Here is a 57,671-nt window from a genome sequence, read left to right as displayed (position 1 = left end):
AGGCTTAATTGTAGCTTCAAGTTTTGTCACTAATTTAGAAATTAATAATATAGAAGCACAAAAAGGACTCATATTATCTAAAACTATTGAAAAGATGGGGATAAGTAAAGATGAGGTTATAGTTCTTGGAGATAGTTTTAATGATTATTCATTATTCACAGAATTTCCCAATTCATTTGCTATGGCAAATGCTGTACCCAAAATAAAAGAAATAGCCAGATATATAACTGATACTAATGATAATTCAGGAGTAGCTAAAGCTATTTATAAAGCAATAAATGGTGATGTATAATAAAAATAATTAATATTTATAAGATATTTTATAAATTTGTTTTTAGATAATAATTTTACTTTTATACTAAAATATTAATAATTACTTAAAATAGAGAGTATATGAAAATGTAAACTAGAATTTTAGTTTGCATTTTTTTGTTGCATAAAATTTTTATTATAAAAAATAACAGGAAAAAATGTAAAAAATTAGAATGAACATATTGTGTTGAACATTGAACAATGGTAATATATAGTTGTTCATAAAATGAACAAAGAAAATGGTATTAATAAGGGGGATAAGTAAATGAAAAGTATATTAAAGAGAGGGTTTGGAATTGGATTAGCTTTAATGATTTCTGTAGGATTAATCTCTTGTAATGAGGGGAAAAGCAAAGAAACTTTAAGCAGAAATGGAAAAATTCAAGTTGAATATTGGTATGGTCTTGGAGGAAAGCTTGGGAAAAACATGGACAATATAATAAATGATTTTAATAATTCTCAAGATAAGTATGAGATTAAAGGAGTTTCACAGGAGGATTATGATACGACTTTTAAAAATTTACAAGCAGCTATTGCAGCTAAAAAAACGCCAGCACTTGTAATTTTAGAACCAGATAAAGCTTCAATTTTAAATAATAAAGGTGTACTTGAAAATGTAGATAATTATACAACAACAGATAGTGATTTTAATAGTGATAATTACATAAAATCATTTTGGGATTCATGCAAAAAGGATAATAAACTATACGCTTTTCCTATGTTTGGAACAACACAAGTTTTATATTATAACAAAAAGGCGTTTGAGGATGCAGGCATATCTAAAGATTCATTAAATACTTGGAGTAAAATTGCTGAAGCAAGTAAAAAAGTAATTAAAAAGGATGGTGATGAAGTTAAGTTTTATGGTTGGGAGCCTATGTGGGGAGCTGACAATTTAATTGATGCATCATTAAGTAATGGTGGAAGTATTTTAAGTGAAGATGGAAGTAATGTATTAATAAATTCACCTGAATGGGTAGAAGTTTGGGATAATTTTAGAATGTGGATACATGATGATAAAATCATGAAAGTTAATTCAAGTGGACAAGGATGGGAATACTGGTATTCAACAATTGATGATGTTATGCAAGATAAAGCAGGAGGATATACAGGGTCATCAGGAGATCAAGGTGATTTAGATTTTGAAAAGTTAGGTGCTATTGAACAACCTGCATTTAAAGATGGAAAAGAAGCAAAGCCAATTGCAGAAGCAAGACTTTTAGTTATTCCAAGTATAGCTAATGAAGAGGCTAAAAAAGGAGCTTATGAATTTATTAAATACTTTACAAGTGCATCAGTTAATGCAAAATGGTCAATAGCTTCAGGGTATATTCCTGTTAATAAGGTAGCTTGCAACACTAATGAATTTAAAGAATATGTGGAAAAAAATCCACAAGCACTTGTGCCAATAACACAAGCTTTACATGCAAGTAAATCTTTTATTGACCCAACTAATGGAAAAATATATGATGCTTTAAAAGTTGCAGCAGATAAAGTTGAATTAGAAAATGTATCAGCACAAGAAGCTTTAGATGAAGCTCAAAAATTAGCACAATCAGAATTAGATAAAACTTTAAAAAAGTAATAAAACTCTAGCGTAGGCTTTAAATATGTGTTGATATATACAATGCCACGTTGCCTATTGCATATATCAACACTTTGCTAAAACATAGCATGAAATTAAAGTCTTATAATATATCAACAGAACGTTTACAAAAATGGTGGAAAAGTATTTACTACTGTGGATAAGTTTTAGAATTTTAACAACTATTCTAATAGAGTGTTGATATTGTAAGTTTGCTTATTAAATAGATGGAGATGTATTCAATAGAAATCCAAATTTTATTTAAGGGGTTATGGAGAGCGTTATGAAGAAGTCTAATATTAAAAAGTTTGATCAAATTTTTACTATACTTATATTTGTATTGCCGGCTATTATTCCACTTATGATATTTTGGATAGTTCCAATTTTTAAATCACTGTTTATAAGTTTTACGGATTGGGATTATATAAGTGCTGAATATAGTATTGTTGGATTGAAAAATTATAGACAGTTATTTTCTAACAAATTATTTTATGAGGCATTAAAAAATACAGTGATATTTACAGTGGGAACATTACTTCCAACAATAGTTGGTGGATTAAGTTTAGCATTATTGCTAAGAACAAAGTTTAAATCTTCAGCAATATATAAGGTTATAATATTTTCTCCCTGGATTACACCTACGGTTGCAATTTCTATTGTATGGAGTTGGATATTTGAACCTGATTATGGATTTGCAAATTATATATTAACTTTGTTTAATTTACCTAAATTACAATGGTTGCAAAGTTCAAATACTGCTATGATTGGAGTAATTATTGTTACTGTTTGGAAAAGTATTGGATGGGCTATGGTTTTTTATTTAACTGCATTAGAGAAAATACCTAAGGATTTATATGAATCAGCTTCAATTGATGGGGCTGATTCATTAAATAAATTTAATAGTATAACATTACCTTTAATTTCACCTACTACATTTTTTCTTAGTGTAATAACAACAATAAATTCTTTGCAGGCATATGATCAAATTCAGGTTTTGACTCAGGGAGGACCATCTGGAAGTACTAGAACATTATTATACATGTATTATCAATGTGCATTTGAAAATTTCAATATGGGAGAAGCCACTGCAATAGCAACAGTAATTTTGGCTATAACTTGCATACTTTCATTAATTCAATTTGTTGTTTCAAAAAAATGGGTACATTATTAGTTACTTTAGTTTAATGTATAGGAAATTATAGAATTTTTAAAGCTTGAAAGGCTGATGAAATTTAAGGTTATGGATATATTTTTGAATTGACAATGAACAATTGACAATTTAGGATGAAATAACAAAGTTATTTCTAAATATATATTTTTTAAGAAAGCCCATGGCTTTCAATCACAATTGTCCATTGTCAATTGTAAATTGTTCATTGAAGGGTGGTGTAGCCACTTTTTTTATTGTACAGGAAATTATAGAATTTTGAAACGTTGAAAGGCTGATGAAATCTAAGGTTATGAATATATGCTTTAATTGACAATGAACAATTGACAATTTAGGATGAAATCACAATGTGATTTCTAAATATAGATTTTTTAAGAAAGCCAGTGGCTTTCAATCACAATTGTCCATTGTCAATTGTAAATTGTTCATTGAAGGGTGGTGTAGCCACTTTTTTTATGTAGGGGGTAAATTGTGTATGGTAGAAAGAAAATTATATAGAGATAATGAGGTGTATTTAGAAAACATTAAAAGTAATATTAGCAAAAGAAAAGTAAATTATAAAAAAATAATAGCTAATATAATAAGATATGCTTTTATTATATTAGCAAGCATAATAGCTTTCTTTCCATTTTTGTGGATGGTATCAAGTGCGTTAAAAGTAAAAGATGAAATATTTCTTTTTCCACCTAAATTAATACCTTCTAATCCACAATGGAACAATTTTATAGATGTATTCAAAGAAGCTCAATTTGGACAATATATGTTTAATAGTTTTTTTACTTCTTTTATTGAAGTGGCATTTCAAGTATTTACAGCAGCAATGATAGCATATGCATTAACTTTATTACAGTTTAGAGGTAAAAGGTTACTATTTGGAGTGATAATGGCAATATATATGTTACCATCAGCAGTTACATATGTTCCATGTTATATTTTACTTTCTAATTTAAATTTAATAGATACACTTTCAGGATTGATAGTAAGCAATTTAGTTAGTATATTTGGAATATTTTTATTAAGACAAGCATTTTTACAGGTTAATAAAAGTTTAATAGAGGCTGCAAGAATAGATGGAGCTTCTCATTTTAAGATATTATGGAAGATAGTATTTCCAATAACAAAGCCAACTTTTGTAACTTTGATTTTAATAAATTTTGTTACTTATTATAATGATTATATGTATCCATCTCTAATTTTAAAGAGTCCAGAAAAGTTTTTGATTTCATCAGGACTTAGACAATTTTTTATTGAAGGCGGAGCATATGGAATAAAATGGCCACAAGTTATGGCAGCAAGTACAATAACAATACTTCCATTATTAATATTGTTTGTAATTGCTCAGAAGTGGTTTATGAAAGGCGTTGGAGATACAGGGGTAAAGGAATAGTTTTAGAAAGATGTTGATATATGCATAGGTAAAGGTGGGCTGAGTAAGTTTAATTACTCAGTCCAACTTTAATTATGCATATATCAACACATACTTTAATTTAATATATTCATTACAGTTTTATAAAGTTTTGGTGTTTTGTTGAATAGTGAGAATAGGATAATCCACTTAAATTCGTGGCTAGGGCTATTGGAGTATTTTTTTGATACATCTATAGCTTTATTTTTGATTAAGTTTATTGTTTCATGATCATCTGAAATATTATTTATACATCCAAAGTAAAGGTCTATGATTGACCACATATACCATTTTAAAGTTTTAGCATATAAGTGTTCATTATTTAGCTTACTCATGAACTCTACTTTTTCATCAAAAACATCTAGCATACATAATCTTTTTTTATCAAATTTAGCGTTCATTATACTATCAGGAGTATTCCTATAATAATATAGTTTTTTATTTGTATATACTAATTTGTTAGATTCAAATAATAATTTATACATTATAGCCTCATCTTCAAATATTCTCATATTAGGAAATCTTATTTCATTAAATAGTGATTTTTTATAAATTTTATTCCAAAGTACCACTGTTGAAACATACATTTCATTATATAAATTATTTAATGATTCTATATTATTAAAAGATATTATTATTTCTTTATCATCATTTATAATTTTTTCATCTTCATTTTCTACTTTTATATAATTGCATTGTGAAATATCTGCATTATGTTCTTTTGCTAAATTAAATAGTGTTTCAAACATATTAGGTTCAATCCAATCATCACTATCAACAAAAGCTATAAATTCACCTTGAGCTATATCTAAACCAGCGTTTCTAGCAGTACTAGCACCACCATTTTCTTTATGAATAACTTTTATTCTATTATCATTTAGAGCTAGTTCATCACAAATTTTTCCACTGTTGTCAGGGGAACCATCATCTACTAATATTAATTCAAAGTTTTCTAAAGTTTGATTTAATATACTTGTGATAGAGTTATTTAAGTAATCTTCAGCTTTATATATTGGCATAATAATACTTATTAAAACTTCAGAGTTTTTAATATTGTCATTTAAGTTTTTATAATTTTTAATCATATTTTATTATCTCCATTATTTCTTAAGTATTGATTCTTAAACTATTTTATCATTATATACATTATTATGTTAGTACAAAATTCACTTTTTATTGTTCTTATGTTCTCATTTTGTTGACATAAGTCAATTTTGATAATAACATTAAAATGTATGCTGAAATAGGCATTATATTTCCTGCACTGCGTTTGGAAAGGGTGCATGGCTAAAAAATTGATGGCTCTAAAGTCGCCTTGGCGATTTTGTTCTTAAGTACATAGAGAAGGTGGCAAAAATGAGTAATATAGATGATATATCAAAAGAAAATTATCAAAATAAAAATAATAATGAAGAATATGAAAATTTAAGTTTAAAAGATGCTCAAATGTTGATGGTTAGTATTTTAAAGGATGTTGATAAGATATGTGAAAAACATGGATTAAAATATTTTTTAGATGCAGGAACTTTATTAGGAGCAGTTAGACATAAGGGATTTATTCCATGGGATGATGATATGGATATTGGAATGCTTAGAGATGACTATGAAAAGTTTCTAAAAATAGCTAAGGAAGAGTTACCTAGCCATTTATTTTTGCAAACATTTGAAAGTGATAAATATTATGATATTTACCAAGTACCTTGTAAGGTTAGATATAATGGTACTGTACTTATTGAAAAAGCAATTGGAGAAAATGAAAAAATGCATAATGGTGTATATATAGATGTATTCCCTTATGATAGTTTACCAAAGCATAATTTTATTTATAAAATTCAAAGATCAATAAGTGAAAATATATTGAAAAGTTTTGTTAGATTGAGGGATATCCCTGAAAAATTAACTTTCAAAAATAAAATTACATTTTCTTTTTATAAAATAATAACAAAAATATTTACAGCTAAAAGAAGAAGAAAGTTTTTTGGAGCTTTAGTTAAATGGAATGATAAAAATTCAAAGTACATGGGATATGGCGTTGATACTGCATGGAGCGAATATATCTATAAAAAAGACGATTATTTTGATTTGATTAAATTAGAATTTGAAGGTGAACATTTTTATGGACCTAAAAATGCGGATGCAATTTTGACTGGGCTTTATGGTGATTATATGACATTACCAAAAGAAGAAGAAAGAGTATGGCATGCAAAAGAAATAAAAAAGCTTAAAAGTATTTAAACTTGCAATTTGAATTATACTATTATTATAAAGTACATGGGTGCATTTTAGCTAAAGGCACTAATATAGTAAACATTGCATATAATGATCAATATTAGTATAATTCAAATAGTAAAAAAATAATAATGTTTAAAATGTAAGAAAAAAGTAAGAAATTTTAAATAAAAGATTCTAAAAAGTCATGTAGAATCTATTATAATAAATAAAGGGAGAGAATAATTTTGTTTAAAGTATCTATAATTACTCCTGTTTATAATGTAGAAGAGTGTATTGAAAAAAGTGTAAATTCTGTTATAAATCAAACTTGTAAAGAGTTTGAATTTTTGCTTATAGATGATGGCTCAAAAGATAGAAGTATTGAAATAGCAAAATCATTATTAGAAGGCTCAGATATAAACTTTAAGATTATAACTCAAGAAAATGCAGGAGTCAGTTGTGCTAGAAATAGAGGAATAAACATAGCCAGTGGAGAGTATATAACATTTTTAGATAGTGATGATTATATTGATTCTAGGTTTGTTGAACTTATGTATGAAAAAGCAAAGAAAACTGAATGCGATGTTGTATTTTGTGACTATAGTGAAGTTGATAACAACGGGAATGTATTAGTTAAGAATAGAACTAATTACTTAAATGATTTCATATCAGGAAAAGAAGCAGCACTTTTACAGTTAAAGGATGAAATAACCATAGGCATGAGAAGTGCTATATATAAAAATTCTGTTATTCAAAATAATAATTTATTATTTGACACTAATAGAAAGTATGGAGAAGATATGGTTTTTGTTGTAAAGGCATTACTATATTCAAATAAAGTTATAAGTGTAAATGAAATACTAGCTTTTTATGTAATATGGGGAAATTCTGTAACTCAAAATGTATCTTTAAAGCATCTTGATTGCTATTATTCATATATAGATTTGTTAAATTATGTAAAGAAAAATAGTAATTTAAAAGAAATAGAAAATTTCTTATCAGAATTTAAAATACAATACTCGATATCACATGTTTTTTCAATTTTAGGTAAAGATCCTAATTTCCATAAGGATTTATTTAAATTTTTAAGTCAAGAGGATGTTAAGTCATATCTAAAAAATTATAAAATTCAAAAGTTTGATAAAAATAATATAAGATACTTAATTCAATGTAGTGGCATGAGATTTTGTCCAAAGCTACTAATAAATGTTTTAAATAAAATGAGATAATTAAAATAGAGTCTTACTTGCTGTAAGTTATGGCAAGAATCTCTCCAGACGGGAGGAAACTATAATGAAAAAATGGAAGACACTGATAATTATGATAATTGATATATTTATGGTAAATATGGCATACCTTTTTGCTATAAATATAACTTTAAGTGGAAGGTTCACAGAAATTGCAAAAATATATACAGAAGACGTTATAGCTGTAAGTTTAATATATTTAGTGTGTTTTTATTTATTTAAAATGTATGAAAGCTTGTGGCATTTAACTGGAACCGATGAATTTCTATTAGGTGTTGGAGGATCGATTTTAGCAGGGATAGTATCAATTGGATATACTAGATTTTGGGGTTCTGTCATACCATTAAATGTTTCGGTTGTAGGTATTCTTTTAAGTATTTTCTTTGTATTAGGTTATAGAATTTTATATAGAGTATATAGAAGAACACTTTTATACATACCATTTAAATATTCATCAGATCAAAGAAGAGTAATGATTGTTGGTGCTGGTTCAGCAGGAACTATGATTATTAATGAAATGATGGCAAGAAGAGAATTAAAATATAACCCTATAGTTCTTATTGATGATGATAAAGAAAAGCTTGGAAGAAGAATTTCAGGTGTAAAGATAGTAGGAAATAGATATGATATACCATGTGTAGTAGGAGAACAAGAAATTGATTTAATATTAATAGCAATTCCTTCTCTTGATTCAAAGAATAAAGCGGAAATTATTGATATCTGTAAAAAAACTAATTGTAAGCTTCAAATAATTCCTGGTATGTATGAAATATTAAGTGGAGAAGCAAATGTTAGTAGAATTAAAGATGTAGATTTAGAGGATTTACTAGGAAGAGATCCTATTGTATTAGATAACAAAGGTATTTCAGATTATATACAAGGAAAAACAATATTAGTTACTGGAGCAGGTGGATCAATAGGTTCTGAGCTTTGTAGGCAAATAGCAGTATATAATCCTAAAAGACTTATATTATTTGATATATATGAAAATAATATATATGATATTCAAAATGAATTAAAAGAAGAGTTCCCAGATATGAATCTTACTGTTTTAATTGGTTCAATAAGAGACAGACAAAGATTACATGAGGTATTTAATAAACATAAAATAAATGTTGTATTTCATGCAGCAGCACACAAACATGTGCCATTAATGGAGGACAGTCCTAAGGAAGCTGTTAAGAATAATGTTTTTGGAACATTAAATTTAGCTACTGAAGCAAGCAAAGCTAATATCGATAGATTTGTAATGATTTCTACTGATAAAGCTGTTAATCCAACTAATATAATGGGAGCAACTAAAAGATTATGTGAAATGATTGTTCAAGCTATGGATAAACAATCAAAAACTGAATTTGTTGCCGTTAGATTTGGAAATGTTCTTGGTAGTAATGGATCAGTAATTCCATTATTTAAAAAGCAAATAGCTAATGGTGGTCCAGTTACCCTTACTCATAAAAAAATAGTTAGATATTTTATGTTGATTCCAGAAGCAGCTCAACTAGTACTTCAAGCGGGTGCATTTGCTAAAGGCGGAGAAATATTTGTACTAGATATGGGAAAACCAGTTAAAATTTATGATTTAGCTTGCGATCTTATAAGACTTTCAGGTTTCGAACCTAATAGAGACATTAAAATAGTTGTTACTGGACTTAGACCAGGGGAAAAATTATACGAAGAACTTTTAATGAGCGAAGAAGGTTTAAAAGATACTGCACATCAAAAGATATATGTTGGAAAACCAACTTTTGAAGATATGGATACATTAAATTATAAACTTGAACAATTACGCAGATTATTAGAATTAAACGACATAAATGAAATTAAACATCAAATGCAAACTATTGTTCCAACATATCATTATAAAAATGAGGATGAAGTTGCAGCAGAAAATGCTGATAAGGAGTAATTATGAGTAGAGAAGATAAGACTAGAATTATATTTATAACACTGATATCGATAATTGCTATGATTTTTGGAGTAGCTAATGGAAATTATGTAATACCTATTATGTATATAATAACCTTAGTTATATCATCATACATAGTGCAAGAAAAAGATATATATAATCAAATGTATGCAGTACTTTTAGTGTCGGCATTCTATGATTATTCACTTTATGCACCAGGCATTCAAAGTGTATATATGTTTCATGTAGTATTAGGCGTGTTTACCCTAATGTCACTATATAAACTAATAAAAGATAGAGATGTTATAAGACATATAGATAAGAAAGTTTTAATAATATATGTTATATGGTTTGTTTATATGTGTGCAAGTGTTTTTTGGGCAATGAGTAAAAGCCTATCTATTAAATACATAGCAATATATTTAATGATGTTTGCATTTATATTTAATATGATGGTTTATAATGTGAACAAAGATAGACTTAAGAAAACTATAAATATATTATTATTTTTAATATCACTTATTACTTTAATTGCATTTATAGAGGTATTGTTAGGAAAGCAATTACCGATAAAACATTATGCTGATACGTTTATGGAAAATTTGCCTCAAAAAGATCAAAATCAAATAAATGCAAGACCAATGGCATTTTCGTTTAATCCTAACAATTTAGCAGCTACACTTGCTATATTATCGCCACTTTTCTTTTATGCTATTTATAGATGTAAAAGTATTTTTGGGAAAGTATGGTATGTAGCAATATCAACTATAGTATTTATATTAATAGGTACAACAACATCAAGAACTGGATTTGCTTCAGCGGTATTTGGAGTAGGAGTTTTCTTAATTTTTTCAATATTTAATATTAAGAAAATTGGAGTTAAAAATATAATTTATCCACTTATATTATGTATTACTCTTTCAGTAGCTTATAAGTATAGTTATCTTGTTATGAATATAAAGCCTGTTGAAGGACAAGAAATAGTAGAAAATGGACTTAATAATAAGATGCATAGTTTAGAAAATATAGAATTTCAAGAAGGCGGAGAAGGTTCTGTTAATGTGAGATTTACTATAATAAATGATGTATTAAAAGGGACTATAACAGATAAAAATTATCTAGGATATGGTGTTGGAAATGTAGAAAATTTCATTAAAGAACAGAAGCATACAGGAAAAATATATAGTCCACATTGTTATGCTATTGAAATATTAGGTGACTTTGGGTTACCAGGAGTAGCTCTATATGGAATATATTATTTATATATTCTTATAGGAAATATAATTATTGGAATAAAAAAGAAGAGTATGGCATGTTTTGCAGCAGTAACTGGTCTTATTGCTTTTGCACCAGCAAGTTTTGGACCAAGTTCAATAACTTATGTATTTTCATATTGGATACTTATAGGTTTTGCAGTATCATGCATGCAAGTTTATAAAAGAAGTGATAATCAATATAATTCTAAATTATCAATGAAAGAATTTCATCTTTAAAATATAATAACAAAAAAAGACTGCATTTGCAGTCTTTTTTATGTATAGGAAATTATGGAATTTTAAACCTTGAAAAGCTGATGAAATCTAAGATTATGGAGAGGTTTTTGAATTGACAATGGACAATTGACAATGAAGGAAGAAATCTTCTTAAGAAGATTTCTAAAATATATTTGAAGAAAGCCAAAGGCTTTCAACCATAATTGTGCATTGTCAACTGTCAATTGTTCATTGAATGGTGGCGTAGCCACGTTTTTATTATTTCTTATAATTTTGAATTATATCTGTTATTTTTGAAGAAGTATCTCCATCACCAAATGCAGATGCAGGAGTACCAGTTGGGTTAAAGCTTTCAATAGCATTTAAAATTTTGTTAGAATCACTTCCAACAATAACATTCCAACCATTTTCTACAGTTTCAATCCATTCAGTTTCATCTCTCATTGTAATACATGGTTTCTTTAAGAAATAAGCTTCTTTTTGAACTCCACCACTATCTGTTACAATCTTAGCAGAATTTTCTTGAAGAGAAATCATTTCTAAATATCCTACTGGATCAATTATTTTAATATTGTCTCCTACATGTAGATTGTATTCACTAATGAATTTCTTTGTTCTTGGATGAAGAGGTAATATTATTTTTTTGTTGCATTCACTTAATGCTTTTATTATTGAAGTAAGTCTTTCTAAACTATTTGTATTTTCAGCACGATGTATTGTTGAAAGTATGTAGCTATTTGGTGTTAAATCTAAAGTTTCAGTAATATTAGATATTTCTTTAGCTTTTTCTTTAAATAAGTTTATAGCATCATACATTACATCACCAGCATTATAAACACCTTTTGTAATATTTTCTGTAGCTAAATTTTTAACTGCAGTTAATGTAGGTGCAAATAATAAATCAGAGATATGATCTGTTAAGATTCTATTTTGTTCTTCTGGCATTGCTTTATTAAAGCTTCTAAGTCCAGCTTCAACATGTGCTACTGGAATTAATAACTTACTAGCACACAATGAACCAGCAAGAGTTGAATTAGTATCTCCATATACTAAAACCATATCAGGCTTTTCTTTTAAGTATATATCTTCAAGTGCACACAGCATGCTTCCTGTTTGATTTCCATGATTTGAAGAACCAATATTTAAATTATAATCAGGTTTTGGAATACCTAATTCTTCAAAAAATATATCAGACATATTATTATCATAATGTTGTCCAGTATGTACTAATATTTCACTATTTCCATTTTTTCTAATTTTATTTGAGACTGTTGCGGCTTTTATAAACTGTGGTCTAGCTCCGATTACAGTTAGTACTTTCATATAGTACGCCTCCTTAAGATTTAAATAATTGTTTTCATGAGTATTATTTTAGCATATCGGCACTATTAATCAAACTTAAATTATAATTAATTACATTAATTTTATACTAATTGCTCAGTGTTAATTGTAAACTATCAATGTGAACAAGCATGAGTTGAAATGGATAATTTGCTATGTTATTCTTAAACTATTACAACAATGGAGGGAAAATAATGAAAAACTGTTTAGTTCTTTTAACTAAAGTCTTTCCTTTTGATAAAGGAGAGGAATTTATTGAAGATGAAATACCAATGCTTTCAAAAGCTTTTGATAAAATAATTCTTATAGCTACTAGTACTGCAGATAATGCAATACAAACTAGGGAGGTTCCTGAAAATTTTGAAGTACATAGAATTAAAGCATCAGGAATAAAGCGTAAGTTACCCGTGAATGCAATAAAATTTTTCCCATTTTCAAAGTATAAAGGATATGTTTTAAAAGAGGAGAGTAACGAAGTTAAGGGATCATTAAAAAGAAGAGGTTACTTAACATACTTTTTAGCTAAGGCAGAGAGTGTATACAAAGAATGTGAGAATATTCTTATGAGTTCTGATATAAAGAGTTATGATAAAAAGACATTTTATAGTTACTGGTTGTATGATATAGCATATGCAGTTATAAAATTAAAAGAAAAGTTTGGTGATAAAACTAGTAAAGTAGTAAGTCGTACACATAGATATGATCTTTATGCTGATAAAAATTCATTAAATTATTTACCACTTAGATATCATTTGCTTGAAAATTTAGATAAAGTATATCCATGTTCTGATGATGGGAGTAATTATTTAAAAGGTTTATACCCAGCTTATAAAGAGAAAATAAAAACAGCTTATCTTGGAACTAGAAACTATGGTATATCTAATTCATCAAATGATGGTGTGTATAGAATAGTTAGTTGTTGCCATGTATCTCCAGTTAAAAGAATAGATTTATTAGCAAAATCATTAGCTACATTAAAAGATTCTGGATTAAAATTAAAATGGATACATTTTGGTGCAGGGGATGGACTAGAGGAAGTAAAAGAGTACTCAAAAGAAAACTTAAGCTTTATGGATGTGGATTTTAAAGGATCAGTAAAGAATGAAGAATTGATGAATTATTATTCAAATAATCCAGTTGACTTATTTGTAAATACAAGTAGTTCTGAAGGGTTACCAGTAAGTATTATGGAAGCTTGTTCATTTGGAATTCCAACTATAGCTACTGATGTGGGAGGAACTAGCGAGATAGTAAGAAATGAAGAAACAGGATTTTTATTAGATGTTAATTTTAAACTAGAGGAATGTGGAAATAAGATTAGAGGAATGGCAGAACTTTCTGATGAAGAAAAGCAAAAATTTAGAGAGAAATGTCGTGAAATATGGTTAGAAAATTTCTGCGGTGAGAATAATTTCCAAAGCTTTTCGAGAGAAATACAACCATATTAAGATAAGTAGATTTGTAGATTTATTAAAATATATAGGTTATAACATGGTTGTTTTATATTTTGGTAAGATAAAAATATAAATAACCATGTTTCGTTTTTTTATTAAGGAAGCCAGTGGCTTTAAAACACAATTGTTTATTGTCAATTGTAAGTTATTAATTTAAGTATAGATAATCTATTTTTATTCTTTAACTTAAAAAGTTTATAAAAACTATTGACTTTAGCGTTCGATGAAACTACAATGGTTACAACAGGAGTGATAAAAATGAAAATAAGCAGTAGATTTTCTGTAGCAGTTCATATTTTATCTATACTATCTATGGAAGATAGCAATTTATGTACTTCTGAATGGATAGCAGGTAGTGTAAATACTAATCCAGTTGTTATACGAAGAGTAATGGGAATGTTAAAGAGAGCTGGTTTAGTTAATGTCATAGCAGGTGCTGGTGGAGCTTATTTATTAAAGGAGTTAGACCAAATAACATTGCTAGATGTATACAGAGCTGTAGAGGTTGTCAAAGAAGGAGAATTATTTCAATTTCATGAATCACCAAATATAAATTGTCCTATTGGTGCAAATATTCAAGGTGTGCTTGAAGGTGTACTATTAAGTGCTCAAGAAGCTATGGAACAAGTATTAGGAAATGTAACAATGGAATATATAGTTAAAGGCATAAGGAAAAAAATTGAGAAGTAAATCAATTTTTTTTACAATGGATGTAACTTATATAGTTACAACTGTTGATAATTTTATAAATTGTTGCAAATTAATAATTACTATAGAAAACAAATTTTTTTTGAAAATGTTGTAACTATATCAATTACAACTAAAATAAGGAGGTTATTAAAATGACATTAAATATTAAGGTATATTCTGATTTTGTTTGTCCATTTTGTTTTTTAGGAGAGGAGACTTTAAGTCAGGCTGTAAAAGGAAAGAATGTAAATATTCAATGGATGCCATTTGAATTAAGACCAGAGCCATCGCCTAGAATTGATCCTTGGAAGGATTCTTCAAAATTAAATTCATGGAATAATTTTATTGAACCAATGGCAAAAAAATTAGGGATAGATATGAAATTACCCAAGCTTTCACCTCATCCATATACTAATTTAGCTTTTGAAGGATATCATTATGCAGTTGAGTTTGGAAAAGGAAATGAATATGTTGAAAGAGTTTTTAAGGGTTTCTTTAAAGAAGAATTAGATATTGGAAAAGTTGAAATATTATCTAAGTTAGCTGAAGAAATAGGTTTAAATAAAGAAAAATTTAGTGAAGTTTTAAATACTAGAAAATATAAAGATAAGCAAGAAGAAGTATTGAAGCAGGCTTATGAAGAGAGTAACATTACAGCAGTGCCTACAATATTTATAGGTGACGAAGTAGTACAAGGTATTACATCAAAAGAAAATTTAGAAGAAATAATAAAAAGACAATTGTTAAAAAATAATTAATTTTATAAATGGAAGGAAGATATATTATGAAAATTGCTTTAATTGGTTCAACAGGAAATGCGGGAAAGATGATCTTAAAGGAGGCTCTAAATAGGGGACATGAGGTTATTGCTATTGTAAGAGATAAATCAAAGGTAAAAGATACTAATGAAAAATTAACTGTTTTAAAAGGGGATATTTTAAAATTAGATACATTAGAAAATAAATTAGAGGGAGTAGATGTTTTAGTTAGTGCTTTTGGGCCTAAATTTGGACAAGAGAATGCACTAATAGATGCAACTAATAATTTAATAAGTTTGGTTAAAAAGTCAGGTGTTAATAGACTTGTAGCAATGGGTGGAGCTGGAAGTTTAAAAGTTGAAAGTGGTATTGAATTAGTTCAGACAGAAGGATTCCCTGAAGATTGGAAACCAATAGCATTAGCTCATTCAAAGTCTTTAGATATATATAGAAATGAAAAGGAAATAAATTGGACATATCTAAGCCCAGCAGCATTAATAGCACCAGGAGTAAGAACAGGAAAATATTCAGTTGGAGATGAATATTTGGTTGTAGATGAAAAGGGAAAAAGTGAAATTTCTTTTGAAGATTTTGCAGTGGCTATTATTGATGAAATTGAAATCCCTAAACATATAAAAGGTAGATTTACAGTAGCATATAAGTAAAATACAAATACTATAAGCAGAAATTTATATAAAAAAATTTTATGTATATGATTCGAACAACATATTATTAATAACTGATACTTTTTACTATAAAAAATTATAAATGTGTTAAATTGATTAAAAAATATATTATATGTTGCAAATTACAATAATAGAGTAAACATCTATTTGATTTATTTAAGATTTCTTATTGCAACATATAATATATAATTTTTTATTTTATACTTAAGTGTAAATAGTGTAATTCGATAATTTATATAAATGGGTTTGTTAATTTTAGGGGAGTTTTGCGGAGAATATATATGTTACAAATAGAATTACGGGAGTGATAAAAATGTTGAAAAAGCTATCTTTTAAAATGAAATTATTAATTACGATTTTACCTGTTGTGATAATTGGAATGTCAATTTTGAGTTTTACAACATTTTATCAATTTAGAAAAAATATTGAGAATGAACTTATCAATAATAAATTAGAGGAAGGAAAAAAACTAACTGAGAATATAAATACTTGGATAGAAGGGAAACTATTAGAAGTAAGAAGTTCTGCTAATACACCTACAGCAAAACTAATAGAAACAGATATTTCTGCTGTAGATAATTTTAATGCAGAAAGAATTAAATTTTTAGAAAAAAATTATCCAGGAGAATATGATAATGCAGCAGCAACTTTATTTAATAATGATGGTAAATCTAGAGCTCAATATTCAAATGGAAATTTTGTAAATGGTGATGTGTCAGAAAAAGTATGGTACAAAAATTTAATGAGTGGAGTGCCATATAATATATCTAATCCAGTAGTATCAAAGGGAACTGGTAAAACTTTGGTTGTAATAGGTGTCCCAATTAATAATGAATCAGAGCAAACAATAGGAACAATGATATCTGCTGTAAATCTTTTACATATTCAAGAAAAGGTTAAGGAATTTAAATTTGGTGAGAAAGGATATAGTTTATTAATAGGAAATGATGGAACTATTCTTGAACATCCAGATGAGTCATTAGTAATGAAAACAAAAATATCAGAAATACAAGATGAAAATATACAATCATTAGGAAAAGAAATGATGGAAAAAGAATCTGGTGTATTTAGATTTGGAAATGGAGATAATAAATCGATTGTATTTTACAATAAAGTTCCATTATCAGGTTGGAGTGTAGCAAGTGTTGTATCTGAAAAAGAATTATTTGCCTCTTCAAATAAGCTAATGACAATTTTGCTTTTTATAACAATAGCAGTTGTATTTATTATAGCACTTGTAATTGCATTTGTAGCAAAACAAATGACATTGCCATTAACTAAGTTGTCTGATTTCGCAGAAGAAATTGCATTGGGAAATCTTACAAATGAATTAGAAATTCACGGACAAGATGAAATTTCCAAAGTAACAAAAGGATTAAACAATACAGTTTTAAAGCTTAAGGAAATGATAGGTGACATAAGTAGTTCAGCTGATGAGGTTATGGTAGTATCTAATAGTTTAGCGTCAGCAACAAATGAATCATTAAAGGGAAGTGAAGATGTTTCACGAAGTATGCAAGAAATAGCAACAGGTGCTGTATCTCAAGCAGAAGGAGCAAGTAAAGCATCTACTGTAACAGGAGAATTAGTTGAAGATATAAATGAAGTATTTAAAAAGTGTAACTATATGATAAACATAGTAGAAAAATCAAGTGATATAAGTATCACAGTTTCGCAAGGCGTTAAAGAAGCTGTAGATAGTATAAAGAATATAGCTACAACTAATAAACATAATGTTGAAGAAATACAAAATTTATTAGAGCAATCTAGAGAAATTGGACAAATTGTAGATGTAATAAGTGGTATAGCTGAACAAACTAATCTTTTATCACTTAATGCAGCCATTGAAGCAGCTAGAGCCGGTGAACAAGGCAGAGGATTTGCTATAGTTGCAGATGAAGTAAGAAAACTAGCAGAACAATCAAGTAATTCTTCAAAAAGGATATCAGAACTTATTAGCGGGGTTCAAAAACAAATTGAAATCATATCAAATAAAATGGATGCTGGAACAAGTGAAGTTATGCATGGAGTTAAAATGGCAACATTAGTTGGTAGTGATTTTGAAGAAATAGAAAAAGCATTTAATGAAGTTAATAGTGTTGTATCAGATGTATCACAGGCCACTAATAGAATGGAAAAGAAAGTGAATGTAACAGCTGATATTATAAATAATGTTGCAGCCGTAACAGAAGAGAATGCAGCATCTACAGAAGAGGTTACTGCATCAAATGAAGAGCAAACTGCTTTTATGCATCAAATTGTAGAATCAACTTATACATTAGAAGAATTAGTTGAAAAACTTAACAATACAGTAGAGAAGTTTAAATTATCATAGAATTAAAAGTAAATTATATGTTAAAAGCTTATAATCGTATAAAATAAAGATTGTAAGCTTTTTATTTATTTAATTCTTATGGATTTAAATAAAATTTTTTTTATGTTATAATCTACTAGAATTATAAACAAAATTTTTATCTTAGATGGGATTTTTACTCTATTTGAGACTTAGAAATTGTTATATCCATAAGGAATTAGCATTCATAATACTCCTANNTAGGAGTATTATGAATGCTAGCTATGAGATAAAAAATATTAGTATAATGTAAATATGAAAAGTATAACAAATGGAATTGAAAAAATAATATAGTTTCTATTTATAAGTATGTAAATATTAAGTTATATATTACATAATTTAAGGAGAGAATTTTAAATGAATATTTTACTTATAAACCACTATGCTGGTTCTGATTATCATGGAATGGAATTTAGACCATATTATATGGCTAGAGAATGGAAAAACATGGGGCACAATGTTACTATATTAGGTGCTGATTTTTCTCATTTAAGAAAAAACAATCCTAAGATTACAAAGGATTTTGAAGAAGAAATAATAGATGGAATTACATATGTATGGGTGAAAACACCAGAATACAGTGGAAATGGAATTGGAAGAATAAAAAACATATCAACTTTTATGTATAAATTAAGAATGAATTATAAAAAAATTGCAGATAATTATAAACCAGATGCAGTTATAGCATCATCGACATACCCTTTAGATATATATCCAGCTCATAGAATAGCTAAGAGATGTGATGCAAAACTTTGTTTTGAAATACATGATTTATGGCCACTTAGTCCTATGGAAATTGGAGGATTTTCTGAGAAAAATCCAGCAATAGTAGTGCTTCAAAGAGCTGAAGACTTTGCTTATAAAAATTCAGATGTTATCGTATCAATTTTACCTAATGCAGATAAGCATATAAGAGAAAGAGGATTTTCAACTGATAAGTATGTGTATGTTCCAAATGGAATAATACTTGGTGAAAAGAAAAATCCACCAACAGAAAAGACTATTGAAAGACTTAAAGAATTAAAAGAGCAAGGTTATTTCTTAGTTGGATATACAGGAAATCATTCACCAGCAAATGTATTAGATACAATGATAGATGCAGCAAAGAAAACTAAAGATGAAAAAGTTAAGTATGTTTTAGTTGGAAAAGGTAATGTCAAAGATGAGTTAATTAATTATGCAAAAGCTAATGATGTAAAAAATGTAGAGTTTTTAGATCCAGTATTAAAAGATAATATGGATAATGCATTACAATTATTAGATATTTGTTATATAAGTTTAAAGAAACAAAACTTATTTAATTACGGAGTTAGTCCAAATAAATTATTTGATTATATGATGGCAGCAAGACCTGTAATTTATGCAATAGAAGCTTCAAATGATCCAGTTAAGGATTCTAACTGTGGAATAACAGTACCAGCAGAAAATCCTGATGCAGTAGTTGAAGCAGTATTAAAAATTAAAGAATTAAGTGATGATGAAAAGAATAAAATGGGTCAAAACGGAAATGACTATGTATTAAAAAATCATACTTATCATGGTTTAGCAGTGAAATTTTTAAATGCTTTAAAGAAATAAGTTAAGAATTTATGAAGAATTAATATATTTACAACTTAAATTATTTAAAAATGATAAAATATCTATTAAATATATTGTTAATAAATTATGCAATAATATAGAAAAAGTTTATAACAGTAAATTTAGAATTGATTTTGTAGGAGTGTATTCATGAACAATTTTAATAAGATAGTTAAGAGAGTATTTGATTTTATATGCTCTACTTTAGGAATAATAATTTTAAGTCCAATATTTATTTTAATATCTATTATGATAAAAACAGGATCTGATGGTCCGGTATTTTTTAAACAGATAAGAGTCGGAGAAGATGGCAAGGACTTTGAAATATTAAAGTTTAGAACTATGGTAGTTGATGCTGAAAAATTAGGAAAGCAAATAACTGTAGGAAATGATAATAGAATTACTAAGATAGGTTCATTTTTAAGAAAATATAAATTAGATGAATTACCACAATTAATAAATGTATTTAAAGGCGATATGAGCTTAGTTGGACCAAGACCTGAGGTGCCAAGGTATGTTAAGATGTATAATGATGAGCAAAGAAAGGTACTTGAAGTAAAGCCAGGAATAACTGATTTGGCATCTATAAGATATAAGGATGAAAATGCGCTGCTTGGAAAAGCTGAAAATCCAGAAGAATTTTACATAAATACAATTATGCCTAATAAATTAGCATTAAATTTAGAATACATAAACAAAAGTAATGTATTTTTTGATATTTATATAATAGTAAAAACTATATTAAAATGTATATAGAAAAACTATGTAATTAAAATAAAGTTGATATTGTAGTATAAACAATACTCTTAAGCTTAAGAGTAATTTATAGTAAGCTAGGGGTTAAGTGTTATAATTTATAATAAAATTTAAGCATATTAAATATATAGAAAAGGTCGTGTAGTATTATGAAAAAATTAAAATTTGCGATTATTGGTTGTGGAAGAATTTCTTATAAACATGTTGAAGCTTTATCAAAGAATATTGAAGAAGCAGAATTAGTTGCAACATGTGACGTTATGTTAGAAAAGGCAGAAGCAAAAAAAGCTGAATACATAGAAAAATGTGGATTAGCACAAGATACTGTTCATGCATATTCAGACTATAAAGAAATGGTTGAAAAAGAAGATATAGATGTTGTTACAATAGCTACTGAAAGTGGATACCATGCAGAAATAGCTATTTACTGTATGAAAAAAGGAATAAATGCACTAATAGAAAAGCCAATGGCTATGTCAATTGAAGATGCTAATGAAATGATTAAAGTAGCAGAAGAAAATAATGTTAAGCTTGCAGTTTGTCATCAGAACAGATTTAATAAGCCAATTAAGAAGTTAAGAGAAGCTATTGAACAAAATAAATTTGGTAGATTAGTTAATGGTACAGCAAGAATCCTTTGGAATAGAAATATGGGATACTATGAACAAGCACCTTGGAGAGGAACTTGGGAATTAGATGGTGGAACATTAATGAATCAATGTATACATAATATAGATTTACTTCAATGGATGATGGGTGGAGAAATAGAAAGAGTATACGCTGAATGTGATACTTATTTAAGAGACATTGAAGCGGAAGACTTTGGAGCAATAATTATAAGATTTAAAAATGGAGCTATTGGTATTGTTGAAGGTTCAGCTTGTGTTTATCCAAAGAATTTAGAAGAGACATTAAGTATTTTTGGAGAAACTGGAGCAGTTTGTATTGGAGGACTTGCAAATAATGAACTTGAAACTTGGAGATTTGATGGCGAAAATGAAGATGCTGTTAAAGAAGAAGTTAATGTTAAAATAGACAATGTATATGGCGAAGGACACACACCATTATTTAAGGATGTAATAGATGCTATAAATAACAATAGAAAGCCTTTAATAGCCGGTGAAGAGGGAAGAAATGCTATGTCTATAATTCTTGCAGCATATAAATCAAGAAAGACTGGTATGCCAGTGCAATTTCCATTAGAAAACTTTAGTACTTTAGATATGAAAGATGAGTTTAAAGGAAGAAAGTAATTAAAATAAAATGCAGAAGGAATTTTTCCTTCTGCATTTTGTTTTAATAAAGATGTTTATTATATTAATGAACTTGCATCTTGTTTTCTTAGTGGAAATATAATATATCCTATTAAGATAGAAATTATAGTTGGAATAAGCCATGAAAATCCTAACTTTCCAAGAGGAATAAAGTTTAAATTAATAGATGGTATTATTTCTAATATTCCAAATACTAATGAGGTATAAACACCTATTCTAACTGCTTTTATATTTGTTATATAATTATTAGCTAGTGTAGTAACTATTAAAGTTATAGTTACTGGATATAAAATACTTAAAATAGGACCAGATATTTTAACTATTTTATCAACACCAAGAGAACCAATTATAATACTTATTAATGAAATTACTAATGCATTCATTTTATAAGATAGTTTTCCATTAGATGCTTTTTCGAAAAATGAAGAACCAGCAGTTAATAAGCCTATAGAAGTTGTTAAACAAGCAAGGCCAATAGCAATTCCTATTATAGTAGTACCAATATTACCTAATATATCATTTGAAATTAATAATAGTAAGCTTGTTTTAGATAAATCTGGAATTTCAACTCCACTTGTTTGAGCACCTAAAAACATTAAGCCACCATAAATGAATGCTAAACCAATTACAGCAACACCGCTTGATTTTAAGGTCATAGGAAGTAATTCTTTGTTCGAATATTTTTTTTCTTTAAGTGTATTTGTAATAACTGTAGCAAATAATAACCCAGCTAATGCATCCATTGTTTGATAGCCTTCTATAAATGAAGACGACAATACAGCGGTTACATTAGTAGAAACAACATGTCCTATAGGGGATATTATACCTTTTACAATTATAAATGTTAATATAAGTATTAACATGGGAGTAAGGTATTTACCAATAGTATCAATTATAGAAGATCTCTTTAGCACAAAAATTAAATTTATTCCAAAATATATTATCATTGAAATAAGAGGACTAAGACTAGGTACTAAAGGGCTTATTGTTAATTCATATGTAGTTGCAGCAGTTCTAGGAATTGCAAGCATAGGACCAATTGCTATAAATAATATTGTCGTAAAAATTATAGCGAATTTTGGACCTATTTTAGAAGCCATAGTTTCAAATGTACCATCACCTTTTGTTGCAGCTATTATAGCAAGAAGCGGTAATCCAACTCCAGTGCAGACAAATCCTATGATACCTAAAATATATTGATCACCAACCATGTGACCTAAAAATGGTGGGAATATTAAATTACCAGCACCAAAAAACATAGCAAATAAAGCAAATCCTATTATAATTATATCTTTTGTGTTTTTTTTCATAATAGTTTCCTCCTAAAATTATTGAGAATATTATATGTAGTACTAATTATTATTAATAAGTGATACTTTTAGATATTAACATAACATTAGTATATCCTCAATACAAAATAACAATATATGACCAGTAATTTAAATTAAAACAATAATAAAAATATTATAATTTTATAAAAATATTAAAAAAACCTTTAAATATTTAAAAATTAAGCAACTATATATTAAGAGTTTCTATTACATATTAACACTTTGGTAAATATGTGATAACATAAGAATAGTTAAAATTACAAGTGAAAACTTTATTTAAGGCACAATCAAAAAAATAATAAGTCCCTTTGCCCGCCTATTTTCCATCATACTGCGTCGAAAAATTGACCTAATAATGACGATATGAGGGCAATTTATCTTCTTGCCTGATGAAAAATATCCATTGCAACTTTGGGCTTATTATTTATTTTCATGTGCCTAAAGTTAAAAATATAACCTTATGAGAGGAAGATATAAAGATGAAAGTTAAAAAAGCGATTATTCCAGCAGCTGGACTTGGAACAAGATTTTTACCAGCTACTAAAGCACAACCTAAGGAAATGTTACCAATAGTTGATAAACCAACAATTCAATACATAATTGAAGAAGCAGTTGCATCAGGCATTGAAGAAATACTTATTATAACAGGGAGAAATAAAAAGTGTATAGAAGATCACTTTGATAAATCTATAGAATTAGAATTTGAATTAGAAAAGTCAGGTAAAGAAGAACTTTTAGAATTAGTAAGAAATATTTCAGATATGGTTGATATACATTATATTAGACAAAAAGAACCTAAAGGATTAGGTCATGCAATTCATTGTGCAAAAACATTTGTAGGTAATGAACCTTTTGCAGTTTTATTAGGTGATGATGTTGTTGATAGTGAAGAACCATGTTTAAAACAATTAATAGATTGTTTTGGTGAATATAATACTACTATTTTAGGTGTTCAAACTGTAGCACAAGAAAACGTATCAAAATACGGAATAGTTGATGGAATCCATATAGAAGATAGAGTCTATAAAGTAAAGGATTTAGTTGAAAAGCCATCAACAGAAGAAGCACCTAGCAATGTAGCAATTTTAGGAAGATATATAATAACTCCTGAAATATTCAACATATTAGAAAATACAAAGCCAGGAAAAGGTGGAGAAATTCAATTAACTGATGCATTAAAAACTTTAATCAGTAAAGAAGCTATGTATGCGTATAATTTTGAAGGAAGAAGATATGATGTAGGAGATAAACTTGGGTTCTTACAAGCAACTGTAGAATTTGCGTTAAAAAGAGAAGAACTAAGAGAGCCTTTTATAGAATATCTAAAAAGTAATCCATGGGATGAAAAATAAAATAAATAATTATATAGTATAAATATAATAAAGTAGTTAAGCATAAAAATCATTTAAAACAGAGTCTTATATTATTAAGTTTTAAATGGTTTTTATGCTTTTTATTGTTAAATTAAGTTGTATATTATTAAATTTAATTAAAAATTAAAATAAAAAATGCTCAAGTGGATAATAAAATTATCGATATTTATATTATAAAACAATAAAAGGGGATAGTTATAATGAAGGCTAATAAAAAAGTAGATATTAAGTTAAAGTTTAGATCTATTAAAAATAAATTGGTTGCAATAATGATAAGTATTGCAGCAATTCCTATATTAGTATTAGGTATTTCATCACTTACTGGATTTACGATTTCAAGTAATAATGAATTTAAGAAAAGTGGGATTAGTTTAGGACAATCTGTTAAAGAAAATGTAAATTCAAAATTTAATACTGTAGAAGAGGTTATGGATTACATAATAAATAATAATACCTTTGATGATACGGAAGAATCAAACAGAAAGATAAATGAAGATTTTGAATTATTTAAAGAAGGAAATAAAGATATAGTTACAGCTTATTATTACAGTGAAAATAGTAAAAATTTTGTAATGTATCCTTATGAAGATATGCCTAAGAGTGATTATACAACTAGAGATTGGTATATAAAAGCAAAGGAAGCAAAGGAATCAAAGGATAAATTTGGTATAACAGATGTATATGAAGATATAAGTAATAAAGAGTATGTGGTTACTATTTCTAAAACTGTTGTTAAGGACAATAAATTTCTAGGGGTTTTATGCGCAGATTTTAATTTAAGCAGTATTGCAAAATCAATATCTAATATTAAATATGGTAAAAATGGGATTTTAGCAATATTTGATAAAAACGGTACAGTAATTGCACATACAAATAGTGAATACATAGGAAATAATAATATAACCAATAATTCACAGTGGAATAACATACTAAATGTAAATGAAGATTTTATAGATATGAATATTGAGGGGTCTCAATATAAAGTTAATTTTACAACATTAGATGAAATTGGATGGAAAATATTACTAGAAATTCCTGACTCAGAATTTAAAGAAGCTCAAAAAAGTTATAAAATAGTTTTATTTATAACAGCAATTATATTGTTAACACTTGCAATAATTTTAGGAAGAGTATTTTCTATTAAATTAGCTAAAAATATAATTAAGATTAAAAAAGCAATAGGAAAGACAGCAACTGGAGATTTTAGTGAAAAAATCAGCATTTTAACTGGTGATGAATTAGAAGAATTAGCTGTGAGTTTTAATGACATGCAAGAAAATGTCTCAGGATTAATTTATAATATTGATAATTCTATTAAAGAGGTTAATGATACTTCGGTTAATTTATCTAGTATGAGTGAAGAGGTATCATCAGCAATTTCTCAAGTAGCAGATACTATTGGTGAAATTTCTAAGGGAAGTATGGAATCGGCACAAAATCTTGAGATTTTATCAAGTAATTTAGAAGATGTATCAACTGAAATAAATACAATTAATACTGCAAGTAAAAATATAAATAATTTAGCAATAGACACTAATAATTTAAGTAAAGAAGGACTTGATATGATAAAGACTATTATGGATAAATCAAGTCAAACTAAAGAAAGCACAATTGATGTTAGCAATGTAGTTTCTATCGTTGCAGAAAGTGTACAAAGTATTGCATTTATGAATGAAGCAATAGCTAAAATTACTGAACAAACTAATCTATTAGCATTAAATGCTGCAATAGAAGCAGCAAGAGCAGGAGAAGCTGGAAAAGGATTTGCAGTTGTAGCAGATGAAATAAGAAAATTAGCAGAGCAAACAGCACAATCGGCTAAAGAGATAGATAAAACAATAAAAACAGTTTCTACAAATGTTGATAGAGCAGTTTACCAAGTAAAAGAAACTAGTAAAGCAGTGCAAAGTCAAGAAGAATCAGTTTTAAATGCAGAAAATATTTTCAATAATATATTATTATCAATAGATGATTTAACAAACAAATTAGAAGAAATTACATCTGGAGTTGAGGAGGTTACTTTAAAGAAAGATAATATTGTAAATCAGGTTCAAAATTTATCAGCTATAGGAGAAGAAACCGCAGCAGGAACAGAAGAAGTATCAGCATCATCAGAAGAAGTATCAGCATCTACTGATGAATTTGTTAAATATGCAGGTGAATTAAAAGAATTATCAAATAGCTTAAATGATGAAATACAACAATTTAAGCTTAAATAAAAGGATTCGTTGACATATGTAAAAAGATATGATTAATCCAGTAATAAATTAATGATTTTGTACTGAGTTTAAATCATATCTTTTTATTTTTACTAATTTTTAAAATGTTAATATTTTTTTATTAAGATTTATATCTAAAATTTAAAAAACTAAAAACTACAAAAAATTCAAGAAAATATATATATTTACGAAAATATTAATATAAATTAACTAAAGAACATAATATATTATTCTAATAAAAAATAATAAAGGGGGATTTTGATGCGCTATAATAAAATAAGATCTAAAAATAAAGTTTCATTATTAAATTTTAAAACTCTTAAGAGTAAATTAATAGCAATTATGATAACTGTTGCAGCAATTCCGATTTTTGTATTAGGAATAACATCTATAGTAGGATTTTCAATTTCTAGTGATAGAGATTTTAAGAAAAGTGGAGTGAGTTTAGGACAAGCAGTAGATGAAACTATAAATACAAAAATTAATAGTATTGAAACAATGTTAAATCATATTATTACTAGACATAATTTTGATGATAGTGAAATTGACAATAATGCTTTATATGAAGATTTAAAATTGTTTAAAAATGGAAATGTAGATATTGAAAATGCATATTATTATAGTGGAAATAGTAAAAAGTTTGTTATATATCCTGATGCAGACTTTGATGATAAAGATTATACAAAAAATGAATGGTATGTAAAAGCTAAAGATGCGAATGGCAAGTTTGCTTTTACAGATGTTTTTGTAGATATGGCAACAAAACAATATGTAGCAACAATTTCTAAGGCTATTATAAAAGATGGTAAAGTACAAGGTGCTTTATGTATAGATTTTAAATTAACAAGTCTTGCAGATGCAATAGAGAATATTAAGTACGGCAATAATGGGGAATTAGCAATTATTGATAATAATGGTATTGTAATAGCACATACAAATAAAGAGCTAATAGGAAATGCTGATATAGCTAAAAAACAAGAATGGAATTACATACTAAATTCAGATAGTGGTTTTACTAAAATTGGTGAAAAAGATAAGAAAGATAGTATAAATTTTACGACTTCACATTTAACTGGATGGAAAATATTACTTAAAATACCTGAAGCTGAACTTATGAAATCACAACAAAGTTATAAAAGGATTTTAATAATAACAGCACTTGTATTATTAATATTTGTAATAATTTTAGGAAGAAATTTTGCTGTTAAATTATCTGAAAATATAAATAAAATTAAAGAAGTAATTAAAAATGCAGCAAATGGAGATTTTACAGATAATATTAATATTTCAACGGGAGATGAACTTGAAGAGCTTGGAAAGAGTTTTAATGAAATGCTTGAAAATATTTCTTATTTAATTGGGAAGGTGGATACATCAGTTCATAGAGTTAACGATACTTCATCAGGATTAGCAAATATGAGTCAAGAAGTATCATTAGCTATTAGTCAGGTTGCTAATACTATTGGAGAAATATCAAATGGAAGTATGGAGTCAGCGGAAAATCTTCAAAGTTTATCAGAAAATTTAGATGGTGTATCTAATGAAATAAATGTAATAAATGATGCGGTTAAAAATATAAGTAAATTAGCAACAGATACAGATGGTTTAAGTAAAAAAGGGCTTGATATGATACAAGACATAATGGACAAGTCAAGTCAAACTAAAACAAGCACTTTAGATGTAAGCAATGTTGTTAAAGTGGTTTCAGGAAGTGTACAAAATATAGCTTTAATGAATGAAGCAATAGCTAAAATAACAGAACAAACAAATCTTTTAGCATTAAATGCAGCCATAGAAGCAGCAAGAGCAGGGGAATCTGGTAAAGGATTTGCAGTTGTTGCTGAAGAGATAAGAAAACTTGCAGAACAAACATCTGAATCAGCAAAAGAAATTGATTCAATAATAAAAGAAGTTGCTACAAATGTTAATAAAGCAGTAAATGAGGTTGATAAGACTAATGATGCTGTTAATAGTCAGGAAAAGTCTGTATTAAATGCAGAAAGTATATTTAACAATATAATTTCTTCAATAAATAACTTAACAAATAGAGTTGAAGAAATAGCTGAAGGAATTAATGAAGTTACTTTAAAGAAAGATAATGTTGTAAATCAAGTTCAAAATTTATCTGCTATAGGAGAAGAGACAGCAGCGTCATCACAAGAGGTATCAGCATCAACTGAAGAAGTGTCTGCATCTACTGATGAATTTGTTAAATATGCAGGTGAATTAAAAGAATTATCAAATAACTTAAATGATGAAATACAACAATTTAAGCTTAAATAAAAGGTTATGTTGATATATTCATAAGCAAAGCTGGGCAGAGTAATTAAATTTAGGGATATAAAATTAATATAGTCCAATTTAGCTTACTTCTAATATAAAAATAAGACAAGCAATAAATGTAATCTTATACTAAGATATCAACATTTCTTTAAAACAAAAAGCTATGATTTAAAAATCATAGCTTTTTGTAATTATTACAAATTTTATCTTGGAATGAATCCAACTTTCTTTTGCATTTTTCTTAAAGTTTTATTTGCTATATAAGATGCTTTTTTAGCACCTTCTGAATAAATTTCTTCAAGTTTTTTCTTATCTTTTAAGAATTCTTTAACTTTTTCTTGGACTGGAACTAATTCTTCAATTACAGCATCAGCTACATCATTTTTAAGTTCGGCATAGCCTTTGCCTTCATAGTTTGCAACTAAAGATGTAGGATCAACACTTTTAATAGTACCTAATATATTTAATAAATTTTTAACTCCAGGTTGATCATCAGTATAGTTTACTATACCAAGACTATCTGTTACAGATTTACTAATTTTTCTTTTAATAACGTCTGGTGGATCCATAATTAATATAAAGCCATTAGGATTGTCATCTGATTTTGACATTTTCTTTAATGGATCTTGAAGACTCATAATTTTTGCACCAGCTTTTGGAATATAAGGATCAGGAATTTTAAAAGTATCACTATAAGTATTATTAAATCTTGCAGCAATATCTCTTGTTAATTCTAAATGTTGCTTTTGATCAGCACCAACTGGAACTAAATCTGTATTATATAAAAGTATGTCTGCAGCCATTAATACTGGATAATTAAATAAACCAGATGCTATTGAATCACCATACTTTTGAGATTTATCTTTATATTGAGTCATTCTACTAAGTTCACCCATATAAGTATTACAAGTAAGTATCCATGCAGCTTCAGTATGAGCTGGTACATGAGATTGTATAAATAATGTATTTTTATTTGGATCTATTCCTGCAGCAAGATATATAGATAATAATTCTAAAGTTCTTCTTCTTAAATCAGCAGGTTTTTGACGTACTGTTATAGCATGTAAATCAACCACACAATAATAAGTTTCAAATTCATCTTGCAATTTAACCCAATTTTTTAACGCTCCAAGGTAATTCCCTAAAGTTAAATCACCAGAAGGTTGAATACCACTAAATATTACTTTTTTACTTTCAACTATATTTTCTGACATAAAAACCCCTCTTTCTAAGGTAAATAATAATACTTATATTATAGGTATTGCATAGATGTAAGTCAATTATTACAATAATTAGTATTTTAAAATATGGCTCTGTTTTAGCAGAGCGTTGATATATGCATAAGCAAAGCGAGCGAAATTCTCAACTCTCCATTTTCAACTAACAAAGTTTAAATAGTCATTTATTTTATGAATTGTATGGGTACATTTGCTATGAATCGAGTTGGAATATATAATAAGCTCATTAAATTTATTTTAGGGGGAAAAAATTATGCAAAGTGAAAGTAAAACTTTAAATGTTAAAGAATTGGTGCTAATGGGGCTTATGATAGCATTAGTATATCTGGCAGGTAGTATAATAAAAATTCCATCACTTGGAGGTTTTGTTCACATTGGGGATTGCATGGTGTTTTTATCTGTAGTATTACTAGGAAAGAAAAAAGGTGCTATAACAAGTGCATTAGGAATGTTTCTTGTTGATGTATTAGGTGGTTATTATTTATGGGCTCCATTTACATTAATTATTAAAGGAATGATGGCATATATTGCTGGATGTATTTTGGAGAAAATGAAAAGTAATAATTCTTTTATAAAGAATACAACAGCATTTGCTATTAGTGGAGTATTTATGATTGTAGGTTATTTTGTTGCTGGGACAATTATGGCAGGATTTTTAACTGAAAAAGCAGGAGTAGTTCAAGGATTAATATATGCTTCAAAAGATATAGTAGGTAATATAATTCAAGTTACAACTGGAGTAGTTATAGCATTACCGTTAAGTGGGGTATTGCTTAAAGCTAAAAAAGCGGTGTTGAATTAATCTTTATTTTAAGTATTAGTGATATGTGCATAAGCAAAGTGGACTGTGTGAAGGTTTGCGGAATAAATATCAAATTTTGATAATCACTTTTGGGTACTTCATTTTGATAAATAATTAATTCAACAAATCTTTATTGAGAATTCTAAAAAGAAAATTTCAATGCAAATTTGTGTTTATACTAAAATGTTAATTCACTTAATATAAAACTATTATATTGCAAAATAAAAATCGGATAATAAATATTTATTATCCGATTTTTATTTATGATTAATTTAAGACCTTAATTTACAATACTTTTTTTATTTGAATTAACTTTTAATTTTATCGAAATTATAAAACACGATATAAGTGGTATTAATAGTAGTAAAACTATTGATGCCAATTCAAAATATTTTAAGAAGTAAAATAGTATATAGCTATTATTTGAAACTAAGTAGGATAATATAAGAACTACAACTAAAAAAATACTGAAGAATATTTTTTTACTTTTTATTTTGTCGTGATAAATTAAAAATATTGCATATCCAGATAATACAAACTTAATAAAGAACCCCACAACAATTCTAAAAATATAAAAGAATTCACCAAATTCTATAAATTCTAATATCTGAATTATATCTGATTGAATAAATCCAGGATAAAATATGTTAGCTGATCTTTCAGCACCCAATGTTGCAATTACTCCTATAATTGAAAATATTGTTATTATCGAAACAAATAAGAGTGAAATTAGAGTATTCTTTTTTAAATCTTTTTTACTGTTTAGTAACTTTAAATAAGGAAGAACAATACAAATTGAGGATAGAGAGCCCAATAAAAAGAGTATACATTTTATTGAATCTATATTTAAATCATTATGTAAAATAGGGAAAATATATCTATAATTTTTATAAGGTTCAATTAAAACAGCAAGTATACCATCATTTAACAATAAAAGAGAAAAAGCAACTATAACAAATACTAATATTGAAGAAAATTTTCTTGTTAATAAATAAATACTAGGAACAAGAAATAGTAATAGATAGTATCCAATTGAGGATTCTAAAAATAAATTTGTATATATAAAATTAGATTCTATTGATGTACTTTCTATAGCATTTAATAATAGTCCAATTGAAAATAAAAATAAAAAGATATGTGCAATAGGTTTAGGTAAATATTTTTTCATTGATTTCACTAAATCCGGACTGTCTAATTTACTTAATGTGTTTATTATAAAATAAAAAAATAATATCAAAATTAATAATGATATTAATAAATATACCCAAGTATCTTGTTTGCCATATTTTATAAAGAATGAACTATAAGTTCTAAGGCTAATTAATGTGGTTGCTAATATTAAAATTACGAAATGTTTGGTTGATAAATAGTTTTTCATTTGAGATTCGCCCCTTTTAAGTACTATATATAATAATTCATAAATTTTCCATGGTGATCAAATAATGATTCAAATTATATTTTGATTATTTCAATAAAAATAATACCTTGATTTTAGTATTAACAAAAAAATGAATATTAAACCATTTAAGAGAGATAATATTTTTAGGTGATGTATTTATGAATGAAAATCTAAATTATTTTAAAAAAAGATTTGAAAAAGCATTTGATGTAAAGTATAGGGATGTTGATACTAAACTTGGAAAGGCAACTTTGATATTTATTGATACATTGTGTAATTCACAATTTATTAGTGATTATATTGTAAGTCCACTGAAAAATTATAGTTATGAATGCAAGTCTTTAGATGATATTGTCACTAAGGTATTAGAGATTAATATAGTTGGTAATGTCAAAGATTTGGATGATGCAGTATTACATATATTATCAGGAGATATAGTATTAACATTTGAAAATGAAGAAAAAATGATTTTCTGTGAGGTAAAGGGGTTTCCCACTAGAGGTATAAGTATCCCTGTTACAGAATCAGTAGTAAAGGGTCCAAGGGAAGGTTTTAATGAATTATTTGTTAATAGTATTTCATTAATAAGAAGAAAAATTAAAAATTCAGATTTAAAATTTGAACCTTTATATGTTGGAGAAAAATCACAGACTGTTGTATGTTTGTGTTACATAGAAGGAGTGGCACCGGATTATTTAATAAATGAGGTCAAGGAAACAATCAATAATTTACATTTAGATTTTATATTAGATACTAATTATATAGAAGCTAAATTAAGAAAGAAAGATTCATTATTTGATACTGTTGGATATACAGAAAAGCCAGATGAAGTAGCAGCCAAAATAATGGAGGGAAGAGTAGCGGTACTAGTAGATGGAACACCATTTGTATTAACAATTCCATATTTCTTTTTAGAAAATTTCCAAACCCCAGATGACTATTATTTAAATAGACTTTTTGTAAATTTTTTGAGAGTGTTAAGATGGCTTGCATTTTTCTTGGCTACATTTATGCCAGGATTATATGTAGCTGTTGTTACACATCATTTCTCATTACTTACGCCAATGTTTACATTTAGGCTAGCTGTTGCAAGGGCTGGAGTCCCGTTTCCAACAGTTTTTGAGGTGATAATAATGATGTTAGCTTTCCAACTGATTAAGGAGGCTGGATTAAGGTTGCCTCAACCAATTGGTGGAGCTATGAGTATAGTTTCAGCATTAATACTTGGAGATGCAGCAGTAGGGGCTGGTATAGCATCAAGAATAACAATTATTATAGTTGCATTAAGTACATTGAGTTACTTTTTGATTCCTAAAATATATGGAGCGATTTCTATTTGGTCAATAGGTGTTGTAATACTTAGTGCATTCTTTGGATTACCAGGATTTTTTATGTCATTTATAATTTTATTAAGTAATATATCAGATTTAGAAACAGGAGGATATTCATTTTTATTTCCTATTGCAACAGATACAACTTATAAATTTAGGGATACAATATTTAGAGGCAGATTAAGTAAAATTTCTAAGACAATAATAGGAAAGGGGAAAAATAATGCAAATTAAAAGAGCTTTTATAATTTTATTAGTAATTTTAATGTCATTTTCTATGGTTTCCTGTTTTAATTATCATGATATAAATAAGGTTACTTTTGTAACTAGCGTTATATTTGATGAAGATGAAAATTCTAATGTTGTTTTGTACTTAGATTGTGTTAAAGCATTTAGAAATGCTAATGAGAGTATTGAAAAAGGAAAGAGATTAATATATAAGGGTGAAGGAAAAACAGCTTTAGAAGCTATTAGAGATGTTAATATGGCAGCTAGTTTTAAATTAAATTTTACTCAAAATAGAGCATATATTTTTACTGGGAATGCTGTTAAAAATGGAGTGAAAAAATATGTAGATTTAATAAATAATGATCCTGAATTTCCAATAACACCAAACATGTTTGCTTATTTTGATGATGTGGATAAACTTTTAGAATTATCAAGCAGCGATGAAGAGTACTTAGGATTGTTTTTAGATGATTTAGTAGGAAAAAATGAAAATTCTTCAAAAGTAATAAAATTAAATACAAATAAGTATATGATAGAAAGATTACTACCTAACAATTTATCTATTATGAGTACATTAAAATTAAAGGAAGATGCACGAGATAAAAAAATAGAATTAGGTGGTGGAACAATAATTCGAAATGATAGAATGATTGGAAAAATAGATACATTAAATACATTAAGTTATAATCTACTAACTAATAAAATTGAAAGTGGAATATTAGAAGTTGTAAATCCAAATGAAAAAAATAATTTTATAACATTAAAGATATTAGATTCTAAAATAAAAACATCTGTAGATTATTCTAATGACAAAATAGTATTAAATAAAAAACTTAAGTTAAAAACTAATATTGCTGAATCACAAAGTAAATTTATAGTGGATAAGGAATTTTTAAATAGTATTTGCAAATTAGAGGAAGAAAGTATAAAAACACATCTAAAAGATACATTTAATGAGTATAGAGAAAAAAATGTAGATATATTGCAAGTAGTGAATTTATTAAATCAAAAATATGGATATGAAAAAGAAGAAGACTATTTATCTAAAGTAGAACTTAATGTTGAGGTAGATATAGATATAAAAGGAAGTGGTAGAATTAAAAATAGTTTATAGATAAATATTTATTGACTATTTCAATAACATGTTTATACTATAATATCAACATTTATTTAAAATATTACCAATAATCAAACCATGCTTTAAGTTAAAACTTGATTTTGTAGTAGGTATGAAATTATAAGTTATTTCTCTTTAAGCATGGTTTTGTTTTAATTACTCAGACCACTTTGTTTATGCATATATCAATACTAACATAAAACAAAGTCTAATTATTAACTTTTGAATTGTTGCCAAAATATAAGGATAACGATATACTATAAATATTGTAAGTTAAATGTATATAATAGTAGATAATTGAACTTAGTTCAATAATTTAGGAGGTTTATAGTAATGGCAAATGTATTAGATGAGTTACTTGATCGTGGGTACATAAAACAATTTACTCATGAAGAGGAAACAAGAAAATTATTAGAAAATGAGAAGGTAACTTTTTATATAGGATTTGATCCAACAGCAGATAGTTTACATGTAGGTCACTTTATAGCGATGATGTTTATGGCTCATATGCAAAGAGCAGGACATAGACCAATAGCTTTATTAGGCGGCGGAACAGCAATGGTTGGAGATCCAAGTGGTAAGACTGATATGAGAAAAATGCTTACTAAGGAACAAATACAACATAATGTTGATTCTATAAAAAAACAAATGGAAAGATTTATAGACTTTTCTGATGATAAAGCCTTAATAGTAAACAATGCAGATTGGTTACTAGATCTTAATTATGTTGACTTTTTAAGAGAAGTAGGAGTTCATTTCTCAGTTAATAGAATGTTAAGTGCAGAATGTTTTAAACAAAGATTAGAAAAAGGATTATCATTCCTAGAATTTAACTATATGTTAATGCAAGGATATGATTTTTATGTTTTAAATCAAAAATATGGATGTAAGATGGAACTTGGTGGAGATGATCAATGGTCTAACATGATTGCTGGTGTTGAACTTGTAAGAAGAAAAGCACAAGGTGATGCAATGGCTATGACTTGTACATTATTAACTAATAGCCAAGGACAAAAAATGGGTAAAACTGTTGGTGGAGCATTATGGCTTGATGCTGATAAAGTATCTCCATTTGACTTCTATCAATATTGGAGAAATGTTGATGATGCAGATGTAGAAAAATGTTTAGCATTATTAACTTTCTTACCAATGGATGAAGTAAGAAGATTAGGTGCCTTAGAAGGTGCTGAAATTAATGGAGCTAAGAAAATTCTTGCTTATGAAGTTACAAAACTTGTTCATGGAGATGAAGAAGCTAAGAAAGCAGAAGAAGCAGCTAATGCTTTATTCTCAGGTGGTGCTGACATGTCAAATGTACCAACAGTAACTATAGCTAAAGAAGATTTAGGTTCAACAGTTTTAGATGTAATAGCTAAGGCTAAAATAGTTCCATCTAAAAAAGAAGGAAGAAGATTAATAGAACAAGGTGGTTTATCTATTAATGGAGAAAAGATCACTGAATTAACAAGAACGTTAAACGAAGATGATTTTAAAGATGGATCTGCCTTAATAAAAAGAGGTAAGAAAAATTATAATAAAATAAAAATACAATAGTAAAGCTATAATGCCACTGTGCACTTATACTAAAATATCAATATTTGTTTTAAAAATAACATATTGCAATTAAAAAATAGGATTTGAAAAATTATTTCAAATCCTATTTTTTTAGGTAATTTAATGGTTATTAAGATTTTGATATATTATAATTATATTTCTTATATGTTAATTTATTCATTATTATAACGATAAATAAATAGGATAGTTAGAAAAAATAATTTTACGGTTTGTTTAATATATAATTTATGATTAAAGGGGGGAATAAATAAATGCCAGGTATTTGGAATGTAAATAATGTCTATAATAATAGTAATACGAGAAAATTTTCTAGTAAATTAACTTTTTCAGTAGGGGAAAAATTTAGTGGAAGAATTGTATCTAAGGGAGAAGGTAAAGATGTTACTATAAGATTATCAGATGGATGGCAGTTCATTGCAGAACTTGATGGAAATGTTAACTTAGATGATCTTAAACTAGTAAATTTTCAAGTAGAAGATTTTAAAGATGGAAAATTAAAATTAGTATCCAGTGAACAAAAAGGTGAAGAGGTCTCTAATGAAGTATTTAAAGATATAATTGATAAAGAAGGTTTATCTAAAGAAGATATAAATATATTAGAAAAAATGATTAAACATAATATACCCTTAACTAAGGATAATATAAATAAAATTAAAGGATTAATTCAATTCAATGAAAATATAAACTTAAGCTCAGACAATATAGATGATTTTATACAAAATTATCTTCAAAGCAAAGGGATTGATATAAATACTCCTAAGGGAGAATTTATAAAACAAAATCTTGTGGAATTTTTCAGTAATTTTAAAAATATGTCAAGTGATGAAATATTATTATTTTTAGAAAACAATATGGAATTTTCAACAGAAAATATAAAAAGCTTTAATGAGCTTTTTAAGGGTGATTTATCAATAGAAAAATTATTATATAAATTATCTCAGGAGTTAGATAATTCACAATCAAATTTAAAAGATATACAAAATAAAGAGATAATAACTAATAAAGAATATTTAAATAAAGAAAATATAAATAATGAATTTTTAAAAAATAATAATAAAAATTCTTTAATATCTAAAATATATGATTCAAATGATGTTTCAAAGAATAAAGTTAGTGTTGTATCATTACTAAAGAGTATTACTGGTGACAATGAGAGAATTTTAAATGATTATTTAAAGGATATAATTAATTCTAGAGCTGAGAATTTAACAACGAAAGAATTTAATAGATTAATTTCATTAACATCAAAATTTGAAGACAGTGATATAGTAAATTTAATCAAAAATGAATTATCAGCTAAAGGATTATCTGATGAAACTATAAAATCCAACGGTCTAGAGAGTAAAGTTATAGATGGTAAAAATTTATTAGAGAATACTTTAGGAAAAATTTTAAATAAAGAAGTAAATTTAACTGATGAAGAATTTAAAAGATTTAATGATCTTATTAAATATAAATTACAAACTAACATAAATGAACAGGACGTAAAACAAGAAGCAGTTAAGTTTGATAAAAGTCAAACTTCTCAATTAAAACCTGATCTTAATAATTTATATTCAAAAGATATTGAAAACTTCTCAAATAAAGATTTGATAAAACAAGAAATGGTAAACAAATTTAATGAGGTAAAAAATATTGTAAAAGATATAATAAACAATATTGATAATAAAGCAGTAGGTTATGAGAAGGTTATGGAAATGATAAAAGGTAATATTGGAGAATTTAAAGTATTTAATTCTATAAGTGAACAGTATTATTATTTGAATTTTCAAGTTCCTGTTAATGCAGAAGAATATCCTTGCAAACTAATTATAAAAGACAATAGAAAAGATGGAAAGAAAATAGATAAAACTAATGTAAAAATGGTTGTTAATGTTAAAACTATACATTTAGGTGATGTTGATGGATATTTAACGTTAAAAGATAATAGGATAGATATAAATTTAAAGTGTGATAATAAGTATGTAGATATAATAAGTAAAAATAAGAGTAAATTAAAATCCGGATTAGAAACACTAGGACTAATTACAGACGTTAGTGTTTCATTAAGAGAAGAACCTATTAACTTAGTAACTTGTGGCAAATTTTTTAATGATTTAAGTATCTCAAATATTGATATTAAGGTATAATAAAGTAGATATATTTTGAGTGTAAATTGTTTATGGAGTGAGTATATATGACTGAAAGAAAAAAAGCAGCAGCTCTTAAATATGAATTAAATAATACTGAAGCTCCAATTATAGCAGCATCAGGAATGGGACATATTGCAGATAAAATAATAGAAAAGGCACAAGAAAATGAAGTTCCCATAGTTTATAATAAAGAGTTAGCAAATTTGTTATGTAACGTTGATGTTGGAGATGAAATACCAACAGAGTTGTATGAGGCAGTAGCTCATGTAATAGCATTTGTAACTGATATAGATAAAACACTATAATTGTGTAAAAAACGGAAAGGTGATAAATTAATGGCACTTTATACTATTTCAGATTTGCATTTAGCAATGAATGTTGAAAAGCCAATGGATATATTTGGGGAAAATTGGGTTGGGCATTGTGAAAAAATAAAGAAAAATTGGCTAGAAAAAGTTAACGATGATGATATGGTATTAATAGCAGGAGATATTTCATGGTCACTTAAGGAAAGCGATAGCAAGTTTGATTTAGACTGGATAGATTCTTTACCAGGTAAAAAAATTATAAGCAAAGGAAATCATGATTATTGGTGGGGAAGTATATCTAAATTAAATAAACTATATGAAAATACAAAATTTCTTCAAAATAATTTTTATACTTATAAAAATTATGCCATTTGTGGTACAAGAGGTTGGATCTGTCCTGGGGGAGATAAGTATTCATCTAAGGATGAAAAAATTTATAGTAGAGAACAAATAAGATTGAAATTATCTTTAGAGTCGGCAAAAAGTAATGGATATGAAGATATTATAGTTATGATTCATTATCCTCCAACTAATGATAAGTTTGAAAAATCAGCCTTTTTAGAAATATTTAAAGAATATGGTGTAAAGAAAGTTATATATGGACACCTACACGGTCCATCATTAAAAGGTAATTTATTAGATGGTGATTTAGATGGAATAGAATATATATTATCATCAGCAGATTATCTTAATTTTAATCCAAAGCTTATTATGGAATAAAGATGTAGAAAAAATATTTTTTCTACATCTTTTCTTTTTTTGTTAGTTTTAATTTAAGGCTATGTTTTAAAACAGTGTTGATATATGCAATATGTGAAGTGGCATTGTAAATGGACTTTTAGAACCCTTAATAAGTATTGTTACATTTACTGCTTGTCCTAATTTTATATTGGGAACAAGCTAAAATGGGACTATACTCATTTTAGTGTTCTTAAGTTCATTTACTCCGTCCACTTTGCTTATGCATATATCGACACTCTGCCAAAACATAGCCTTAAATTAATATATTATTTAGTAATACTTTTACTTAGGTTGTTTAATGTATTGTTAAAGTTATCTAAAGAATCTGATTGAACATCTAATTTAGACGCAATTTCTTGAGTTAATTCAGAATTTTTTCTTGCAATATCATTTACTTTTTCAACACAATTAATAACATCATCTTTTTTATTTGAAGCAGTTGTAAGATTTCCTATACAAGTTGTAATTTCATCAATAGTTTCTTCTATAGAAGATTTAATATTATTAAAACTACCTTTTGTAGCATTTAATGAAGTATGTTGAACAGCTAAAGCGGAATTTCCAGAATTCATAGCTTCTGATGCTTGAATTATATCTGTTTTAATTTCTTCTAATATATCTGTTATACTTTGAACCGCTAATTTTGAGTTTTCTGCAAGTTTTCTTACTTCACCAGCAACAACTGAGAATCCCTTACCAGCTTCACCAGCTCTTGCAGCTTCTATTGCAGCATTTAATGATAAAAGATTTGTTTGACTAGCTATTTGACTGATAGAATCAGTTATCATATTTACAGATTCTAATTTACTAACTAAAGCATTTATAGTTTTAGTTGAAACTGTAAACATATGTTGTAATTCATTTAATGATGTATCTAAATTTTCAATTGATACAATTCCATTATCAGCGACTTTATCTGTATCTAATACTTGTCCATGAACATTAGCAACATTTAATGCTAATTCTTCCATATTAGATCTAAAATCATGTAATAAATCTGTTGCATGGTTTGCTTCATGATTTTCAGACATTGATAAGTTTGCTAAATGTGATACTGATGAATTAATATCGTTAATAGAGTTATGAATTTTAGAACTTTCAATTTTTAATTCAGAAAGACCTGTACCTATTTTACTAATTTCTGAATTATCATTAGTTTGTGGTAAAGTGATATTTTGTGTATTTTCTAAAGTCTTATCTTCTGTATATCTTTTGTTTTGAAAAAATCCCATAAGATTTTATCCCCCTTTATTTATAGTTCTAAAGTCTTTAATTATATTAATTATCGTTTGCTTTTATTAAATCTCGACCATTTCTAGCTAATTCTTTTATTTTATATGAAGCCCCAATAGTTGTTATAGCTTTAGAATACCATATAAGGGCCTCTGAATCGTTACCAAGTCGTCTATTTAGTTCTCCTAAAATATACATTGTAGAATCACGTTGAAGACCATACATGGGAAATGATTCTACAATGTATGCTTCATTAAAACCTTTTAATGCTTTTTCTAAAAAATGCAATTCATTTTGTATATCACCTAAAAGTCTATACATCCAAGCAATTTTTAAAGAAATCATAGCTTTGTTGCTATAATTAGAGTTTAATATTACAGAAGTCACTAATGCAAGTTTATAACGCTCAACAGCAATACTTGCAGTAATTATATCTGGATAATCTCTAGGTTTCCATAAAGGTTTTATCTTTTCTAAAACAATTTCTTTCTGATGTTTTTTTATCTTAAAAAAATCTATTTTCATAGAAGCATATCCGCAATTGTTACAAATCCATATATCATAAAAATAAGGATTTGGTGAAGAATATCTTATGAAAAAATCAGAATCTTTAGATAGTATCCTTGGCGAATTAACTTTCACAGCATTAACTTTAAATTTAAATTCACATATAGGACAATGCACTTGCTTTAGAAATAAATGTTTTCTTATTTCTGCCTCACACACTTTATTTCACCTCAATATAAATTACATGTCAAATTATAATTTACTTTTATTAAATTTATAATTTTAACCATTAAATTATACCACAATATACTATTAAAAAAAATAATTCTAATTAGATAAATAATTACACATAATCTAAAGTTTTTGATATAATAAATATGAATGATATTTAAAAGGATGGTATTTATGGCAATAAACGATTGGAAAAGTTTTTTAATGCCGTATGAGCAAGCAGTAGAGGAACTTAAGGTAAAATTAAAGTCTATAAGAAAAGAATATAGAAGAAAAAATGAATATTCACCGATAGAGTTTGTTACTGGCAGAGTAAAAGAAGTTTCTAGTATATTAGAAAAAGCTAATAAATTTGAAATACCTATAGATCAAGTTAGATATGAATTAGAAGACATAGCTGGAATAAGAATAATGTGTCAATTTGTAGATGATATAACTAAAGTTGTAGAATTATTGCGTGGAAGAAAGGACATGCAAATTCTTTATGAAAAAGACTATGTTAGAAATGTAAAAGAAAGTGGTTATAGAAGCTACCACATGATAATAAAATATCAAGTAAATATGGCAGAAGGACCAGTAGATATTCTTGCAGAGTTCCAAATTAGAACTTTGGCTATGAATTTTTGGGCTACTATTGAACATTCGCTTAATTATAAATATAAACAAAACATACCTACTCAGTTGAAAGAAAAACTTAAAAGTTCAGCTGATGCAGCTTTTAAATTAGATGAAGAAATGCTACAAATAAAAGATGAAATAAAAGATGCCCAAAAGCTTTTTGAAGTGAAATCTAGCATAATTTCAAATATTATGAACTCTTTATTGACTTTAAGCTCATTAGGTAAAGAAGCAGAAGCAGCAAGACATGAAAAGACTTTAAATAAACTTATTCAATACGGAGAAATTTGGGAATTGGATAACTTGTTATTTTATGTTAAAAAAGATGTTGAAAAATATAGAGAATAATATTAAAGCTATGTTTGATAGTATATCAAACATAGCTTTAATAATAGGTAAAATTTCAAAAGAAAGGATTATATAATCATGATAGGAAAAGAATTAATGAAAAAGTTAAAAGAAAATCCAGAATATATTAAAGAAATTAGATATATAGATGATGAGCTTAATTTATTTATAGTTAAAAATAATGCAAATAATATAAAATATATTGAAAATCCAAGTAAAGAAGTGCAGTTAGAAGCAATAAAAGGTAGTCCTTTATCAATACAATATATTGATAATGTCTATGAAGATGTTGGAGCTATATGTGTAAAAGCATTATGGAATTCATTAAAATATATAAAAAATCCAACAGAAAAAATAATAAGAGAAGCTATTAATACTAAGGGATGGGCAATTCAATTTATAAAAAATCCATCTGAAGAATTGAGAATTTTAGCTGTTGAAAGAGATTTTGATGCTATTAAATATATAGAAAATCCGTCAGAAGAAGTACAATTAACAGCTATTAAAAATTATTATTCGGCAATTAGGTATATAAAAAACCCAACTTTAAATGCAAAATTAGCAGCTATTGCATCACATGAGGAAGGAATAAATTATATTTCTAATTATGATTTAGATGAAGTAAAATTATTTATTTATAAAAATATAAATGTTGTTAAATATATTTATGAAAATATAGATATAGATTTAGTTATAGAAGTTCTAATGGATAAGATAAAAAATGAAAATATAGAAGAAAAATACATGAGAGACTTTTTAGAATTAGAAATCTTAGAAATGGATAAAGTTAATTTTGTCTGGGAATATGGATCTAAAAATGCAAAGAAAATATTAGTTGATTATAAATTATCTATGTAATGTTAAGCTATATAAATGAGATGAGAATTATAATTAATTTTAAGTAATAAAAAATATTACATGCAATAAAGGGGGAAGATATTTTGAATTATACAGAAACTTTAAAAACAGCTGATTTAGTTATGAATTCAAAGGATGTACCATTAATAATTGGAGAAAGTGGAATAGGAAAAACATCATTAGTTAGAGAGATAGCTAAAAATGATAATTATTCATTAGTTACTATAGACGCAAATCTTTTAAAAGAGGGAGAAATAGGGGGATTGCCTGTAGTAGAAAATAGGGAGGTAGTGTATGCAACACATAATAAGTTGATAGAGGTAAAAAATTTATTATGTAAAGATGATATAAATGGGGTTATATTATTTATTGATGAATTAAATAGATGTGACCATGCAGTTTCACAGGAACTTATGAACCTTATATTAAACAGAGAGATAAATGGTTATGTTTTAGATGAAAGAGTGAAAGTTATTGCAGCTATGAATCCATCAAATAAATATGATGGATTTTCAGACAGTCAATATGAAGTCGTAGATATGGATCCAGCTCAAGAAGATAGATTTGTATGGTTAGAAATGCAATCTGACGTAAAGGAATGGATAAAATGGGGAATGAGTACAGATGGGAATATTCATGAACACATAATAGAATTTATATCTACATTTCCTCAATACTTACATACGCCAAACTCAATGGAAAGCATAAAAGCAACTCCAAGAAGCTGGCATAGAATATCTAAAGCTTATGAGGTGTATTTAAATAACAAGGATAAATATGATTTTAATATATTTTTAAATACAGTGAGAGGAAATGTTGGATCTAACATATGTAATGATTTTGCTGATTTTATACTTCATATAAGAAAACCACTGATCAAAGTTGAAGAGTTATTTGAAAATGAAATTTTAAGTTTTGATTTAAAGGAAAAGTTAGAAAATGAAAATCACTCAAGATTATATATATTAGCTAAAAATGCAATCTTATTTGTAGAAAGAAATTCTTCAGAAAAGAATTTAATATTATTTTCAAAGGTGTTAGATTTATATCCTAGAGATTTAAGACTTGGAATAATGAAAGAAATTAAGAAAGACCATAAAGATGGGTTATATGAATTGTTATTAAATCAAGATGAATTTATAGAAAGCTTTTTTAACATATTTATCAAATAGCATATTTTCAGTAAAATGTTAATATGTATATAGGTAAAGCTTAGCAGAGTAGTTAAGTTTAAATATTAAGTATAGTTGCATTAAATAGACATGAATACAATCGAAAGGAGGAGTTAGGTGGATTTTAATAATAAAAAAGAAGAACTTTTAAAAAAAGCGTATAATATAAAAAGTATTGATGAATTTGATAATATGTATATAAAGAGTTTCTTCGAATTAGTTGAAGAGGTTATTCTTGATTTATTAGAAAGTGAAGATTCATTTTTTGGTCAATTTATGTTAAGAGTAAAAAGGCAAATAAGAATTGAGTTGAAATCACCTATAGCTACTATTCCTAAAAGAAGTGGATTTAACATGTACTTTAACCCTATATTATTTTTACAGTGTGAAAAGAAAGAAATGTCAGCATTATTTAAGCATGAGATTTATCATATAATGTATTCACATTTTTCTAGAGAGAGAAAAATGAAAGAAAGATTAAGTAAAGAAGCTATAAATACTGCACTAGATATTTCGATAAATCAATATATAAAAAATCTTCCACCTTGGAGTAAAAAGATTAATTCTATAAATATGGAATATAATTTAAATTTAAAAGAAGATAGAAGTGCAGAAGAATATGCAGAGGAAATTTATAAATCAATTAAGTCAAGAATAAAGGACCCTAAAATTGACAAAGAAGAGTCATTAGATGAAATTAATTTAGAGAATGCTCATGATATATGGGAAGAAATAGATATATCTCAAGAAGACATTGAAAGTTTAACGAAGAAAACAGCAGTTAGCATATGTGATAAAAATATGCCAAGTGATATTGAAGACATAATTTTAGCTTATAGTGAAAACGCAGAGATATCTTGGCAAAGAATATTAAAAAATTTATTACCATCTGTAAAAAATGGATATAAAAAAACTACAACTAGAAGAAATAGGAGGCAACCTAATAGATTAGATTTGAGAGGAAGATTACCAAAAAATAACTCAAAATTAATAGTTGCAATTGATATAAGTGCAAGTATGAGTGATGATACTTTACATAAAATTTTGGTTGAAATATTAGAGATTAGTAAAACTATAAATAATGATATAATAATAATAGAATGTGATGATACCATTAAAAGAGTATACAAATTACGAAGTCCAAAAGATATAAAAAAGAGAAGTGAAAATAATGGATCAACTGCCTTTACTCCGGTATTTAGATATATATTAGAAAATAATTTAAGAAATGCTGTATTAATTTATTTTACAGATGGTGTAGGAGAAAAGGAATTAGATATAAAGCCGTTGAATAAAAGAATAATATGGGTGTTAATTGGTTCAGAAGAATTCTCATTAAAAAATCATTATGGAACAGTAAAGAGAATAAGCAGTGATAAGGAAGAAAAAGTTGAAGGAAATATTGGGTTACGTATGGTTAATTCAGTAATACATGATTGGGCTAGATAACAAGTAAGTAATTAAAATGACCTGTTTAAGCAGATTATTGATATGTGCATAAGCAATTAAGGAGGGGAAGTGTGAGTAAAAAATTTAAAGTAAGAGATTATGCGATTATTATAACTGTATTATTTGCTATTAGTTTAATAATAAATATTTTTAGCTATGTTAATATAAGAGATTATAAATATAGAATTGGTAGGGAATCTCAACTTAATATCGAAGATATAAGACAAAGAAATGAAAGCAACATGGACATTCTTAATATGAGCATAGATCAAGGGTGCATAAAAAATGAAGAATTATTAAAGCTCTATAAGAATTATGAAATTATTGCAAATGATACAATAGAATTATGGGAACAGTATAGGGAATATAAAGCAAACAGTTTTTCAATATTTTCTAAAAAAATAGAAACTAAAAAAATAATACAAAATGAAGTACATGGCAGAATAAAAGAATATATGTTTATTGTATTAAATGAAGCTATGAAAAATAGAGAATCTGGTTTAATATTAAATGAAAATTATTTGGATGATTTTGTTGTTATGAAGGAGTTAGCAGAAAAAATATATCATTATTTTGAAGAGTTTAATTCTACAAAATTGTCAAATTTTACTGGAGTAGATAGAGAAAAGAAAAGTATTAGAAATAATTATTGGATTGATATGTTACAAGGGATATATGATATTAGTGATGAGTATTCGAATATTCAATTGAGTGTAAGTAATATTGAAAATGTTAATAATATAGATATTATTAACGAAGGTAAATAAAAAAATACAACTACTTAATTTAAGTAGTTGTATTGTATATATTAGTGACATCCACTACATGAACCACCACAGCCTCCAGCAGGAGCTATAACTGGTTTTAAGGTAAGACCTCTACCTTCATTTTCATTAGTAGAAAGTATTATAAAGCCACCAAATTCTTCTATTAAAGTTTTTTCCATGATGAAAGATACATCATTTACTTTTTCTACAACATCAGTATCAGTAGCTTGAGATACTGAGATATTAAATATTGGACCGCTACAAGCAGCACCAGCAAAATTTATTCTAATATTAAAATCAGATATGTTATTATCATCTAAAAAACCTTTGAATTCATTATAAGCTTCTTCGCTTATAGTAATGTTTTTCATATAAATCACCTACTTAAATTAAAATGATTAACAAAAATGTTAATGAATTAAGTATATCATACAAGATACAAAATAAAAAGATTATAAATCATATAAAATATAGTTTGGAGGTATAAAGTATGATATAATTTATCAGTAATTTATCTCTTTAAAGTATTAAGGTTAAAATTTATAATTTTAAGTATTAAAAGGGTTTATATTATTAATAATAATTTATATAATAAGTTTTATATTAGTTTTAGAAGGGAAAAATTTATGAAACCGTATAATAAAGATTTTATAGTAAAAGAAGTACAAGAATATAATTCTCTTATAAATGAATGTACCCTTGACTGTTATTCTATAAAAAAGAAAAGTAGTAAGGGAATAAAACTTCAAGGATATATGTATGAAAATACAGAAGAATATGATTTACCTATAATACAATTATTAAAAGATGATAAAAGCCTTATGCGTATTACACCAAAAGAAATAGAAAGTTCTTATCAAGCAATAAAATTTGCTAAAGGTAAAGTAGGAATTGTAGGTCTTGGTCTTGGATACGTAGTGGATAAGATTGCAAAAAAAACTAAGGTAAATCAAGTTATAGTATATGAAATTAGTGAAGAAGTAATAGAAATGTATAAGAAAAACTTTGGAGAAAATAAAAAAGTTAAGATTATACATGGAGATGCATTTAAAGCAAAACCAGAAAAATTCGATTTTTTCTATGTTGATATATATGAATATAAATTGGAATTAAAAGTAGTAGAAGACTATAATACATTTAATAAATTACATGAAATAGAAGAATATTCATTTTGGGGAATGGAGCATTTTCTTTTAAGTTGTAATTATGAAGAAGTTTTATGGGTATATATTCCAGAAAATTGGATTGAAATGAGTAAAAATTTATATGTATCTCTTGATACATCAGGGTATATAAAGAACTATAAACAATTAGAAGAAGATAAAGTAAGAGATGTACTTAAAGAATTTAAAAAAATTTTAAATAACGATATAGAAATATAATTATTATAAAAATATATTTTAATATCACAAAAAAATCTATGTATACTTCATTATTAAAAAGATATGAATTATACATAGGTTTTTTTATTACTTTTATTTTTAAAATTAAAGATAAAGTGAGATTTATTTCTATAATTATCTTTATAATGAAATATTTTGTTGAATTATAAGGGATATAATGTTATCATATTTAGTGTTTAACAAAATATGAATGATAATAGCACACTTATTGAAAAATAAGGTCGCAAAGCTTATGAGTCTAAGGAAAATTTATTTTCTATGATCGTCAGGTTGCCAAAATACAGTTAATTTACAATTGTATAATTTAAAATTTTGGTGTCTATGAATTCATAGATACTTTTTTATTATTTAGGAATTCATATTATGCACCATTATTTCTGCACTACGTTTGAAAAGAGTACATAGCTAAAAAATCGACGTTCCACAGTCTCTTAGCGATTTTTTTGTTTTAGTAGATTAAAGTGTTAGCAACTTAAAATTAATATAAATTGAAAGGTAATTTAATGAATGCAAAAGAAAAAATGGATGATTAACTTTTAAGAATACGTTTTATATAAAAATACAAAAGAAAACTAATAATTTTACAAGGGGGTGTATTTAAAGAGTTTTTTGTTATTACAAATAAGAAAATCATTTTAAGGGTAAGGAGAAAATACTTATGAAGAAAATAGATGAACTATTACAACAGATAGAAGATATTATTCAATATGGAATAGATAAAGATGGAATGATAAAAATTTTAAAAATTTTAAATTGTTCTATTCCATTTGAAATATTAGATGAAATTAAATTATATGGAGATTATTTACCTAAAGTTGCGGAAAATGGAATATCGGAGGAGAAAAGATATTTACATTTTTTATGGGATGTATTGGACAAGTCACCCATGTGTCTTATAGCTAATTTTGCAATTCCTTATAGAAGGATTTTAGCTAAAAAATTATTTAAATCTTGTGGAGAAAATTTTATAGCTGAAGAAAATGTTAGATTTAATGTACCAGATAATATTGAATTTGGTGATGATGTATTTATTAATAGAGGAACTTTTATAGATTCAAAAGGAGGAATTAAAGTTGGAAATTTTGTTGGCATAGGTGAGGGGGTAACTATACTTACTCATTCTCATAAAGAAGATAATCATTCTTTTAGAGAATATAGCGAGGTAGTAATAGAAGATTATGCAAAAATATATTCTAATTCAACAATACTTCCAGGAGTAAAAATAAAAACAAAAGGAATAGTTGCAGCGTGTTCTTTAGTTAATAAAGATGTAGAAGAAAATGTGTTAGTTGCAGGAGTTCCAGCAAAAGAATTTAGAAAAAGAAATACTTTTAATAAAGATAAAAATGAATTAAATCATGTATGGCTTCACAATAAAAGCTTTCAAAAATAAATAGTGATTTTTGAATCAAATGCTACATTTTAAAATAGATATTATTAGGAGGGTAATCATGAAGAAAAATATTAATCTTGATTTTAAGAAAACATCTGTAAAATCTAAATTAATGTTAATAATCATACCAATAGTTGCTGTTGGATTATTATTACTAACATCAATAACATATGGTTCTGCAAAAAATATGATAGAAAAAGAATTAGTTAATCTTATGTCAGAAAGGGAAGCAGAGGCTGTAAATAATATTGACACTTGGTTGAATTCAAGACTTTCAGAAGTAAAGGAAGTAGCTCAAAGTCCTATATTAGAGCGTGTTTTAGAGATTAATCCAGACTTGAACTTAGAAAATAATGATGAATCTATAGCTCTTATAGACCAGTTGAATTTATCACGTTGGACTTTTGTTAATAATACATATCCTAATGAATATGCAGCTTTACATATTTTAAATGGAATTTCAGCAAATGAATGGAAAAGTATAGAGAATTCAAATAAGCTTTTTGCAAGATATTATAATGTAAATGCAGATGAGTGTAAAACTTCTCCATGGGCTAAAGCGGCTTTAGAAGAAAGTTTTAAAAAGTTTTCTGATAATAATGGTCCTTATGATATAATTTTAAATCCTACATATTCTGAAGCATATAAGAGAAATGTTGTTATGATGATTGCTTGGAAGAAGGATGAAATGGGAGAGGCTAAAATAGGGGCAGCATCTAGCTTAGCTATAGAAGTAGTAGAAAATAAAGTAAAAGAATTAAAATATGGAGAAAAAGGATATGGAATGTTAATAGCAGATAATGGGACATTTATATCACATCCAAATCAAGAATATGTTATGAAAGAAAATATAAATACACTAGAAGATAAGGAAATGCTAAAGTTATCATCTGCTATAAAATCACAAGATAAAGGTATAATTAAATTGGGTATGGGCACTGGAAAGAAGCTAGCATTTTATCATAAAGTACCTGTTACTAATTGGATGGTAGTGAATGTAGTATATGAAAGTGAACTTTTCTCAATTTGTACTAAACTATTAATATTAATGCTAATAATAGCAATATTAATTATAATAGCAGTTATTTTAACAATATATAAGTTTTCAACTAATATGCTTAAACCATTAACAAATATAAGTATATTTGCTGATGAAGTAGCAGCTGGTAATTTAAGTGCAAATATAAATATTAATTCAGATGATGAATTTGGAAAAGTTGCTAAAGCATTAAATAATACAGCTCAATATTTAAAAATTTATATTTCTGAAATAGATGAAGTACTAGGAAGTATTTCTAATGGAAACATTAATGTAAATGTAGAAGGTGAATATAAAGGTGATTTTGTAGGTATAAAAGAATCTTTAATAAAAATAGTATCATCATTAAATAATACATTTACTCAAATAAGAGAAGCAACACAACAAGTTTCTAGTGGATCTCAGGAGGTAGCTTCAGTAGCTCAAGTATTAGCACAAGGAGCATCTGATCAAGCAAGTTCAATAGATGAATTAACAGCATCAATTGGGGATATTAATGAACAATTAAAAGGTACAGCTAAGCATGCAAATGGAACTAATGAAATTGTAAATCAATTAGTTACATATATTGAAGATAGTAACAAACAAATGGAAGATATGTTAAGTGCTATGAGCAATATTGATGTTTCATCTAAAAATATACAAAATATAATAAAAACAATAGCTGATATAGCTGAACAAACTAATCTATTAGCTTTAAATGCAGCAATAGAAGCAGCAAGAGCAGGGGAAGCTGGTAAAGGATTTGCAGTTGTTGCAGATGAAGTAAGAATGCTAGCAGAACAAAGCTCACAAGCAGTTAAGAGAACAACAGAACTTATTAAGAACTCAATAGAATCTGTAAATGAAGGTAAAGTAATAGCAGATAATACAGCAAGCTCATTAAAAGAAGTTGTAGAACACACTAAAGGAGCAACTGAATTAGTTGTTAATATAGTTAATTTAGCAGAAGAACAATCAGAATCTCTTAATAAGATAAATGAAAGAATAGAAGATATAGCTAATGTAATTCAATCTAATTCATCAATAGCAGAAGAAAGTACAGCTGCTAGTGAAGAATTAACAGCACAAGCAGAAAGCTTAGATTACATGGTTGCACAATTTGAATTAAAAGAAGATTAGTATATTCTGTGTTTTAACAGACAAGTTTATATATGCATAAGCAAAGTGGACTAAGTAATTGAACTTAGGAATACTAAAATGAGTATAGTCCAATTTTAGCTTGCTCTCAATGTAAAATTAAGACAAGCAGTANNATTACAATGCCACTTTACATATTGCATATATCAACTTTATTTAAAACACAGAATATTTTTTTATGAAATTTAGTGCATTAAGAATTTGCAAATATAAGAAAAATAAATGAATCAGGTTGCAAAAGGAAACTCGACTCCTGTTTAGTCGTTGAGTAAGTTCGAGGAACGAAATATTAAGAGTTCTAAAAAGAAAATTCCAATGCCACTACGCTAATATACTATAATATTACCTCTGTTAAAACACAGAATATTTTTTTATAAAATTGAGACAAGCGGTAAATGTGGTTATTAACAAAGAAATTTAACGTTGCTAAGTAAGTTGGAAAAGGCAAATATAAAAAAATAGTATCAAGAAGAAGTTATATTCTCAGGATACTATTTTTTTATTGAAATTATATAATTCTAAAAAGAAGGATATAATTAAATTTTCTATTTTACAACTATATTAACAAGTCTGCCTTTTATAACAATTACTTTTATTATATTTTTACCTTCAGTAGTTGCTTTTATAGTTTCGTTTTCTAATGAAGCTTTCTTTATGCCTTCTTCATCTAAGTTTGATGGTATCATAATTTTAGCTTTTATTTTACCATTAACTTGAATAGCTATTTCAACTTCATCTTTAATTAAAGCAGCTGGATTAAATTCAGGCCATTTTTCATTAAATATAGTTGAGTTATGACCTAATAAGTTCCAATGTTCTTCAGTAAAGTGAGGGGCAAATGGTGCTAATAATTTTAAGAAATCTACTACAGTTTCTTTTAAGAATGTAGGATTTTTAGTATCAGCTTGAATATATTTATGAATAGCATTTGTAAATTCCATAAGTCTTGCTATTGCAGTATTAAATTGCATTTTTTCTGCATCTTCGCTAACACCTTTAATAGCTGTATGTCTCCAGAAGTTTAAGTCTTTTTCTTCAGAATCCATAGTAGTCTTAATATTTTCTGAAGCATTAATGATATCTCTGCATGATTCTAAAGTTCTTTCAATTCTATCTACAAATCTAGCAACAGATTTAACTCCATCATCACTCCATGCACCACCTTCAACATATGCGAAACCGAACATTAAATACATTCTAAATACATCAGCACCAAATTCTTTAATATAGTCATCTGGAGAGATTGTATTTCCTTTTGATTTACTCATTTTTAATCCGTCTGGTCCTAAGATTAATCCTTGGTGAGTTAAGCTTAAGAATGGTTCATCAAATTTTAAGTATCCCATATCTCTCAATGCTTTAGTTATAAATCTTGCATATAATAAATGCATACAAGCATGCTCTGGTCCACCAACATATTTATCTACAGGTAACATTTTATTTATTAATTCAGGATCAAAAGGTGCATCAGTATTTTTGTTATCAGGGTATCTTAAATAATACCAAGAAGAACATACAAATGTATCTAAAGTATCCGCTTCTCTTTTTGCAGGTTTACCACAGTGAGGACAAGTAGTATTTATAAATTCTTCACATTTTCCAAGTGGTGATTTACCATCTGGAGTAAACTCAACATTATAAGGAAGTTCTACTGGTAAGTCTTTTTCAGGAACTGGAACTATTCCGCATTCATCACAGTATATAACTGGAATAGGAGCTCCCCAGTATCTTTGTCTTGAAACTAACCAATCTCTTAATCTGAAGTTAACCTTCATTTGTCCTAATTCATCTTTTTCAAGTTCACTAACAATAGCTTTTTTAGCTTCATCTGTAGTTAAACCATCAAATTTTCCTGAATTAACAAGTATTCCATGCTCACAGAATGGAAGTTCTGGTTCATCACCTTGTTTATTAGTAATAACTCTTTCTATTGGTAAATTAAATTTACTTGCAAATGCGAAATCTCTTTCGTCATGTGCTGGAACTGCCATAACACAACCAGTACCATATGTAGCTAATACATAGTCAGCAATCCATACAGGAACTTCTTTTCCATTTATAGGGTTTATGGCGTATGAACCAGTAAATACACCAGTTTTTTCTTTTGATGATGATTGTCTTTCTATATCAGATTGTTTACTTGCATCTTCTTTATATGCTTCAACAGCGTCCTTATATTCTGGAAGAGTTAATTCGTTAACTAATTTATTTTCAGGTGCTAATACAACATAAGTTACACCATTTAAAGTATCAACTCTTGTAGTAAATACATCAAACTTTAAGTCAGAATCCTTAACTTTAAATGTAACTTGTGCACCATATGATCTTCCAACCCAATGTTTTTGCATAGATTTAGTTTTTTCTGGCCAATCTAATCCATCTAATTTGTCTAATAATTCATCAGCATAATCAGTTATTTTGAAGAACCATTGAGTTAAATCTTTCTTTTTAACTTCAGAATCACATCTTTCACATAAGCCATCAACTACTTGCTCATTAGCTAAAACTGTATTACAAGATGGACACCAATTAACAGGTGCTTTTTTTCTGTAAGCTAATCCTTTTTCATAAAGTTTTAAGAATAACCATTGAGTCCATTTATAGTAATCAGGTGAACAAGTAACAACTTCATTTTCCCAATTAAACATAGCACCCATAGATTTTAATTGTTTTTCCATAGTTTCAATATTTTTAAATGTAGAATCTTTAGGATGTATACCTGTTTTTATTGCATAATTTTCAGCAGGTAACCCAAAAGCATCGAAACCCATTGGTTGGAATACGTTATAACCTTGCATTCTTTTTAGTCTTGCCCATGAATCAGTTGGCCCATAGTTAAACCAGTGACCAGCATGTAATTGAGCTCCTGAGGGATAAGAGAACATTTCAAGTGTATAAAGTTTCTTATCTAAATTTTCTGGGTTAAATTTGTAAGTTTCATTTTCTTCCCAAATCTTTTGCCATTTTTCATCGATTTTAGTACTATAATTTTCCATAATTAACCTCCAAAATAACAATGGACAATGAACAATGAACAATAGACAATGAAGGATTATATTTCTTAAGAAATATGTACAATTAAAAAATTGTAAGCTTTCTCTTTCAATGTCAATTGTAGATTGTAAATTATCAATTGAATTAATTTATTGTATAAAAAAAAGCTCTCATCTCTAAAATTAAGAGACGAAAGCAAAATTCCGCGGTACCACTCTTATTAGAAGAAAAAATATAATTTAATCTTCTCGCTTGATATATTTAACGGATAGTTACCCGTACTTGTTTTTAACAAGTAAGCTCGTAGACAAGTTCATAATAATGTAACACTATTTCACACCATACAATAGCTCTCTAAAAGATACATTTTATTATTACTACTTCTATTCACAGCAAAATATAAAATTTAGCAATATTATATATTAAAATTTGTAAAAAAGCAAGAAGACATATTAATTATAAATAAAAATACTAATCCTATTTTGACTAAGAAAATTGAATTCACATGAGTTTTCTGTTAAAATCGTTACATTCGTACAAAATTGTTACTTATATTTAGGAGGTTTATATAAATGAATGAAAAAATAATAATTGGGGGTACATTTGCATTATATTTGGTAGTAATGTTATGTATAGGCCTACATTTTTATCGTCGAACTAATAATTTATCAGATTATACATTAGGTGGAAGAAAACTTGGATATTGGGGAAGTTCTATAAGTGCACAAGCTTCGGACATGAGTGGCTGGTTATTACTTGGACTTCCAGGAGCAGCTTTTTTAACAGGTTTATCAGGATCTGTATGGATGGCTTTAGGACTAGCTATTGGAACATATTTGAATTGGAAAATAGTTGCTAAAAGACTTAGAGTAGATACTCAAAAATATTCAGATTCAATAACAGTACCATCTTATTTAGAAAATAGATTTAATGATAAATCAAGAACATTAAAATTAATTTCTTCGTTATTCATACTTGTATTTTTTATACCATATACTGCCTCAGGATTTGTGTCAGGAGGAAAATTATTTACAACAGTTTTTGGAACCCCATATATAGTTTCTGTTATAATATGTGGATTAGTTGTTGTAAGTTATACTTTTTTAGGAGGATTTATGGCTGTATGTTATACAGATATAATTCAAGGGTTATTAATGTTTTTTACATTACTTGTATTGCCTATAATAGTTATAGTAGAAGCTGGTGGAGTAGGAAATATATTATCAACTTTTGATCCATCACTTTTAAATCCATTAGATATTGGTTTTATAACTGGATCAAGTAGTGGAACTATAGGAATGGCAGTTGTGGGAATTATTTCATCTCTTGCATGGGGGCTTGGATATTTTGGACAACCTCATATTATTACAAAGTTTATGGCTATAGAAAATCCAGAAGAAATTAAAATTTCAAGAAGAATAGCTACAGTTTGGGTTATAATAACACTTTTAGCTTCAACTGGTATAGGTCTTGTTGGACATTATTATTTCCCTAACTTAACAGGTGCGGATTCTGAAACTATATTTATTTTATTAGTTCACAAATGTGTTCCATTAATATTTATTGGAGTATTATTATCAGCAATATTAGCTGCAATTATGAGTACAGCTGATTCTCAACTTTTAATTATATCTTCTACAATTTCAGAGGATATTTACAGATCTATTATTAAGCCAAAAGCTTCAGATAAAGAGCTTATAGGAATTAGTAGATTGTCGGTATTAGTTGTAGCTCTTATAGCATTTTGTATTTCACTTAATCCAGATAGTTCAGTTTTAAAACTGGTATCATATGCATGGGCAGGGTTTGGATGTGCCTTTGGCCCCGTAATTTTATTATCACTATTCTGGAAAAATATCACTAGAAATGGTGCGGTATCAGGTATGTTAATTGGTGGGATTACATCAGCAATTTGGCCAATATTTAAAAACTATTTTTCAGCACCAATATTTAATCTTTATGAAATTGTACCGGGATTTTTATTAGCTTTAATTGCTATATATGTTGTTAGTAATTTAGATATGAAAAAGCACAAAGTAAAATAGTACATATTTTTAATGTCAACTCACCTATTGCATATATTAACACATATTTAAAATATAGCTTAATAAAATCATAGTGTTTGCTTAACCTATGTTTTTATTGAAAGATATTAAGAAAATTCTCGGAATTAATATATTGATTTTGAGAATTTTTTTATTCTTTAGGAATTTATATTATTA

The 57,671-nt window shown here is 26.9% G+C and carries 44 protein-coding genes, 1 riboswitch and 1 other annotated feature (1 of these 46 running past the window's edge); of the genes, 35 read left to right on the top strand and 9 right to left on the bottom strand.

What is annotated here, in order from left to right; genetic code table 11:
• From NG904_RS13735 to NG904_RS13720, 4 genes are all read left to right on the top strand, one after another.
• Positions 1-292, top strand: partial view of a Cof-type HAD-IIB family hydrolase gene (locus tag NG904_RS13735; RefSeq protein WP_252232084.1) — the 3' end only. Its footprint begins 575 nt before the window's first position; only the last 292 of its 867 coding nucleotides appear in the window; its start codon lies off the left edge, out of view; its stop codon occupies positions 290-292.
• A gap of 285 nt (positions 293-577) precedes the next feature.
• Positions 578-1,897, top strand: a complete 1,320-nt coding sequence (locus tag NG904_RS13730; protein WP_252232082.1) for an ABC transporter substrate-binding protein — start codon at positions 578-580, stop codon at positions 1,895-1,897.
• Positions 1,898-2,180: 283 nt separating this feature from the next.
• The gene (locus NG904_RS13725) at positions 2,181-3,068 is read left to right on the top strand and encodes a carbohydrate ABC transporter permease (RefSeq protein ID WP_252232080.1); all 888 of its coding nucleotides are present in this window, start codon (positions 2,181-2,183) and stop codon (positions 3,066-3,068) included.
• A gap of 472 nt (positions 3,069-3,540) precedes the next feature.
• Complete coding sequence (locus tag NG904_RS13720) at positions 3,541-4,452, top strand: carbohydrate ABC transporter permease (RefSeq protein WP_252232078.1); 912 nt, start codon at positions 3,541-3,543, stop codon at positions 4,450-4,452.
• Between the two features lie 95 nt (positions 4,453-4,547).
• Here the strand turns inward: NG904_RS13720 and NG904_RS13715 are convergent, their stop codons facing one another.
• A complete protein-coding gene (locus NG904_RS13715) occupies positions 4,548-5,555 on the bottom strand; it encodes a glycosyltransferase family 2 protein (RefSeq protein WP_252232076.1) in 1,008 nt (335 codons plus the stop codon).
• A gap of 271 nt (positions 5,556-5,826) precedes the next feature.
• Between NG904_RS13715 and NG904_RS13710 the strand changes: the two genes are divergently transcribed.
• The 4 genes from NG904_RS13710 to NG904_RS13695 all read left to right on the top strand — a co-directional run bounded on the left by NG904_RS13710 (position 5,827) and on the right by NG904_RS13695 (position 11,330).
• A complete protein-coding gene (locus tag NG904_RS13710) occupies positions 5,827-6,705 on the top strand; it encodes a LicD family protein (protein WP_252232073.1) in 879 nt (292 codons plus the stop codon).
• Positions 6,706-6,926: 221 nt separating this feature from the next.
• The gene (locus NG904_RS13705) at positions 6,927-7,910 is read left to right on the top strand and encodes a glycosyltransferase family 2 protein (RefSeq protein WP_252232071.1); all 984 of its coding nucleotides are present in this window, start codon (positions 6,927-6,929) and stop codon (positions 7,908-7,910) included.
• A 64-nt stretch (positions 7,911-7,974) separates the two neighbouring features.
• A complete protein-coding gene (locus NG904_RS13700) occupies positions 7,975-9,837 on the top strand; it encodes a nucleoside-diphosphate sugar epimerase/dehydratase (RefSeq protein WP_252211798.1) in 1,863 nt (620 codons plus the stop codon).
• Between the two features lie 2 nt (positions 9,838-9,839).
• The gene (locus tag NG904_RS13695; RefSeq protein ID WP_252232069.1) at positions 9,840-11,330 is read left to right on the top strand and encodes an O-antigen ligase family protein; all 1,491 of its coding nucleotides are present in this window, start codon (positions 9,840-9,842) and stop codon (positions 11,328-11,330) included.
• A 258-nt stretch (positions 11,331-11,588) separates the two neighbouring features.
• On the opposite strand, the gene wecB is transcribed toward NG904_RS13695, so the two are convergent.
• Positions 11,589-12,653 (bottom strand): non-hydrolyzing UDP-N-acetylglucosamine 2-epimerase, encoded by a 1,065-nt coding sequence (gene wecB, locus NG904_RS13690; protein ID WP_252211800.1) that lies wholly within the window; start codon positions 12,651-12,653, stop codon positions 11,589-11,591.
• 212 nt (positions 12,654-12,865) lie between these two features.
• Here wecB and NG904_RS13685 point away from each other — a divergent pair, with 212 nt between their 5' ends.
• The 8 genes from NG904_RS13685 (at position 12,866) to NG904_RS13650 (ending at position 22,199) form a co-directional block, all read left to right on the top strand.
• Positions 12,866-14,119: a glycosyltransferase gene (locus NG904_RS13685; protein ID WP_252232067.1), complete on the top strand. Its 1,254-nt coding sequence runs from the start codon at positions 12,866-12,868 to the stop codon at positions 14,117-14,119.
• Between the two features lie 264 nt (positions 14,120-14,383).
• Positions 14,384-14,815 (top strand): Rrf2 family transcriptional regulator, encoded by a 432-nt coding sequence (locus tag NG904_RS13680; RefSeq protein WP_252211802.1) that lies wholly within the window; start codon positions 14,384-14,386, stop codon positions 14,813-14,815.
• Positions 14,816-14,967: 152 nt separating this feature from the next.
• On the top strand, positions 14,968-15,573 hold the full coding sequence (locus NG904_RS13675; RefSeq protein ID WP_252232065.1) for a DsbA family oxidoreductase: 606 nt from the start codon (positions 14,968-14,970) through the stop codon (positions 15,571-15,573).
• Positions 15,574-15,599: 26 nt separating this feature from the next.
• On the top strand, positions 15,600-16,238 hold the full coding sequence (locus NG904_RS13670; RefSeq protein WP_252232063.1) for an NAD(P)-dependent oxidoreductase: 639 nt from the start codon (positions 15,600-15,602) through the stop codon (positions 16,236-16,238).
• A gap of 337 nt (positions 16,239-16,575) precedes the next feature.
• Positions 16,576-18,594, top strand: coding sequence for a methyl-accepting chemotaxis protein (locus NG904_RS13665; RefSeq protein ID WP_252232103.1), 2,019 nt, complete (start codon positions 16,576-16,578; stop codon positions 18,592-18,594).
• Positions 18,595-18,969: 375 nt separating this feature from the next.
• Positions 18,970-20,190, top strand: a complete 1,221-nt coding sequence (locus tag NG904_RS13660; RefSeq protein ID WP_252232061.1) for a glycosyltransferase family 4 protein — start codon at positions 18,970-18,972, stop codon at positions 20,188-20,190.
• A gap of 150 nt (positions 20,191-20,340) precedes the next feature.
• A complete protein-coding gene (locus NG904_RS13655; RefSeq protein WP_252232059.1) occupies positions 20,341-20,946 on the top strand; it encodes a sugar transferase in 606 nt (201 codons plus the stop codon).
• A 149-nt stretch (positions 20,947-21,095) separates the two neighbouring features.
• Positions 21,096-22,199, top strand: a complete 1,104-nt coding sequence (locus NG904_RS13650; RefSeq protein WP_252232057.1) for a Gfo/Idh/MocA family protein — start codon at positions 21,096-21,098, stop codon at positions 22,197-22,199.
• Between the two features lie 59 nt (positions 22,200-22,258).
• On the opposite strand, the gene brnQ is transcribed toward NG904_RS13650, so the two are convergent.
• Positions 22,259-23,530 (bottom strand): branched-chain amino acid transport system II carrier protein, encoded by a 1,272-nt coding sequence (gene brnQ / locus NG904_RS13645; protein WP_252232055.1) that lies wholly within the window; start codon positions 23,528-23,530, stop codon positions 22,259-22,261.
• A 500-nt stretch (positions 23,531-24,030) separates the two neighbouring features.
• Here brnQ and galU point away from each other — a divergent pair, with 500 nt between their 5' ends.
• The 3 genes from galU to NG904_RS13630 all read left to right on the top strand — a co-directional run bounded on the left by galU (position 24,031) and on the right by NG904_RS13630 (position 29,426).
• Entirely contained in the window at positions 24,031-24,903 is an 873-nt protein-coding gene (galU, locus tag NG904_RS13640) for a UTP--glucose-1-phosphate uridylyltransferase GalU (protein ID WP_252232053.1), read from the top strand.
• Between the two features lie 221 nt (positions 24,904-25,124).
• Entirely contained in the window at positions 25,125-27,143 is a 2,019-nt protein-coding gene (locus NG904_RS13635) for a methyl-accepting chemotaxis protein (RefSeq protein WP_252232051.1), read from the top strand.
• Between the two features lie 261 nt (positions 27,144-27,404).
• Positions 27,405-29,426 (top strand): methyl-accepting chemotaxis protein, encoded by a 2,022-nt coding sequence (locus NG904_RS13630; protein WP_252232049.1) that lies wholly within the window; start codon positions 27,405-27,407, stop codon positions 29,424-29,426.
• A 203-nt stretch (positions 29,427-29,629) separates the two neighbouring features.
• Here NG904_RS13630 and trpS read toward each other — a convergent pair whose 3' ends face one another.
• The gene (trpS, locus tag NG904_RS13625) at positions 29,630-30,640 is read right to left on the bottom strand and encodes a tryptophan--tRNA ligase (RefSeq protein ID WP_252211812.1); all 1,011 of its coding nucleotides are present in this window, start codon (positions 30,638-30,640) and stop codon (positions 29,630-29,632) included.
• A 277-nt stretch (positions 30,641-30,917) separates the two neighbouring features.
• On the opposite strand from trpS, the gene NG904_RS13620 reads away from it, so the two are divergent.
• A complete protein-coding gene (locus tag NG904_RS13620; protein WP_252226615.1) occupies positions 30,918-31,466 on the top strand; it encodes an ECF transporter S component in 549 nt (182 codons plus the stop codon).
• Positions 31,467-31,746: 280 nt separating this feature from the next.
• On the opposite strand, the gene NG904_RS13615 is transcribed toward NG904_RS13620, so the two are convergent.
• On the bottom strand, positions 31,747-32,844 hold the full coding sequence (locus NG904_RS13615; RefSeq protein WP_012449583.1) for a GerAB/ArcD/ProY family transporter: 1,098 nt from the start codon (positions 32,842-32,844) through the stop codon (positions 31,747-31,749).
• A 179-nt stretch (positions 32,845-33,023) separates the two neighbouring features.
• On the opposite strand from NG904_RS13615, the gene NG904_RS13610 reads away from it, so the two are divergent.
• From NG904_RS13610 to NG904_RS13585, 6 genes are all read left to right on the top strand, one after another.
• On the top strand, positions 33,024-34,430 hold the full coding sequence (locus NG904_RS13610) for a spore germination protein (RefSeq protein ID WP_012450321.1): 1,407 nt from the start codon (positions 33,024-33,026) through the stop codon (positions 34,428-34,430).
• The gene (locus NG904_RS13605) at positions 34,420-35,538 is read left to right on the top strand and encodes a Ger(x)C family spore germination protein (RefSeq protein ID WP_252232041.1); all 1,119 of its coding nucleotides are present in this window, start codon (positions 34,420-34,422) and stop codon (positions 35,536-35,538) included. The genes NG904_RS13610 and NG904_RS13605 overlap by 11 nt, the downstream gene beginning before the upstream one ends.
• 336 nt (positions 35,539-35,874) lie before the next feature.
• On the top strand, positions 35,875-37,095 hold the full coding sequence (gene tyrS, locus NG904_RS13600; RefSeq protein ID WP_252232039.1) for a tyrosine--tRNA ligase: 1,221 nt from the start codon (positions 35,875-35,877) through the stop codon (positions 37,093-37,095).
• A 272-nt stretch (positions 37,096-37,367) separates the two neighbouring features.
• Positions 37,368-39,245 (top strand): flagellar hook-length control protein FliK, encoded by a 1,878-nt coding sequence (locus tag NG904_RS13595; RefSeq protein ID WP_252232037.1) that lies wholly within the window; start codon positions 37,368-37,370, stop codon positions 39,243-39,245.
• A 47-nt stretch (positions 39,246-39,292) separates the two neighbouring features.
• Entirely contained in the window at positions 39,293-39,553 is a 261-nt protein-coding gene (locus NG904_RS13590) for an EscU/YscU/HrcU family type III secretion system export apparatus switch protein (protein WP_252211819.1), read from the top strand.
• A gap of 30 nt (positions 39,554-39,583) precedes the next feature.
• Positions 39,584-40,276: a metallophosphoesterase gene (locus NG904_RS13585; RefSeq protein ID WP_252232035.1), complete on the top strand. Its 693-nt coding sequence runs from the start codon at positions 39,584-39,586 to the stop codon at positions 40,274-40,276.
• Between the two features lie 287 nt (positions 40,277-40,563).
• On the opposite strand, the gene NG904_RS13580 is transcribed toward NG904_RS13585, so the two are convergent.
• Together NG904_RS13580 and NG904_RS13575 are read right to left on the bottom strand one after the other, a co-directional pair.
• A complete protein-coding gene (locus NG904_RS13580; protein ID WP_252211822.1) occupies positions 40,564-41,529 on the bottom strand; it encodes a methyl-accepting chemotaxis protein in 966 nt (321 codons plus the stop codon).
• A 46-nt stretch (positions 41,530-41,575) separates the two neighbouring features.
• Positions 41,576-42,256, bottom strand: coding sequence for a DUF2225 domain-containing protein (locus NG904_RS13575; protein ID WP_252211823.1), 681 nt, complete (start codon positions 42,254-42,256; stop codon positions 41,576-41,578).
• Between the two features lie 186 nt (positions 42,257-42,442).
• On the opposite strand from NG904_RS13575, the gene yjbM reads away from it, so the two are divergent.
• From yjbM to NG904_RS13550, 5 genes are all read left to right on the top strand, one after another.
• Positions 42,443-43,234: a GTP diphosphokinase gene (gene yjbM / locus NG904_RS13570; protein ID WP_003373100.1), complete on the top strand. Its 792-nt coding sequence runs from the start codon at positions 42,443-42,445 to the stop codon at positions 43,232-43,234.
• 78 nt (positions 43,235-43,312) lie between these two features.
• On the top strand, positions 43,313-44,092 hold the full coding sequence (locus NG904_RS13565) for a hypothetical protein (protein ID WP_252211824.1): 780 nt from the start codon (positions 43,313-43,315) through the stop codon (positions 44,090-44,092).
• 83 nt (positions 44,093-44,175) lie between these two features.
• On the top strand, positions 44,176-45,264 hold the full coding sequence (locus tag NG904_RS13560; protein WP_252211825.1) for an AAA family ATPase: 1,089 nt from the start codon (positions 44,176-44,178) through the stop codon (positions 45,262-45,264).
• A gap of 117 nt (positions 45,265-45,381) precedes the next feature.
• A complete protein-coding gene (locus tag NG904_RS13555) occupies positions 45,382-46,713 on the top strand; it encodes a vWA domain-containing protein (RefSeq protein WP_252232033.1) in 1,332 nt (443 codons plus the stop codon).
• Between the two features lie 71 nt (positions 46,714-46,784).
• Positions 46,785-47,480: a hypothetical protein gene (locus NG904_RS13550; protein ID WP_252232031.1), complete on the top strand. Its 696-nt coding sequence runs from the start codon at positions 46,785-46,787 to the stop codon at positions 47,478-47,480.
• 41 nt (positions 47,481-47,521) lie between these two features.
• Here NG904_RS13550 and NG904_RS13545 read toward each other — a convergent pair whose 3' ends face one another.
• Positions 47,522-47,851: a HesB-like protein gene (locus tag NG904_RS13545; protein WP_252211828.1), complete on the bottom strand. Its 330-nt coding sequence runs from the start codon at positions 47,849-47,851 to the stop codon at positions 47,522-47,524.
• A gap of 255 nt (positions 47,852-48,106) precedes the next feature.
• On the opposite strand from NG904_RS13545, the gene NG904_RS13540 reads away from it, so the two are divergent.
• The 3 genes from NG904_RS13540 (at position 48,107) to NG904_RS13530 (ending at position 52,437) form a co-directional block, all read left to right on the top strand.
• Positions 48,107-48,862, top strand: a complete 756-nt coding sequence (locus tag NG904_RS13540) for a methyltransferase domain-containing protein (protein WP_252232029.1) — start codon at positions 48,107-48,109, stop codon at positions 48,860-48,862.
• A gap of 209 nt (positions 48,863-49,071) precedes the next feature.
• Positions 49,072-49,161: riboswitch (cyclic di-GMP riboswitch) on the top strand.
• Between the two features lie 380 nt (positions 49,162-49,541).
• Positions 49,542-50,276, top strand: coding sequence for an acyltransferase (locus NG904_RS13535; protein ID WP_252232027.1), 735 nt, complete (start codon positions 49,542-49,544; stop codon positions 50,274-50,276).
• A gap of 58 nt (positions 50,277-50,334) precedes the next feature.
• Entirely contained in the window at positions 50,335-52,437 is a 2,103-nt protein-coding gene (locus tag NG904_RS13530; RefSeq protein WP_252232025.1) for a methyl-accepting chemotaxis protein, read from the top strand.
• A 563-nt stretch (positions 52,438-53,000) separates the two neighbouring features.
• Here NG904_RS13530 and leuS read toward each other — a convergent pair.
• Complete coding sequence (gene leuS, locus NG904_RS13525) at positions 53,001-55,451, bottom strand: leucine--tRNA ligase (protein WP_252211832.1); 2,451 nt, start codon at positions 55,449-55,451, stop codon at positions 53,001-53,003.
• A gap of 180 nt (positions 55,452-55,631) precedes the next feature.
• Positions 55,632-55,849 (bottom strand) — a binding site (T-box leader).
• 172 nt (positions 55,850-56,021) lie between these two features.
• Here leuS and putP point away from each other — a divergent pair.
• Positions 56,022-57,494 (top strand): sodium/proline symporter PutP, encoded by a 1,473-nt coding sequence (gene putP, locus NG904_RS13520; protein WP_252232023.1) that lies wholly within the window; start codon positions 56,022-56,024, stop codon positions 57,492-57,494.
• The last annotated feature ends 177 nt before the right edge of the window (positions 57,495-57,671 follow it).

The organism is Clostridium sp. ZBS15, from assembly GCF_023845705.1.
GTDB lineage: Bacteria > Bacillota > Clostridia > Clostridiales > Clostridiaceae > Clostridium > Clostridium aquiflavi.
Note: the sequence above shows the minus strand (reverse complement) of the source record. Positions and strands in the feature narration are given on the sequence as shown.

Coding starts and splice junctions, on each gene's coding strand:
- NG904_RS13590 (WP_252211819.1), top strand. CDS start 39,293: ATGACTGAAAGAAAAAAAGCAGCAGCTCTTAAATATGAATTAAATAAT.
- NG904_RS13695 (WP_252232069.1), top strand. CDS start 9,840: ATGAGTAGAGAAGATAAGACTAGAATTATATTTATAACACTGATATCG.
- NG904_RS13635 (WP_252232051.1), top strand. CDS start 25,125: ATGAAGGCTAATAAAAAAGTAGATATTAAGTTAAAGTTTAGATCTATT.
- brnQ (WP_252232055.1), bottom strand. CDS start 23,530: ATGAAAAAAAACACAAAAGATATAATTATAATAGGATTTGCTTTATTT.
- galU (WP_252232053.1), top strand. CDS start 24,031: ATGAAAGTTAAAAAAGCGATTATTCCAGCAGCTGGACTTGGAACAAGA.
- NG904_RS13580 (WP_252211822.1), bottom strand. CDS start 41,529: ATGGGATTTTTTCAAAACAAAAGATATACAGAAGATAAGACTTTAGAA.
- NG904_RS13610 (WP_012450321.1), top strand. CDS start 33,024: ATGAATGAAAATCTAAATTATTTTAAAAAAAGATTTGAAAAAGCATTT.
- NG904_RS13670 (WP_252232063.1), top strand. CDS start 15,600: ATGAAAATTGCTTTAATTGGTTCAACAGGAAATGCGGGAAAGATGATC.
- leuS (WP_252211832.1), bottom strand. CDS start 55,451: ATGGAAAATTATAGTACTAAAATCGATGAAAAATGGCAAAAGATTTGG.
- NG904_RS13595 (WP_252232037.1), top strand. CDS start 37,368: ATGCCAGGTATTTGGAATGTAAATAATGTCTATAATAATAGTAATACG.
- NG904_RS13565 (WP_252211824.1), top strand. CDS start 43,313: ATGATAGGAAAAGAATTAATGAAAAAGTTAAAAGAAAATCCAGAATAT.
- NG904_RS13725 (WP_252232080.1), top strand. CDS start 2,181: ATGAAGAAGTCTAATATTAAAAAGTTTGATCAAATTTTTACTATACTT.
- NG904_RS13650 (WP_252232057.1), top strand. CDS start 21,096: ATGAAAAAATTAAAATTTGCGATTATTGGTTGTGGAAGAATTTCTTAT.
- NG904_RS13710 (WP_252232073.1), top strand. CDS start 5,827: ATGAGTAATATAGATGATATATCAAAAGAAAATTATCAAAATAAAAAT.
- NG904_RS13700 (WP_252211798.1), top strand. CDS start 7,975: ATGAAAAAATGGAAGACACTGATAATTATGATAATTGATATATTTATG.
- NG904_RS13535 (WP_252232027.1), top strand. CDS start 49,542: ATGAAGAAAATAGATGAACTATTACAACAGATAGAAGATATTATTCAA.
- NG904_RS13685 (WP_252232067.1), top strand. CDS start 12,866: ATGAAAAACTGTTTAGTTCTTTTAACTAAAGTCTTTCCTTTTGATAAA.
- NG904_RS13620 (WP_252226615.1), top strand. CDS start 30,918: ATGCAAAGTGAAAGTAAAACTTTAAATGTTAAAGAATTGGTGCTAATG.
- NG904_RS13605 (WP_252232041.1), top strand. CDS start 34,420: ATGCAAATTAAAAGAGCTTTTATAATTTTATTAGTAATTTTAATGTCA.
- NG904_RS13615 (WP_012449583.1), bottom strand. CDS start 32,844: ATGAAAAACTATTTATCAACCAAACATTTCGTAATTTTAATATTAGCA.
- yjbM (WP_003373100.1), top strand. CDS start 42,443: ATGGCAATAAACGATTGGAAAAGTTTTTTAATGCCGTATGAGCAAGCA.
- trpS (WP_252211812.1), bottom strand. CDS start 30,640: ATGTCAGAAAATATAGTTGAAAGTAAAAAAGTAATATTTAGTGGTATT.
- NG904_RS13730 (WP_252232082.1), top strand. CDS start 578: ATGAAAAGTATATTAAAGAGAGGGTTTGGAATTGGATTAGCTTTAATG.
- NG904_RS13720 (WP_252232078.1), top strand. CDS start 3,541: ATGGTAGAAAGAAAATTATATAGAGATAATGAGGTGTATTTAGAAAAC.
- NG904_RS13660 (WP_252232061.1), top strand. CDS start 18,970: ATGAATATTTTACTTATAAACCACTATGCTGGTTCTGATTATCATGGA.
- wecB (WP_252211800.1), bottom strand. CDS start 12,653: ATGAAAGTACTAACTGTAATCGGAGCTAGACCACAGTTTATAAAAGCC.
- NG904_RS13680 (WP_252211802.1), top strand. CDS start 14,384: ATGAAAATAAGCAGTAGATTTTCTGTAGCAGTTCATATTTTATCTATA.
- NG904_RS13675 (WP_252232065.1), top strand. CDS start 14,968: ATGACATTAAATATTAAGGTATATTCTGATTTTGTTTGTCCATTTTGT.
- NG904_RS13530 (WP_252232025.1), top strand. CDS start 50,335: ATGAAGAAAAATATTAATCTTGATTTTAAGAAAACATCTGTAAAATCT.
- NG904_RS13655 (WP_252232059.1), top strand. CDS start 20,341: ATGAACAATTTTAATAAGATAGTTAAGAGAGTATTTGATTTTATATGC.
- NG904_RS13545 (WP_252211828.1), bottom strand. CDS start 47,851: ATGAAAAACATTACTATAAGCGAAGAAGCTTATAATGAATTCAAAGGT.
- NG904_RS13715 (WP_252232076.1), bottom strand. CDS start 5,555: ATGATTAAAAATTATAAAAACTTAAATGACAATATTAAAAACTCTGAA.
- NG904_RS13630 (WP_252232049.1), top strand. CDS start 27,405: ATGCGCTATAATAAAATAAGATCTAAAAATAAAGTTTCATTATTAAAT.
- putP (WP_252232023.1), top strand. CDS start 56,022: ATGAATGAAAAAATAATAATTGGGGGTACATTTGCATTATATTTGGTA.
- NG904_RS13540 (WP_252232029.1), top strand. CDS start 48,107: ATGAAACCGTATAATAAAGATTTTATAGTAAAAGAAGTACAAGAATAT.
- NG904_RS13585 (WP_252232035.1), top strand. CDS start 39,584: ATGGCACTTTATACTATTTCAGATTTGCATTTAGCAATGAATGTTGAA.
- tyrS (WP_252232039.1), top strand. CDS start 35,875: ATGGCAAATGTATTAGATGAGTTACTTGATCGTGGGTACATAAAACAA.